The following is a 57,671-nucleotide window of genomic DNA, read 5'->3' as shown; positions in this document are numbered from 1 at the left end:
GATCACACCGTCGAGTGAGCCGTCGTCAGTCCAAGTGGCCTCAAGGTGCAGACGACACTTCAGCTTGCCAGCCTCATCAGCCGCCATTTGATGGAAAAATTCTGGGATGGCGGGTGCAATATCGTCCTCGTCATCGAGTTCGGGAAATGCCACAATCGCTTCGAGGGAGAAGCTCCGCTGAGGAGGGGAGACAAGTTCTGCCGTAGGAATGTGGAAATCCTGCCGACGCAGTCGGCGTTGCTCACCCGTCACACCGAAGAGCCGTTGCAGCGCTAGCATAACTGCCGTCTTTCCGACACCGTTTGCACCGACAAACGTAGTCAGATCTGAGCTCAGGTCTATATTAACCGGTGTGGGTCCGAAACATCGGAAATTGGTAAGCATCAAACGTTCGATGAACATGGCGGAGATCTCATCTATTAGGGAATCACGAATTAATGTGTCCAAGAAGGTATGCTTGCGCACTCTCAGAGTGGCAGCCGAGACGTACTCGTTATTTTTTGCGCTCAGCGAGCATGATACAGTATGCCGACCATCCGTTTTTGGTCGAACTCAGCCACGTTCATAGCTCTCCGTAAAGTCCGTCTTTTAGGTCGAAGCCCCAAAGGGCAAAGGGGGCAAAAATACGTTGTGATGGTACATACCCAGTACATCCGTCAGTTTTCGCAGTGTTCGCCAAATTACGCTAAGTTACTGTATATAAAGTTCTTTCAGTTTCGCTAGATTACGGTAAATTTCCCGTAATTAACAATAACTTATTGTTTTATAAGGAAACTCTTAATCCATTGGTCGAAGGTTCGAATCCTTCATGGCCCACCACAAATCCATAAAAACCCGAGCTTTCGCGTTCGGGTTTTTTTATTTCTACAAGGGAGATTCGAACCTTCGACTTTAAAAAAGTCAGGTTCGACAGCCGAGCTTCTCTCTGCCCGGATTATCTACGCCCATACCAGGTTCCTTTGCCGGTGCCATGCTGGCTCAGGTGTCCCGCGACGACCAGGGCTTGTAGGTGCTTTTTCACCGTGTTGCGATTGGCCCCTGTGATCTTGACGATCTGACCGATAGTTAGTCGCCCGTGCTCTTTGGCGATATCCAGGATTTGCACGGAGAGTTCCGGCAGTTTCTCGACCAGGATTTTCTCGCGCGCGATCTTGGTTTCCAGGCGCGCTTTTTGTTTTTGCAAAGCGTGCAGAAAGTACATAACCCATGGCTGCCAGTCGGGGGTGGCGGTGCGGATCGTACCTTGTGTTCCGCGCAGCGCCATGTAATAGCCTTCCTTGGTTTGCTCGATGACGCTTTCCAGTGAGCTATAGGGCACATAGGCGTAGCCGCTTCGCAGAAGCAGCAGCGAAGTGAGCACACGGGACAGGCGGCCATTGCCGTCCTGGAAGGGGTGGATTTCTAGGAAAACAACAGTAAAGACCGCAATGACCAGGAGCGGATGAAGCTGTTTTTCTTCCAGTGCCTCGCTTGTCCAGTCAATGAGTTCTCTCATGAGGCGCGGTGTATCGAACGGTGTGGCGGTTTCGAATACGACGCCGATTTCTTTGCCCTCGGCGTCAAATGCCATCACATGGTTTGGGTTGGTCTTGTATTCACCCCTGTGGCGTTCATCCTTGGCGCTGTAGACGAGCAGGTCGCGGTGCAACTGTTTGACATGGTTTTCTGTGATATCAATGTCATTGGCGCGGACGAAGATCGTTTCCATGACTTCGGCATAGCCCACAACTTCCTGTTCGTCGCGGGTGTCGAACTTTTTAATCTCGATGTTCCTGAGTAATCGGTCGACCTCTCGGTCGGATAGCTTGCTGCCCTCGATACGGGTTGACGAGCCAATACTTTCGATTGTCGCAACATGGCGCAGGGCCGACAGCCGCTCCGGGGCGAGCGTTCCCAGGGCGCGCCACGCGCCCTTGAACTCATCCAGCTCGGCAATCAGCGAGAGGATTTCGCGGGTAATGTTGAGGGTGTCGGTGTTCAAGCTCATACCCATATAAATACCCAAAAATACCCATATAAGCAAGAATTAATCGAAATCATTCAAAACAATACCCATAAACACCCAGAAAAAGCTTCTCCAAATGAAAAGCCTCTGCATCGGCGAGGGTAAGGTCGCGAATTTGGGCGAGTGCTATTTCAACTCCGTCAGCATTACCGGCTGACCAAAACTTTCCAACGTCGAACCGCTGGTGGCGAAAAATGTCTCCCAAATCGCCCGCAAGGCATTCAGCTTGCGGTAGGTGCATTCCGGAGACATAGTTAACACATTCTCCGCGTCGAAAGGATCAGGAGCCGCTTTGACCCAGATTTTAAGCTGATCAAAGGATCAAAGGATCCAAGATCAGAAGTTGCACTTTGATTAATCATCCACCAGATTAAAATATCCACGCTGAAGAGCATGCTTCAATTGGTCAAAACTCTCAATTGCTTCTAGGTACGCCTCTCTCGCTTCTTTGGTCTCATAACACAGCTTGTTGGTTAAATGCTCCTCATCCGCATGTGCGATCATGAGCACATCCTTGAGGTACTTTGCTCTTAATATCGAGATGGATTGCGCCAGTTCCAGAAAATCAGATTTCTTGATATCACCGGCGATCTCCTTTATCGCCTGGCTGTTCATTTCTGAAATCTGGTGTTCAAATGACTGCATCAATCGTCTGACTTTGATTTCACGTTCACCCGACATATTTTTCTCCATAAAGGAATGATTGCGGAAAGCACTTGTAACTGTAAGAGATAGTGTAGCAATCAGGTCAATAAGATATCACCAGCATCCTCTTCCAGGTCGCTGTAGTCGGTATTGGTAAGTCCCAGGGACTCAAGCACCCCATCCTTGATCCCGCTCCACTCGGGTTTGGGGTGAAATCTCCTGGTACGTTCGACGATATTTTCTGCCAGCTTAAGGATTGAGTGGGAGGTGAGAAAGTATTCTGTCTCCTGTCTGACCAGTGTCTCTTCCTCGTGATGCCTCAAAATAACATCACAGATCTTCTTGGGAAGGTCCCAAGAACTCGAGATATAGTAACCGACAACAGCATGATTGGTATTGTAGTGCTGTTCCTCAAGTTCAATGATAGAGACATCATGGTTCTCATTGGACTCGATCAGAAGCTCTTTGTAATTCATGAATTTGATAGCAAGCGCAGGGATGCCACAGTCATGAAACAGCCCGACTGCGTAAAGATCCTCGATGGGAACACTGTGTTTAATTTTCCGTCCGACGAAGGCCATTGTTTTGGCGACATCGGTTGCTTCGTCCCAGAAACGCTCCAGTGAAATACAGGCCTTCTGTGACATGAGCCGCTTAATTTCATATGTGGCAATCAGTGTGGTTACTGTGTCTACGCCTAGCAGTACAACCGCTTGCTGGATGTCGGCGATCTGTCTCGCCATACTGTAGAATGGCGAGTTGATAGTCTTCAGGATTGCCGCAGAGAGTCCTACGTCAGACGATACGGTATCGGCTACATTCTCCGGGCTTGCTTTGCCTGTGCTTATGAGTTTGTGAAGGTTATCCAGAACTTCAGGCTTGGCAGGAATGTGGAAGCCACGCAGTATCTGCTCGGCCATTTCAACACTGACTGCTATATTCATCTATTGCTGTTCCTGGTAAATGTTTGTTTTTATTAATTAAACCTATCAAGGTCTGCTTCTTTAATAGAATCGGCGAGTAAAGCCGCGTCTTTAGTCATTTTTCAGAGTCTGATTGAAACTAAATTGATTATGATTCGGGGGCTCTTTCACGTTCGAACTTCCCAGTGTCAATGAATCAATAAATAAGATACGGGTTCCTAAATTGCCTTCCTTCTGAGGTGAATCAAGATCAATGATTAGCTTTTCCAAGTTCGTGTGAGCTATGTGTGGATAAGCTGCATAAAAAACCGGTCAGAAGCGTTCGGGTTTTTAATATACGGAGGATTTCGAAGCTTCGATTTCGAATCGGCCAGGTTCGACAGGCGAGCGAAGCTGATCGTAGGCGTCTTTTGCCAACGACCTGACAGGCGAGGCACCACCAGGTAGTCGTTCATGGCTTAGCAGATTCTATGCCGAATAGCTTGTTTCGCAGAGACACCAAATTGCCATAGGATGTATGAGGAAAATTGTTATTTCAGTAGTGCTGTATGATCAATATATTGCTGCCTTCGTCCTTGGGCAGCAATTAGCTTTGGTTTAAACTCAGATGGCTGTCAACGTGGAGAAATCAACATGACGCAGCTATTGATGGGGTGATCCTATGGATGAGTGTCCACCTGTCCCCGTCCTTATTACCGCAGCTACGAGATGGCCTGGTCAAGCGGATCGGTGAAGGCCCATACCTGGACCTGTTCGCATTGTTGATTATCACTGGTGTGATGCTGATCGTATTTGGCTGGCGTAGCACACAGCCAACCCAGGTGTATGCGCCAATGGCCGGCTTGCGTCATCCAGCCATGCTTTTAGTCGTAATCGGATTTGTATTGATGGTTGCGGCCAGTTTTCCACAAATTAGAGATCCGGATCGATACGAGTGTTAGTTAAACGCACACCCATCGGTCCGCGTGGTATCCACAGCATCATCTCCTGGCCGTCACGTCTGACGGTGACACTGACATATTCATCGCGGTTGCCCTGGGTGGTCGCCTGCTGCAACTCGGTATAGTCGAACAGTCGTTGCTCGTCGTACGCCAGGATCATGTCGCCCTGTTTGAAGCCGGCCTGCTCGGCTGCGGAGCTCATCATCACCGAGTCGATGCGAATCCGGTTCGACTCGCCGTTGTTATAGAGGTAGCGGTCGTAGATGTCATCACCAAATTCATCGCGTATTGAGATATCCTCTGCCAGCAGCTCGTTGAGCTCATCGCTGTAGCGTTCCGTGTCGAGATAGCCACCGCGGATGGCGGTATCGCGCAGTTCCAGCCTTTTCAGATCGAGCGCGCTGCTGCGGCGAACGAACTCCTCCGCCGCTACTGGGTCAACGCCAGCATTCAGCAGATTGTTGGTAAAGGTGGACGCATTGTCGCTGGACGGCATCTCTGAGCTGTCTGATATCGTTTCATCACTCTCAAGCGTGGCTGAGGGCTTCGATGCACCCATTTCTTGTAGTGCCTGCTCGAGTTGCTCGACGCGCGAGATTAAATGATCGACACGGTTTTGCAGCAATTCAAGGTCGTTGGTCTGTGATTCGCCGGGTGCTGCGGTAACAGCTGAGGTTTTCACGGGTTCGGATGGTTGTGCAGGTGTGGCCGCCATCGCCGGCGCGATGGGCTCATCATGCTGTTGCGACGGGGTCATGAAGATGCCAGTCAGGGCGCCAAGAGCAAACAGGCCGGGGATAAAAATGATCTGCTTATTCATTCGTTCATGGCATCTATTGCCGCGTGAGATTAATCCACGCGTAGATGGTAATTGATGGTAGATGCTGCTTATTGACACCGTAACGGCCGTGTAATTCCCCTTCAGGCTGGATTCAATGGACATGATCGATGGTATGGAAGTATCGAAGCTGGCACCATCTGACGTTGGGGTAGCGAAACTGTTAACTGCGTGGGCACAGACCGATAACGTCAGAAGGATTACCCAGACTGCTGATTTGTAAATCAGGTCTTTTGGTGTTGCACCCTGGGTGGACTGTGTAGGATTGGCTGGATTACCCAGGAATGGAGCGGTATTTGTCGTTGTGTTCGGACCGTAAAGGCGAATGCTGTTGACTTCGCAACTCCCAAGCCTGAAATGCCGAACACCCGATGACTGTTTACTTTACCTTTAGATGTAAAAAGCGACCTACAGCCTTGATTATTTACCCTGGGAAGGGATTTTGCTTGCATACAAACTCATCACCTTTGCCATTGGATTTTTATTGACAGGTAGAGTGTTAGGATGTTTGTACTGCTTCAGCACGCCCTATTGTTTTCAGAAGGGTGTGTATTTTACTGTTCAGGCATTATGATTCGTTCAACCACGTCTCGATCCGGTCCATCGCATTGATCAGGTTTGGACAGTATTCGCGCAGGAACGCCTGGTCGATCTCTGTTTCAGGATCCGCTGCAGCGAGTGCACGTTCACCGTCGAAGTCGACATAGGCCATGCGTACGGTGAATTCTGTGGCTGGCCTGCCGAAATCGGTGCCGGGCAGACAGGCCACACCTGCATCGTCGAGCAGTTGCTTGCATAGGTCGCGGGAGGTCTTGATGGCGGATGCGGCAAAGCGTTCGTGATGAAAGCTGAAGTCTGGGAACAGGTAGAAACCGCCTTCAGGGTCTGCCAACTCGCAGCCCATCTGGCGCAGTCGGCCGGTCAGAGACTGCCCCAAGCCTTTGAGTATGCGGCGTGAGCGACTTAGATAATCGGTGATATCCGAACCGCCTTCGAAAGCACGAATCGCTGCATACTGGATGGGTGCACTCACCGTGGTGAAGGTTTCGCTTGCGACCACGGCCATCGCGTCGAGCAGCCAGCGAAGACCTTCCGGAAACAGGAAGGTACCGAGGCGCCAGCCACCGGCGCCAGCCCATTTGCTCAAGCCACTGCTGATGATGGTGCCTTGCGGGTAGTGACGTGCGATGGAATGATGTTCGCCTTCGTAGTGCAGTTCGCTGTATATCTCATCCGATAGCACGAGCATGCCGTAGCGCTCTGCGACCATTGCGATCGCCTTCAACTCCGCATCACTGTAGGTGATCCCGACGGGATTGTTCGGGTAGTTCAGGATCAACAGGCGCGGCCGGCCCGGGTCCTCGAGACAAATCGCTTCGAGTTCTTCAGCTTGGATGCGCCAACCGTTCTCGGCCAGTGTATTGACGCGCCGGATCTGGCGCCCGATGATCGAAGCCTGCGGCGAATAGGAGACCCAACTCGGAGCCGGGATCACCAGGTCACCATAGAATACCAACTGTAAAATGAACATCAGCTCCTTCGAGCCGGGTCCGATCAGTACATCTTCGGCCGTGCGCTCGATGCCGTTGACCCGGGAATGGAAGTCCGCCACGGCCGAGCGCAATGCCTGCAGGCCACGTACCGGCAGGTAATCTTTCTGATGTGCGTTACTCTGCAACGCGGCAACGACACTGCTGGGTACCGGGAACGGTGATTGACCGAGTCCCAGTCGATAGATCGTTTTCCCGGCCTGCTGCAAGGCAGAGCTCTCTTCATTGATCGCCAGCGTGGCCGATGTGTCCAGTCCGCGGACGTTCAGGTTAAGGTGTACGCAGGGTGATGCCAAACCACGTCTTGCACTATTCAGATTGACGACATTCATGACAAGTTCCCGGATATCAATTTCAGTTGATAGTAATATTGCAACAGCTGTACCAGTCGGGTTAATTCTGAGTAAGTCATTGATATTTAGTTTTTAATCCTGGTGTTTACCGCATTCTGTTAGACTGGCCGCACCAAGTCGGTGCGTGAAATGACGCGTGTTTCGCCGAGCTGGTGCAGTTGCCGGAAAGCTCGGCAGTGGAATTCTTCACCGAATCGATCCGTCGTGGCTGGGTATCAAAGGCTTCTACACCCGGGTGAAAAGAGTGTTTGTCGACACCTTCGTTGTCGCCGATTTACTGAGGTTGCCTTGATTTGTAAGAGTGCTGTGATGAGTAGGTGAAGAGAGGTGTGATCAAGGTCTGCCATCCACGGCTCTAAGACCGGCTGATCAGCAACAGCTGTGAACAGACCCTGGACCATGGATGTTTCTGTGGTGACAATGGGGCCTTCTTGAGATTGATCTAAAAAGCGAGGATTCGATGAGTGAAATCGTGATGATAACAGTTGTTGCCGTTGCTATCGGGATGATCTGGGGCTTTAGGAAACCTGCTGGTTACTGCAGGATGAGCTCTGTTGAGCAACAGGGATTGAGCAACCGGGTATGGAGTGGCTTGATCAATGGTGCTGTGCTTGGGGGTATTGCTTTGGTGATTACGACCATCTTGCTCGGCTAGGTGCGGCTTATCGCATTAGTGTTAACAGACCCTAGCTAACTATTCCAATTGCTTGGTTTCTGAGTGGTACATAGACACAACAGCTAAAATAACAAAGTTATAACATCATTGGCTAGCAATCAGTTGGATTTGTTTTTTCAAGACCTGAGAATGAGTTACGGGGGATTGCTTCAGAATTCTAGTGTATAGCCATGCCTATGGTGTATCGGGTGCATCTGTTCCTGAAGAGACACATGATCCATTGGTAATGATGAGCTCGGCTTATTTACAGGAGAGATTCGAAGCTTCTATTTCTAACAGGTCTGGTTCAACATTCGAACAATCCTACAGATTCCACCATAATGGACGAAAAGGCTGATTGAATATAATCTGGAGGAAGCGGGATAAATTTCTTGTTTTATGTCAAGGCGCTTTGGTATTGGAAATGTTAATAAAAGATTCATGTGTTCTTCATTACAATAATTAGATATTTAGGTTTTTCATGCACTTCTCTATCCTCTTGATCGAACCCCCGGGAATTGATTCGCAACTTCTTCAGTTAATGTTGACCCCAGAAAAATTTCGCGTAAGAACTTCCGAGTGTGGTTTAAAGGCTTGGAATACCATTCTGACCGACGATGTTCCGGACTTGGTCGTCATGGATGCGGATCTTCCACAACAGGGTGAAATTCAGATTACAGCCGTACAGCTTCTGGAAATGATGAACAATCAGGCACAGTGGTGCAGCATCCCAAAAGTCATTCTAGCCTCAAACAGCAATACCTCGATCCTAAAAATCTCAAGTGTCACCAGTGTGAATGCAATCATACTTAAACCCTATGATCCACGACGCTTCATCCAGGAGGTCTATAAGAGTCTGACTCAACACATTGAGAGCCATATCGCTGAAGTGAATCGACAGCATATTCAGTTAGGTACGGCCTTCCAGGAACTGATCAAGCTTAGCGAGATTGGAAATACCAATGATCTAAAACGTAACTTTACTCAATTGTCACACACAATTGAAAAGCACTTTGATTTTGAAGAGCATTTCATGGCACGACATAATTATCCAGACTTCATCGACCACCATGAAAATCACAAACAGTTGCTTACAATAGTTGAAAATATGAAAGTCGAAATGGCGCAATCTGGAAAATCGATTACGACGAAAAGGATTGTTAAATTGAGGAGTGACCTATTTGAAGATGTAAACGATGATAAACAATACATCAAATTTCTTACGAATTTACGAACATCCCTGGTTGCTTAGACAAATTTAACAAGCCTTTGTCATGAAAGAGAGTAATTTCGGCTGTGTTGAAATATTTCAGTATAGATTCAAGCCGGGATTAGGCGTCTACCAATTTAGCTAAATATTTTGTTTCAAATTCTTCAGCAGAGACTGGATGTCCATAGAGGAAGCCTTGTAGTAGATCACACTCATGTTGTAACAGAAAATCTACCTGATCCTGATTTTCAACTCCTTCCGCTACCACGGTCAACGCCAGGGATTTTCCCAGCGCAATAGCCGCTTTGGCAATCTCTGCGTCGTGGCGATGTTGATTCACATCGTGGATAAACTCTTTATCAATCTTTAATTTATCGACCTTGAATCTATGCAGATAGCTCAAGGAGGAAAAACCTGTACCAAAATCATCAATCGCAAAATGTATACCAAGATTGGAAAGATGACGAATGCTCTGCTTAGTGTCGTCTGTTGCTTCCATGAAAACTGTTTCAGTGAACTCCAGCTCGAGTAGATTTGCAGGTAAGCCAGTGATGCAGAGCATATTCTCTATACTTTGTTGAAACAGTGTGTCATTGACTTGTTTTGCGCAGAGGTTTACTGCGATACGACCAAAATGATACTGCCTGTCGGACCACGTTTTCGCCTGCTTACAAGCTTTATGCAAAACCCAATCGGATATCTGTTTTATCACCCCCCTTTTTTCTGCGATATGTATAAAATCTTTTGGCATCAGAACGCCGCGTTTTGGATGATTCCATCTTACAAGTGCCTCGACTCCTGAAATCCGTTGATTGACTGCATCAAACTGAGGCTGATACTGAACGAAGAACTCTTCTTGCTTGAGCGCTAGGATAAGATCATGGGAAAGGCTCAACTCATTATGCATTTGTAATGACATCTCATCACCAAAGAAGGTGAACATTCCTCTGCCGGCCTCTTTTGCTTTATATAGCGCCAGATCTGCCTTGCTCAAAACATCTTCCTGTTTGATTGATTTTGTCTCCGGGATAAATATGCCGATACTGGTGTCGATATAGATTGTATTGTCATCAATGATAAACTCCTCATTGACTACATCCAGTATCTTTGACGCCAGATAGGACGCATCAGAGATTGAATCGAGGTTTCGTTGGATTAGCGCAAATTCATCACCACCCAATCGGGAAAGCATATCAGTCTCCCGGATGGCTTGCAGTAATCGAAGAGAAACTTGTTTGAGTAACTTGTCACCCATTGGATGACCAAGTCGGTCATTCACCTCCTTGAAATGGTCCAGATCCAATAGATGTACTGCAAACAACTCGTCACGACGGCGAAATTGCGCTAACACCTGTTTAAGTTCCATATTGAACATGACCCGGTTTGGTAGGCCCGTCATCAGATCATGATAGGCAAGATGTTGCATGTTCTTTTCGGAACGTTTCCTCTCTGAAATGTCGTGAAAGGAGACAACAGATCCTATTACATTTCCATCTCCCCAGATCGGTGCGGACCAGTATTCAACTGGAAAGGGTATGCCTCCTTTTCTCCATAACACCTCATCCTCCACATGATATTCATTACCATCCCTGATCGGCCGCATCATGCAGCACTCCTCTTCTGGTATTGGTGTTCCATCCATCATTGAGTGGTGAATCAAATTGTGGTTGTTTGAGCCAACAACCTCTTCAGCATGATAGCCGAGCATCTCTGAGGCGGCCTGATTGATAAAGGTGGTTATACCATGCTCATCGAAGCCAAAAATCCCTTCTGTGGTATGTTCAAGCAGTAATCTGTACCTGGTCTCACTTTCACCCAAAGCATCCATCAATTGTTTTTGTTGAGTGACATCCAAGATTATTCCATTCAGCTTTTTGTCGGAATTGTTGTGATAATCGATTGCGCGGCCCTGTTCGAAAACCCAGCGTACTTCACCGTCTTTCTTTATGATTCTGTATTCAAGTGTAAAGGGTGTTCTCTGTTCAACTGCTTTACTAACCTCGTTTTCGACCTCATTCCTGTCCTGCGGATGTATAATTTCCGAGTAGCTGATTTCCCTGTTACCAAGCACTTCGCTGATATCATAGCCTGTTAAACTCCTAAACCCATCACTAAGATACTCCATTGTCCAATCTGTATCCTGTTGACAGCTATATACAATCCCTGGAACGTTATTTACAAGGGCTTGGTAACTGGCGCGGCTGATTTCAAGTTCCGAATAGGACTTGCCGAGCTTTTTACTCATTTGGTTTAACGCGCTCTCTATGGTTTTCCATTCGTCATCCCGGCCGAGAACGATTGCCTTGTCTAAATGATCCGCACCAATTTCCGATACTACACCTGTAAGGGTTTTTAGAGGCCTCTCGATATGTCTTCGTAACATATAATACATGGTGCCGATAATCATAAACACCATGATCAACATGAATATGACCATGCGAGTTAAAACATCAATAAACAGAATATCAATTTCATCTTTGATTAGTCTAGCTGCCAATGAAGCCTCTTCTTCAGTCTGAGCAATTAGTTGATGTATGGATGATTCACTAAGCGCTAATGCTCTTAATTCATTCTTAAGATCAATCAATTCAGATTTCAAGGTCTTCACATGGTTCTTGTATTGGTTTACATATGACTCCAGCTTTCGACCATGAACAGAGACTTCAGGCATCGATGCTGTGATTGTCTGTAAACGCAGGTGAAGCGAATAGAGTTCCTCATATAAATTGTAGCTCTCAAGATTCTTCAGTCCAGTAGGGGCTATGAGTTCTGTTGTCTTCTTGTCTATTATCAAGATACTTTCGCGATAACCTGTAACCAGACTTAACAGTTGATCGTAGTAGTCGTTGTCTGTGCCGTTCAATGTTGAATCGATCATCCCTTTACTGATTAAATTCTCCAGTAATGTGATTTCATTTTGAGACGCGGTGAACAACAACTCTAACTCTTGTTGTAGATGGTTTACGTTTTTTGAGTGGTTTAGAAAGCGTTTAAATGCAATAGAATAGCGTTTCAACTGTTCAATAAGAGTGGGATTCTCTATGCCCTCGGTAATATTCGAGAGATACTCGGATATCTGTTTGCCTTCTTCGGAGAGTGTGTTGTTTCTAATTGAATATGTACGAGTAAGCCGGTTGATGTTAGATGAGATTGCCGCCAGTTGCCTGGTTTTTGTTGCATTGTCTTTTAATTCACTGAGATGGGTATCTGCGACCGCTTTTACCAGCTCATAAGTTGTATGTAGTGTTTTGTGAAGAACAACTAGGGAAATTGACGTGATGATGATAAACAAGGCAATAAAAATCCATATTTTGGATATGATTTTTAATTTGCCGATACGTTTATGCATGTTGATCAATCGTTGTCAGTTAAAATGACATCTATTTATTTCGGAGTAGTAACCAGTGTTGCCCCCCTGAGTACAATGGGTCTTGGTTGTATACCAAGCTCTTTAATGCTGTTCACGTTGATATACCGACGACCTTTATAGTTACGTGTTACCGGTAGTTTTTCCATGGGTGTACCATTCAGCGCTTTGAGAAGCATACCGGCAGCAATTTCACCTTGTTCCTGACCAGTTTTTGCTACCGCACTGACTGCGCCATCTTCTACATGATAACTGTTACCGCCTATTACTGGTCCTTTGTAGTTGTTTTTTAGAAAATCGATTACCTCTCGGTTATCCATCGGTTTGCCATTGATGTCAGTGGTTCCTTCGAGGCTATCAACATAAATTGCATTACATTGAGCACCACGGGTCCTGGTGAATTCTTCAATCTGGCTTGAGTCTGTTAGCAGTAGGAAGTGTTCGATCGGAACAATATAGGTTGACTGCTCACTCTCCACCTGGCTCTTAATGGCATGTCCAGAAGGACTGGATCGAACAATGAAACATATATTTTCGACATCCGGAATAAGTTGTTTTAAAAAGGCGATTGATTCACGAATATGACCACGCTCTAATGTGCCGGAAATATGTTGATTAGGATAACCGTAAGCTGAGGCTTTATTGTTTACACCACAAAAAAAGACTGGGGTGGAAACCCTGTCTTTCAAATAAGGCACAACGAACATGGATTGCGCATTATCATCCACTGCGATAATCCCATCCGGTTTTAACTCTTCATAGAGCTCGTATGCTTGTTTGGCCTTTTCTCTACCACCCTGCAAATCAACTTTGGTATTCATATAGAAATAGGTCAGATCTGCAGAATCAGCCATCACGCGATCTATGCCCTCTTTAATTTCCTGGCACCAAGGGTTGTCCTGCTCATAACTCATAACAACCAGAACTTGATGGTCAGCTGACCAGAGGTTTGAGGCTAATAGCAAAAGCAGAAGGGAACAGCAGCATGCGTAGAGAGAATTCGAAGAGCGCATAGTGAGTGCCTGCTCGCAATGTCGAATCCCGTCCATAGGAGAGGTTAAGGAATTTTACTGTTCGATAATGTCCTTATATTCATATCATGACAATGATCTGTCACAATAAAACTGCAATTACTGCAGATATCAATAAATCTCGGCATTTTATCTTTCTGAAATAACACATAATATTGAGCATTATTAATATGGTATATATCAATATTTATAACATTGATAATGGGTGAGCATAGGTCAATTCAATCAATCTGGAAGGCAGATTAGTTTATTGGTATATGGGCTAATGCTGGATCGGGAGCCGATATCGACCAATCACACTGGAAAGATGGCCCGCAGGAGCTTAGAGATGTCGTGAAATCGATCCGTTCCTTATCCTGTCGTTAAACTAATTTACTACCAAACACTCATTTTTTATATTTATAATCCGATCCACATATTTACCATCAAACATTTCTACTACTCTTAAATATTTTGTCTAACCAGCTGGCACGGGAGTCATTGTATGTAGATCTTTTATGAGCGACCCACTTACAGGTTGTCAAAGCTAGAATCATTGTTCCTGACTCCTGAATTAGAATTCAAATCGATATCCACTGACTTAATATACCAAGTGATCTCTATTCAAGATGTAGAACTTGTAGATCTGAGTGAATGACCCCGTTGAGCGTTACCTGAAGTCATGTATTATAATAGCGGTGGATCGTGTTGGAATCTTACATTAGCTATAAGAAAAAGAAGGGCTATTATGATAGACAAAACCTTGCCCAATGGGGTCATGTTCAATGCTTACCCTGACAGTATTGGATTTAAACTGAGTGATACTATTAAGCTGCTAAAGCAACCCGAGTTGCAGAATGCCTTTTCCCTCTTCTATATATTACCCACCTTTTTCCAAAGCGATCTGGATCGGGGTTTTTCAATCAATCGCTATGAACTCAATGGCGAGCTGGTATCGGAACAGGACCTTCAGACACTCAAAGAGATGAACATTGTTCTCAAATTTGATCTGGTGCTGAATCATCTTTCAGTACGCTCTCCTCAGTTCCTGGATATACTGGAAAAAGGTTATCACTCATCTTATCGGGACTTTTTTATTGACTGGAACAGGTTCTGGGAAGGTGAAGGAGAGATGGGTGAAGATGGTTACATCATTCCGAATGAAGCTCATCTCAATAAGCTTTTTATGAGAAAACCTGAGCTTCCGATTTTAATGGTTCGTTTTCCAGATGGTTCCGAGCGGCCTTACTGGAATACCTTCTATCAGCAGATACACTACCGTACACTGGAGGCAGATGATATCAATCACTTTAGGATGTTGCCACCAGAAGGGATCAAAACTATTCTTGCTAAGTTCAATGCAAGAATAACTGCCGGAAAAGATTTTCACAATATCGATTTAGGTCCCTACCAGGACTACCTGGAACAGGTGGTCAGTATCGTTGAGTCAAAGCGTCGCTACCTCGGTCAAATGGATCTGAATGCTGAATCGGAAGTAGTATGGGAATTTTATGAAGAAACACTAAAACGCCTGGCGGATTATGGCGGTAAGTTGATACGTCTTGATGCTTTTGCTTATTTGCATAAAAAGCCGGGATTGACCAATTTTTTTAACGTACCAGGCACTTGGGAATACCTGGATCGTCTCAATACTATTGCCGAAGCGAACCAGCTTACTCTGTTGCCTGAAATTCATGCCCAGTATGGCAAGCATCTGCACTCCGCTGTTGCTGAAGCCGGTTACCCAATCTATGATTTTTTCCTTCCTGGGCTGTTGCTCGATGCTCTAGATCAGGGGCGGAACGTCTATCTTCTACGCTGGATCAGTGAGATTCAAACTCAGGGTATAAACACTATCAATATGCTCGGCTGTCACGACGGAATTCCTGTTCTTGATCTGGATGGATTTGAACTCGATTCAGGGTATCAGGTTGGGCTGCTTGACAAAGCCGATATAGAAGCCATGATTGAACGGGTGTTGGAACGTGGTGGCCGGGTTAAGAATCTGTTTGGTCCTGACGGCAAAAAGATTGCCTACTACCAGGTCAATGCCACTTACTTCAGTGCTTTGGGCGAAGATGAACAAAAACTTAGGTTGGCACGCGCCATCCAGCTCTTCATGCCTGGCATTCCCCAAGTCTGGTACCTGGACCTTTTTGCCGGTAAGAACGACTATGCTGCAGCTGATCGGGGTGGACCGGCTGGTCACAAAGAGATCAATCGGACCACATTAACCAACGAAATGGTAACAACGGGACTACAAAGTGTTGTGGTGTTGGATCAATTGGAGATGATGCGCCTTCGAAATACAGCAGCGGCCTTTAATGGTCGCATGCAAATTATCGATACTCCAGCGGACGAATTACAGATCTCCTGGTCACACGAAGGTGATACGGCGATATTAAAGGCCAACCTTGAAAACCATGATTTCACCATTACTCACAGCTCCGAAGAGGCTGGGACTCAGCTCTATGATTACACCAAACCCTGATGCAAGATGACCTATGAAAATACTCGCCACTGACCTTGATCGTACCCTGCTACCCAACGGTTCCTGGCCGGTGGATGAAAATGCTATTGAGCTGTTTAATGAATGGACCGCAAAACAGGGTGTGCTGGTTGTCTATGTAACCGGGCGTAACCTTGATCTGACCGAAAACGCCATACGCGAATATGGCGTGCGCTTCCCTGATATACTTTGTGGCGACGTAGGTACCACTATTCGACATTATAAAAAAAATGCCTGGTCGATGGACCTTGGTTGGATCGAACATGTACATCGCATGAGTCCCCGCTGGGACAATACGGCAATCCGCGGCGCATTAGAAAAGGTCAGCGGTCTACGCGAACAGGAAGTTGAGCACCAGAACGAGTTCAAGCAGAGTTACTATGTTGATCATCAAAATCATGAATCCATAATGACAGAAGTGGAGAAGATGATTGGCGGTAGATTTGACGAGGTACTGATCTACAGTTTCGACTCCAACAATGGTAATGGCCTGTTGGATGTGCTTCCGGCAAGTGCTACAAAACAGACCTCTCTGGAGTATGTCGCCAAAGTTTACGAAGCGGGTAAGGATGTTGTCTTTTGCGGTGATAGCGGTAATGATGTATTTCCGCTTACAGCTGGTTTCCTAGGGGTCATGGTGCGTAATGCGGACGAACAGTTGGTGAAGCAGGTAGCTCAGGCCAAGCAGGACAATGACGCCATAGAGATATATCACTCCAAGGGCAATTTTAAAGGACTTAATGGGTACTATGTGAGCGGTGTTCTTGAAGGTGCCTATCATTACGGCGTGTTGGACGACTCGGCGGAAATCGACACATTTCCACTGAAATGAGAGGAATATACAATTGAAGCTGATGCAATCAGCACGCCCGCCTATCAGCAGACCCCGGAAACGATACTCTTGGTCAGAGTGAGCTGAGGATTTGGCAGAAAAGGATTTAAAATCTTACTATAATTGTGTTTCAACCATTACCCTTCCGCGTGAGATACCTGACAGAATGTATCGATATTTGACACTACTGCTAACTGCAATCCTACTATCGGCCTGTAGCATTTTTGGCCCAGTCCCTGACCGTATGGGGCAGGAGTTGATTGAAGGCAGTCAGCAAAAGAGTGAAATACTGATCATTGTTCTGCCTGGCATATTCAGTGATGCCGAAGACATGCGGAAACGCGGAGTACCCGATGCGATCCATCGTGGGTGGCCTGAGCCCGATATACTGATGGCTGACCTGACCATTAAATACTATCGCAAAGGTCTGGCTCCCAAGCACCTGCATGACGAGATCGTGGCCCCGGCTCGCCTGCAGGGTTACTCAGAGATATGGCTCGCAGGTGGTTCCATGGGGGGTATGGGCACTCTGATGTATGAATGGAAACATCCCGGAGAGTTGGATGGATTGGTATTGATCTCACCCTATATGGGAAGTGGAGATGTGACTGATACAATACGACAGGCAGGCGGCCTCAGGTCATGGGATTCTGGTGAACGTGATAAGGTTATGCATAGTGACAACTACGATCGTCTGATTTGGCAAATGGCGCAAGACTGGATTGGAGATGAGTCAAAGCTACAACGAGTATGGCTCATGTGTGGAGATGAGGACAGACTCTACCCGGACGTAGAGATACTTGGAGCCATTCTGCCTGAGGATCGCTTCTTCCCCGCTCCAGGAGACCATAGTTGGGATTACTGGATTCCTAACATAGAAAAGATATTTCGTGCTGTATCTGAATCACGTCAAATGAGATTTTCCAAACTGAATGGCTTAACCAGGTAACTATTACAGGCTTGGCATAATCCGATTTGATTAGGACAATGGTGGTGATGACAGTTCACCTGGGTAATACTTCAGATCGGAAACAAGGGATGTAGACCAGTGATGTCTTATCTGACTCCTACCAGTAAATTCAGTTTTGGTCGTCAAAAGATTCACTTTGCAGTGGGGCATGGTAATTAGATCTTTGGTAATTTGCACAGGTTCTAAAGCAAACAGCGGCAACTTGATTCAGTCATATTCTTAATTGATAAGAAAAAAGCAGAGCCTATGGGGCTAGCCATGCAGGAAGTATTCAGCGGTGAGCGCCATAAAATTGGATTCGATACGCCAACTATGCACAGCTGGTTGAAAGGGTATGCCTGGGTAGCTCCCCGGCGCAGACGTTATTTCCCCGTCACAATATTTGGTCGCGACCTTGAGCATCTGCCCTCTATCTGCAGAAATGCCTCCACCATGTCAGGATCAAGATGATTACCTGCACTGGCTGAGACTATCTCAACGGCACGTTGGTGGCTGAACGCCTCTTTGTAGATGCGTTTGCTGATCAGCGCATCATAGACATCCGCAATTGCCATCAGTCTGCCGGAAATGGGAATTTAATCGCCTTTAAGGCCCTGAGAGTAATCATTTCCATCCCACTACTCGTGATGGGTGTATGCAATTTTCCTGGACTGAATCTTGGGTCTATGTGAGCCAACAGAATCCATCCTGCTGATTGATTGTTTCCTGTAGCATGTCGTTCAACATGTCTATATTTAGAGTTTGAACCCAGGACGCGGATTAATGTAAATTTTTTCGTTACTCTCGTCAGCTGGTGTGAGTTGCTATCCCTATTAGAGTTTTGGGATAGTCTTACAGGCGCTATCATCCAATCGGTGGGTGACTAAATAACCCGACAATTCGGAAACGATTTCAGCGTTGAAAATCACCCACCGGATCCGACAGAATCTTCTGTCATGACCTGCCATCAACCAACCCGTTATTTTGACGGAGGTCGCATCAGATGGTGAATAGTGATAACCAGAAAAAGAGTAAGTGCCATGGGACAAGAGATCGAGTTGATGACTGAACAGGGTGAGCGATTCCAGGCTTATCTATCCGGCAACGATGAGCGTATAGGCGGAATCCTGATCCTGCATGAATGGTGGGGAGTGAAGCTCCATAATCGTCAATGGGCAGACCAGTTTGCGAATGCCGGGTATCAAGCGCTGGTAGTCGATCTCTATGATGGACGAGTGACAGAGGATGCTGAACAGGCCGCTCAGTGGATGCGGGAGATCGATCAACAGGCAGCAGATCGAAAGCTTATTGCAGGCATTGAATACCTCTCCCGGAGAGGCCGTAAAATTGCAGTCTACGGCTGCTCTTTTGGCGGTAAACAGGCCATGCAGGCCAGTTTGCTGAAACCGGAGCTGGTGGATGCTACGGTAATGGCCTACTGCAGAATGGAGACAGATCCCGCGAAGCTGGCACAGTTGCAGGGGCCGGTGTTGGCAATCTACGCAGAGCAGGAGCGTAATTGGCCGGAAAAACAGCATAACTTTGAGCAGGCGATGAGTGAGGCCGGTAAGCTTACCGAATCTGTCAGCTATGATGCAGCTCACGGATTCACCAATCCAACCAGTCCCCGTTACGATGAGGTCGCAGATAAAGCTGCCTGGCAGGTAGTGATCGATTTTCTCCAGCAGGAGATAGCTGGGTAATCATTCTCTAGGGCGTATTGGATTCGTGTTAACAGGCCCTAGTTGAATCGAAGATATCTACTGCACTGTGCCAGTGAGATGTATAGGGAACCTGGGACAACAATTGATATGCGAAAATTTTTCCTAAAAAAGGCCGGTATAGGAATTAACCGATTGTTCAATAAAGTGTTAAAAGCGCCAGGAAGATCACAGCTTAATCTTAAAGATAGTGGTAAATTATTCCCAATTACCCAAAAAAGGTGAGCTTAATGAAGCGTATCTCCAATCTGCTATCCCCTATCGTGCTAACGATACTACTGACACTTGCACTGATCTCCTGCGGCGGCGGTGGAAGCAGTGACAGCAGCTCAACATCTGACGACACAAGTTCTGCCACATCTGAACGCACCGGTACAGTAGGCATTCTGCTGACAGACAAGCCGGCAGACCCGGATCTATTCCTATCCATGAATGCAACTATTGAGCAGGTTGAGTTGCTTGGGCCTGAGGGAGAGGGCTCGGTGGTGCTCTACGACGATACGCCACAGACGGTTGATCTGTTGAGATTGAGAAATGAATCCATTCCTTTCACCTTTCGGGATGATGTGCCTGTTGGCACATACTGCAAGATTCGTTTGATACTCAGCGATCTTGAGCTGGTGCTGGTTGACGATACTCCGGATGATTTGACGGACAATGAAACTCACCGTCCCAATCTGCCCGGTAACGGAAAACTCGATCTGGTGGTGCGTGGTTGTTTTACGGTTGATGAAGGTAATGTGATCACTGTGCAGGTCGACCTGGATGGCGGGAATTCAATCCATATTGTGGAGAACAACCAGGGATATAGCTTCAGGCCGGTAGTCTTCGTCGATGTACTTGAAGAGGGTTTCGAGAGCAAACTGGTACGCTTGAGTGGTGAGATCAGTGAGGTCATGCCGGAAGAGAACGCTCTGTTACTCTGCGATGCTCTGCCAGTACAGGGGGCGAGTAACATGGAATGTGTTGAGGTGCGTCTGGGAGATGACAGCGCCTTTTTCGATAACCTGAACTATACCGGTACACCCAGGCCGCTTTCGGAACTCCTGGTTGAAACCATGGTGGGTCAACAGATCACTGTCATCGGGAAGCCGGACCACCATGTGGCTTCCTCAACCTCTGTGGATATTCCTCCGGGGCATCTGCCACCTCCAGGTGAATGTCGTCTGTGGGAAGAGGGTGTGCCCCCGGGTCTACAGTCAGCTCCTGGTGATTGTGAAGAGCTGGAAGATGATGTGTCAGATGATACCGTGTTGGTTGATCATGATGGTGTTGTGGGCGAGCGATATCATCCGCTCATGGAAGTGGATGCGCTGGTTGTTGAACTGGGTGAGTTCTTTCAGTTGGAGGGGAGTGTAAACCGGGATTCCGATACCTCAGGATTTGCCATGACCGTTTCTGCAGGTGATGGATTTATCGCCGGCACCTTGCTGGAAGTTGTGCATCAAATTGGTCAATCCGGGATTAACGGTACCCGGGTGGTCTCTAAATCGGGTGATCTGCTAACCCCGCTTGATATCCTGGTACCGCGCCAGGTTCAGATCGATGGTGTTGTGGATTCCTCCGCAACAGAAGATACGCTTAATGCCGCCTTGGTCATCGTTGATACGGAATCCGATGATGAGGATTCTGAGCGGAGTGGCCAGATCACTGGTACTGTCGTCTCGGCAGGTGCTGATGGTTTTGTGCTTGCACCCACGACAGACACGGTATGTGGCGTGGCGACCACGGACCTGCAAGTCACCCTTGCAGAGGATGTGGCAATTATCACGGTTGTGATTACCGACACCGTCAGTGAAATTACCCAGGGTGGCACCATTCAAGCCGGGCAGAGTGTCGGTGTCGATGGCAGTTGCAGTACGGATGGTTATTTGGCAGAGAGTGTAGCGATCGTTGATGATCAACGCGATTTATAAGTCGTGATGATTACTGCTTGTTGCCGTTGACAACATCATAAACATCGGCAACATGCAGTAAGCGGGATCCGCTCGCAACGGCCTGTTCGAGCATCCACTCCATCTGTTGCGGTGTGCAGTTATAGTCTCCTGGGTTGTCGTCCACGCCATGGGTATAGCAGACCAGCCACCCGCCGGACGTCACCGTTGTGTGGATCGCTTGATGATTTGCTGCCCAATCGAAGTTGTGGTTATAGATGCTGGTCCCTCTCAACAGATACAGGTCGGTACCCTTTTGATTGATGCCGGGTCTTGAACTACGAGGGGTTTTGTCGTGTTGGGATAACCGCCTCTTGCTCTTGAAGTCCACCAGTTCGCATGGGTTGGAGAAGCGCTCGATCGGTTTCCTTCCAAGCCGGATGAGAACTAGGGCCTGTTAACACGAATCCAATAGGCCCTGCTGGGAACATCGTCAAAACCGAGGCTGATGGTCGCCTGGTAGATTTCGATATCACGACGGTTATTGAAGAAGGAACCGTAGAGTCAGGTTTTCGATTCTTTTAAGGCATTTCTGATGACTGACATGATTTACTGTTCCGAACCGTCTCTATAAAAGTCTGTGTCGACCGCCTTGTTGTCCGTGTGGCCAGGTGCCTATCGGGTTTGCGAGGCCAAGGGCAGGATGAAACCAATACCACTGCCAAAAAGCGGATTTAGTCCCTATCAAGCCAATGCCTGATTCAATATGCTATCGTGCCGGTATTGAAACACTACATGAGTGTACAGATCAGGCTCACTGGGTATACTGCTTGCCGGCGTTGCCGGTTGCGTAATTTCTGGTCCCTTACTGCCTGGATTCCCAATCGCTTATTGTACTCATTGACCGGGTTGTCTATCGCTCCGCTGTGTATGGGAGTTCGATAATGATTGGAGGTGGTTGCCAGCCATCTGAGCTTGTACCGGTTCCGGTTGTGTGCTCAGGCTAAGAGCGTGTGAGACCCTAGAGTTGGAGGTGGAGATGAAGTTGCTAATGTTGATTGGCTTGATGTTGCTCAGTACTAATCTGAGCCTGGCCTCGGAAGTGGCGGAAAATGACCCGGTACGTGTATTTACCTCGGAAGAGTCATTCGAAGACCTGGTAGAAAACATAAAAATGGCGATTGTCGATCAGGGCTTGCTGGTCAGTGGAACCCTGCATGTCAGTGATATGCTTAACCGCACGGCGGCTGATCTTGGCTATTCAGAGATTTTTAGCAAAGCCGAATCGGTTGAGTTTTGCAGTGCTTTGATTTCACACAAGATGGCCCAGGCAGCTGCGGAGAATATCGCCATCTGCCCATTCACCATCGCTGTTTATGTAAAAAAGAGCGAACCTGAAAAAGTCTATGCCTCTTACCTTGCTCCCAGGCTGATGGGGGATCGTGGTGAGGTGTCTGAGGATATTGTTGAGTTGCTCGAGACTATTCTGGAAGAGTCCTTATAAAACAATAAGTTATACAAAGCAGACTGCACAAAGCTGATCCTGGACGGGAAACAAAATCCTAAAAATTTGTGCGATCGTGCATATGTTGAAATAAATTCAAGGACATCAATTACTTGCCGTAATAGAATAATAACCCGAAGTTATGTCGGGTTTTTTAGGGTGTGGACAACGGGGTTTCACTTGAGACCAGTTCTACTAACAATTAGGGACACCCATCCGGGCAGATTGGAGAATCTTAGGAATGTCAGAAGTTTATCAAGTCATCTATAGCGGTAAATTACAGCCCGGTGCAGATGAGGCCCGCCTGGTCATGCTCTTCAGTGAAAAATTCAAACTGGGTCAGGAGAAGGCGCAGCGACTGATCAAAAGTGGCCGGCCAATTACCCTTAAGAAGGACCTTGATCTGGAGAAGGCACTCAAGTACCGGGAATCACTTGAAAAACTGGGCATGGTTATCACCATCGATCCGGATCCGGAACTGCTCACTGCCGAACCATCGGAGCTCACCCTCGATAGCTACAGCGGTGGTGATGATGAGACTACCGAGGTTCTGGATCAATCCGAGATTCATCGGGAACGCTGTCCCAAATGTGGTTCAGGCAACATGCAGTTGGGGATCTGCCAGGATTGCGGCATTGTGGTGGCGAAGTTTCTCGCTGCCCAGGCTAGAGGTGAGGTATCAGAACCTGAGACTCAGGTGGTTCGTCAGGATGATCCCTACACGCCACCGGAAGCGGATCTGGAAGAGCCCGGTGAAGGTGGTATGGTCGGTCCAAGATCGGTTTCCGCCAGGCGTGGATTCAGTTGGGTGGCAGAGGGCTGGGCGTTTTTCAAAGAGGCTCCCTTCGCCTGGATGATTGCGCTGGTTCTGTGGGGTGTGGTCAATGTGCTGGTTGCCATGGTGCCGTTCGTCGGTGCCATTGCCGTTACCCTGCTGGCGCCCACATTGGTGGCCGGTTTCATGATCGGATGTCGAGAACAGGAGGAGGGTGAGTCGTTTTCGCCCAGCCATCTGTTTGCCGGTTTCAGCCATAATGCGGGGCAGTCGATCATGGTCGGACTGTTTTATATGATCATTTCCGGTGCGATCGTCATCACCATGATGGTTACCGTGTTCGGCTCCCTGGGGACTGTGTTTCCCCAGATGGGTGAGATGGATGCCGCATCGGCGATGGCTGTCACGACGCCGATGATCGCCAGTTTTGCAGTCGGGATGATTGCCTTCGTGCTGCTGCTGATGGCCTACCTGTTTGCACCGGCATTGGTGGCGCTGGATGATCTGAGTGCCTGGCAGGCCATGAAAATGAGCTTCATGGGGTGTCTGAAGAATCTGTTACCACTCACTTTCTACAGTATTCTTGCGCTACTGTTGTTTCTTTTGAACGGTCTGTTTATGCTCTTGTCTCCAGTATCAGTAGTGCTTGCAGGCATACTCTTCGGGTTGGGGCTGCTGATCCTTTTCCCAGTACAGATAGGCGCAATCTATTCGGCTTACACGGATATCTACTACGACTGAAATGTGGCACAGGTATGAAGGAAAGGATTCCTGATTCCCCTCTTGATACCCTCAGGCAATATGAGATACCTGAAGGGGTAACACTTCATCTACGAGTTGCCGGACCGGTGGTGCGCGCTTGTGCTTGGGCGATCGATGCGCTCATCAGAACCTTAATCTACCTCTCTCTTGCGATGCTGCTGGGTTACCTGGGTGGGCTGGGTTTAGGGGTGATGCTGATCGGTTTCTTTCTGATTGAGTGGTTCTACCCGGTGGTATTTGAGCTGCATAACGGTGCCACCCCCGGTAAACGGACGATGGGTGTTCTGGTGATTCAGGAGAATGGCACGCCAGTCACCCCGGCTGCCTCGGTGATTCGCAATCTGCTGCGCAGTGTGGATTTTCTGCCGTTTCTCTATGGCGTCGGGCTGGTAACCATGCTCAGCAATCGCAGCTTCCAGCGGTTGGGGGATCTGGCCGCCGGAACGCTGGTGGTCTATCGTGATCAGAGTATTGAGCGTATGGATCCGGCAACTTACACAGCCCTCAAACCGCCGATGGATCTCTCTGAGGAGGAGCAACTTGTGATACTGAATTTTGCCGAGCGACGAGAGACTCTCTCTGAAGAGCGCCGGCAAGAGTTGGCAGAGTTGCTTACCGCGCAGACCGGTCTGCAGGGTGTGGCGGCTGAGCAGGCCCTGTATGGTTATGCCAACTGGATTCTCAAGGGACGCTGATGAAGCAACAGCAGTTCGAACTCGAAAATCAGCCCTTGTGGAATGAGATCGAATCCCTGATCGAAGATCTGCAACGCAAGCGCCAACATCGACAGCTGAGCAAACAGCAGCATCTTCAGTTTCCACTCCTCTATCGCAAGCTTTGCAGCCACTATGCACTGACCCGCAGTCGAGGTTTCAGTCCGGCTCTGGTGGATCAGCTGCACACGCTGGTGTTGCGTGGGCATCCGCTGCTCTACCGCTTCAAGGGGGAGTGGGGGTGGCGAATCCTGCAATTTATCTTGAGCGGATTCCCCCGGGAATTAAGACGACAGAAAACCTATTTTCTAATCTCCCTACTGGCCTTCCTGTTGCCTGGTTTGATTATGGGAACGGCCTGTTTTCTCAATGACGACCTGATCTATAGCGTGATGAACGAGGCCACCGTCGCAGAGATGGAGCAAAACTATGACCCGGCGAATGATCGACCCGGTCGGTCAACCGAGCGCAGCTCGGATACGGATTTCATGATGTTCGGTTTCTATATCATGAACAATATCGGTATCGGCTTCCGTACTTTTGCTTCCGGGATTGTGTTCGGTATCGGCTCTCTGTTTTTTCTTCTGTTTAACGGTCTGGTCATTGGTGGGGTGGCTGGCCATTTAAGCCGCCTGGGCTATCACGATACCTTCTGGCCCTTTGTTTCCGGTCACGGCTCTTTTGAGTTGACTGCGATTGTGATCTGCGGTGCAGCCGGGCTAATGCTGGGGCACGCCCTGTTGGCGCCGCGCCAACAGACACGTCTTCAGGCGCTGAAAATGCGGGCGCTGGAGGCGCTGCCACTGGTGATGGGGGCGGCTTTGATGCTGCTTTTTGCCGCCTTTATCGAGGCTTTCTGGTCATCCAGTTCTGTGGCTGTTGCGACAAAATACAGTGTCGCAGCGATACTCTGGGCGGTGGTTGTTCTCTATCTGGTGTTTATGGGGCGTAACGATGGATCTGGATAGAATCGCTATCAAGCTGCGCCCGCGGGAGAGCTGGGAAGGTATCGACCTGGGTTTCACCATGGCCAGACAGTGGTTCATCAAACTGTGGCTGATCTGGCTGTGCAGTGCATTGCCGGTGATGTTGCTGCTGGTTGTCCTGCCGCTGCCCTTGTGGCTGGCGGGTTTGATTCTATGGTGGCTGAAGCCGGTCTATGAGCCACCTCTGCTTTACTGGATGAGCCGCCGTGTGTTTTCGGAGACGATCAGCTTGCGGGGGGTGTTCAGTGATTGGAGAAGAATCGTACTGCCCCAGTTGATTGCCATGCTCAGCTGGCGCCGATTCACGCCGGCCCGTTCCTTTTTCATGCCGGTGGTTGTGCTGGAAGGGTTGCGGGGTGAACGACGAAAGAAGCGGATCAACGTACTCGCCAAAAACAGTGGCGCCGCCTCCTGGCTGACCGTGGTCGGGATCCATTTCGAAGTGATTCTGCAGTTTGGGTTGTTGGGATTGATCCTGGCCCTGATACCGGAAGATCTGTTGTGGACCGATTGGCAAAGCTATCTGTTTGATCCCGATCCTGTCAGTGAGTGGTTGCACCATCTCACCGCCTTGGCGGCCATGTCGCTGATCGCACCATTCTATGTGGCGGCCGGATTTGCACTCTACCTGACGCGACGCAGCCAACTGGAGGCCTGGGATCTGGAGCTGGGATTGCGCAGGATGGCGCAGCGACACGAAACTCGACCTGTAACAATGCGCAATATACTGCTGGCCTGTATTGCACTTATGTTCATCGGTGTCTCTCTGCCTGAAACGGCACAGGCCGTGGAGATGAGTCATCAGGAAGCCAAGAGTCTGATTCAGGAGGTGTTGTCTGAGGATGCCTTCGGCGAAGAGAAAACGGTGAGCTATTGGGAATACGTGGGCGAGGAAGAGAGCCAGTCAGAGGAGCCCGATAGCGCATTTTTTCGCTGGTTGGCATCGATAGCCGAGTCGATCGCCTTTTTGGGCGAGTTACTACTCTGGATTGTGGTGATGGCTCTGCTCTTCTATCTGCTCCACTGGTATTTTAATAACAGATCGACACTTGGCGGCTCGGTTGTTGAGCTGCGTGACAGACGGGCGACGCCGACCATTGTGGCCGGTCTGGATCTGCGGCCTGAAACCATGCCTGACAATCCTTCAGTCAAAGCACTTGAGATGATTGACCAGGGACGCTGCAGAGAGGGTGTGGCACTGCTCTACAGAGCCACCCTTTCCCGTTTGGTGCATTACTATGCGTTGCCGATCAAAGCGGGTGATACGGAGGGGCAGTGTCTCGACAGGAGTCGTACTCTGCAGATCCCCGGTCTGTTTGACTATTTGAGTGAGTTGACCGCTATTTGGCAGAAGCTAGCCTATGCACAGCATCAGCCACAGAAGAATCAATTGGTTGATCTTTGCCATGCATGGATTGAACATTTTGGTGGTCGCGATGCGGGATAATATGAAGACTGCCCTGCTACTGCTTGCACTGTTGGTTATGCTCGGTACTCTCGGCTGGCTCTGGTTTGAGAAAAATTTTGAGCGTCGCGAAAAGGTGGTAAGGAGTACCATGAGCCTCGAAGCCAGGCGCAATCCCATGTTGGCTGCCGAAATGTTTCTGAGCCGCCTTGGTCTGTCGGTTGAGAGTAGAACGGGAAGAGAGTATCTGATCCAGCCACCTGAAGATCGGGGATTGTTGCTGGTGCGTGATCTGGGGCCTCCATTGACCGAGAGTGCCGTGACCGACCTCCTCGCATGGATAGAGCAGGGTGGCCATCTGCTGGCTGCACCTAGTGCCCAGTTGGCGGTGGCTGGCAAGCATAGCTTGCTGGCTAAACTGGGTGTCTCCCTGGTCGATGCGGATGAGAGAGAGGAGGGGGATGAGGTGCTTGCGCTCGATCTCTCGGCCCAGGTTGAAGGGCTGCTGGTCGATGTTGACATGCCAGATCGGTTTGTACTGGACGAAAGCTCCGAAGCCGTCAGACCGCTGGTTGAGGATCCTCGTTATCTGGTGTTTCCCTGGGGGGCTGGGTTTATCACTCTGATCAGTGACAGCGGTATCTTCACCAACAGCCGGATTGGTAAATTTGAGCATGCCCGTCTGCTGGCCCATCTGGCACCGGTTGGTGATCCTGTCTGGCTACTGCACAGTGCGCAGATGCCGTCACTGCTCAGTTTGGTCTGGCGCTGGGCGCCTCACCTGGTGGTGACCCTGGTGCTTCTGGGATTGTTTTCGGTGTGGTGGATGAGCCGGCGCAGTGGAGCGATCTTGGCGAGTAAAACATCAGACCGGCGGGATCTGTTGGAACATCTGCAGGCCAGTGCTGAATTTGCCTGGCGTAACGATCTCAAGGCCGGATTGCTGGAAGGGGCCCGGCATCAGGTTGAAAAGCGCTGGCTGAGCGCACATCCACTCCTGCTACAGCTCGATCAGGAGGCGCGTTGTGATTGGCTGGCCAAACGGACCGGTTTGAGTGCAACGGTAATTTTCAAGGCCCTCTATCCTGAAAAACCGGACACCGTGCAAATGATCAAAAACAGTATCAATCTGCAGCGATTACTCGCTGCGTTACACCCAGACAGGAAAGTGAAATAGACATGCATGACAAAACCTCCTCCCCTCAGGACAGGCTTGACCGGGCCAGGCAGCTGGAGAGTGAGATAGCCCGTGCGGTGATTGGACAGCAACAGGTGGTCCATGAAGTGGTGTTGGCCCTGTTCGCTGCCGGTCATGTATTGGTGGAGGGGGTTCCGGGATTGGGTAAGACCCTGTTGGTGAGAAGCCTCTCGGCGGCAATACAGGGTGAGTTCAGCCGTATTCAATTTACCCCAGATCTGATGCCCAGCGATATCTCAGGGCATATCATGTTCGATATGAAGAGTGAGAATTTCCGGGTTCGCAAGGGGCCGGTGTTCTGTAACCTGCTGTTGGCGGACGAGATCAATCGCTCACCGGCAAAAACCCAGTCAGCCCTGCTTGAAGCGATGCAGGAGCAGCAGGTGACCATCGAAGGCAGGACCTTTCCTTTAACCGCTCCATTTCTTGTGCTGGCCACCCAGAATCCGATTGAGCAGGAGGGGACCTACCCCCTGCCTCAGGCTCAGTTGGATCGTTTCCTGCTGAAGGTGTTTATCGACTACCCGGCAGAGGACGATGAGCAACAGATGGTCAAACAGATCACCGATGGTCGGGTCGGAGACCAGCTCGATACCTCGACGATACGGCCTTTGATGAGTGCCGAAGAGATACCGCAGATACAGAACCATGTGGCCAGCCTGAAAGTGGATGATGAGATCATCAACTATGCGGTGAGGCTGATCAGGGCAGCGAGGGATTGGAACGGTATTGAAGCGGGGCCAGGGCCGCGGGGTACGATCTCCCTGCTGCGGGCCGCCAGGGCGGAGGCCTTTCTCGGCGAGCGGGATTTTGTCACGCCCGACGACATCAAGCGTGCGGCGCTGCCGGTATTGCGCCATCGGGTTCGCCTGACGACCGATCTGGAAATAGAGGGCTACCGACCGGAAGATGTCTTGAAGGATCTTCTGGACAACCTGCCGGCACCGAGAAAGTGACACCCACACGTCGTTTGATCTTTGCCTTGGGGCTGCTGGTTCTGCCGGCGCTGCTGGCAGTCTGGTATCCCGATTGGGCTTATGTCTGGGGTGCAGGTGCGGTTTTACTGCTGTTTCTGGCTGCGATTGATCTGTGGTGGGTGCGACAAATTCCACGCCCGGGGGTGGAGCGTCTGTTGCATACGACGATACCGGTCGGTGTCTGGACCCGGGTTCAACTGAAACTGGAGAGTCGTTTCTCACGCAACCTGAAGGTTACCGTACATGATCACCACCCAGCGGATTGTGATGTCAGGGATCAGCCGCTCACCCTTGAATTGCCGGCGCAACGCCAATTGACCATCAATTATCAGATCCTGCCAAGAAGTCGCGGCGATAAACAGTTTGCCGGTGTTGATCTGGTGATCCATTCAAGTTTGAAGTTGTGGCGGTTGAAACGGTTTATCGATCACCAGACCAAGGTAAGGGTCTATCCCAATTTTCGAGAGATTGCCCATTTTGCGCTGTTGGCGACGGACAATCATCTCAGCCAGATGGGGGTCAGACGGCGTCAGCGCCGGGGAGAGGGCAGTGATTTCCATCAGCTCAGAGAGTATCGGCTGGGTGATGCGTTACGCCAGATCGATTGGAAAGCCAGTTCCCGTTATCGCCGGTTGATCTCCAAAGAGTATCAGGATGAACGGGATCAACAGCTGGTGTTTCTGCTCGATTGCGGACGCCATATGCGTCACCGGGATGAACAGGGAGCCCACCTCGATCATGTACTGAATGCAATGTTGTTGTTGAGTTATGTGGCTGAGCGTCAGGGTGATGGGGTCGGTTTCCTCAGTTTCGGCGGCATCGACCGTTGGCAGCCGCCGATTAAAGGTGGCGATCTGGTGCGACGGATACTCGATCGCAGTTACGATATAGAGCCTACCCTGGAGGCTGCCGACTATCTCTCGGCGGCCCGCCAATTGATGTCACTGCAAAACCGCAGGGCGCTTCTGGTGATACTCACCAACAGTCGTACCGAAGACCAGAGCGAATTGCAGAAGGCGGTTTCGATTCTGGCGAAACGGCACTTGGTGGTGATTGCTGATCTGCATGAGGCAAGCCTGGATCAGGTGCTGGACAGACCGGTCACGGATCGATCGGGAGCGCTACGCTTTCAGGCGGTGGTCGACTATCTTGGCGAGCGCAGAGAGAGCCATGAGCGACTGCAGTACCGGGGTGGCCTGGTGATCGACAGTCGCCCTCAGCAGCTGCCGATCAATCTGGTGAATGCCTATCTGGATGTCAAAGCCTCAGGAGCTTTGTAGTTGTCGGCTCGCTACTGTTTTCAGGGAGGAATCCTATTGGGCAACTTAAAGAACCGTAGGCACTGTACCGGTTTGCTGGAATTGGTTATTTGATTCGTCCGGGTTGCTGCTGATCAAGCCATGTTGCCTCATCCAGGCGGGTGTCGGGATCCATGCATGATGGCTGGCCGGATAACCCGCTTCGCTTATCTGTCTCACCGGCTTCAGATTCCTAACATATTGATTATACAAAGGTAGGCATACTCCCGCTGAAAGTAATATACTAAGTCGCTCGACTGTTAACCTGTTCGCCAGTTTAATAGTTACGGTACCCTGAAATGCGGCTTTGGTGCGCGGTAACTGCACGATATTGCAGGTGTTGAGAGAGCCCTGGTTCTGCCAAATATAACGTAAAGGCGATCGATGTAATGGAGACTGAAGAGGCTAAGCCTAAGAAACGCAGCAGAGGTATCTATCTGCTGCCCAATCTGTTTACTACGGCCGCACTGTTTGCCGGTTTCTATGCGATTCTGGCCGCCGTCAACGGCAAGTTCGAAGTGGCTTCGGTGGCGATCTTTGTCGCCATGCTGATGGATGGTCTGGATGGTCGGGTGGCCCGACTGACCAAAACCCAATCCGCTTTTGGTGCCGAGTATGACAGTCTTTCGGATATGGTCTCATTCGGTTTGGCGCCCGCTCTGGTGGTCTATATCTGGGCGCTCAGTGATCTGGGTAAACTGGGTTGGCTGGCGGCCTTTATCTATACCGCCAGCAGTGCCCTGCGTCTGGCCAGATTCAATACCCAGATCGGCATCGCCGATAAAAAGTATTTTCAGGGACTGCCCAGCCCGTCTGCTGCCGCAATTATGGCCGCTGGGGTATGGCTCGGTGTGGACTATGAGGTCTCCGGCCAGAGCCTGGATTGGGTGGCTGCTGTGCTCACCACTCTGGTGGGATTGCTGATGGTCAGTAATTTCCGCTATCACAGCTTCAAGGAGATCGACTTCAGCGGCAAGGTGCCTTTCATTGTGCTGGTCGTGGTGATGGTGGTATTGGCGATTATCCAGACCCATCCCCCCACTGTACTGTTTGCCCTGTTTCTGGTTTATGCCATCTCCGGACCGGTACTGACCCTCACCCAGCTGCGTAAACACCGGGAGGATCGAGTTGCCACCGACCAGGATAGTGAAGCTGAGCAGAACAGAGATTGATTCTGCTGTGCAATCCCCTGGTGCTGGGTTATATTCGCCGGGTCAATAACGAGCCGCGTTCAGCCGCCCGATTGCATTCTCTGTTCCTGGCATGACCAGGATCGGATAACATACTATTCTTAAAACAGATTTTTCTAGGATTTGCTGGGGCCAGCCGGACTGGTGTTAACAAGCCCTGAGTTAACTATTTTGTGAGCAAGCTACCGGGTTTGAGACCTGCCTGGCAGTAGGTCCCCCTGGCTTGCCGGAGAGAAGCATGAGTCAAGCCGATCAATTGATCATTTTCGATACCACGTTACGGGATGGTGAACAGAGTCCCGGTGCATCCATGACCAAGGATGAGAAGGTCCGTATCGGCAAGGCTTTGGAAAAGCTGCAGGTGGATGTCATCGAAGCGGGCTTCCCGATTGCCAGTCCGGGTGATTTCGAGGCGGTTTCAGCGGTAGCCAATGTGGTCAAAGATTCCACCATCTGCGGCTTGGCCCGCGCCTTGGATAAGGATATTGACCGCGCAGGCGAAGCTCTCAAACATGCCAACTCCTCACGTATCCATACTTTCATCGCCACCTCGCCGATTCACATGCAGCATAAACTGCGGATGAATCCGGATCAGGTGGTAGAGCAGGCGGTATTTGCGGTCAAACGGGCCCGTAAATATACCGATAACGTGGAGTTCTCAGCCGAAGATGCGGGACGTTCCGAGATCGATTTCCTCTGTCGCATCTTCGAGGCGGTCATCGATGCGGGGGCGCGTACACTGAATGTGCCGGATACGGTGGGCTACGCCATGCCCCATCAATTTGGTGAAATGATCCGGCAAATGCGGCAGCGCATACCCAATTCCGATAAGGCCGTCTTCTCCGTGCACTGCCACAATGACCTAGGACTGGCGGTAGCCAACTCCCTCTCGGCTGTCAGCAATGGCGCACGCCAGGTTGAATGTACCATCAATGGTCTCGGCGAACGGGCCGGCAATGCCTCACTGGAAGAGATCGTGATGGCGGTGAAGACCCGTCAGGATGTCTTCTCCTGTGAAACCCGGCTGGATACCACTCAGATCCTCAGCTGCTCCAAACTGGTCTCGAATATCACCGGCTTTCCGGTTCAGCCGAACAAGGCCATCGTTGGCGCCAATGCCTTTGCCCATGAATCCGGCATTCATCAGGACGGGGTGCTGAAATCCCGTGAAACCTACGAAATCATGCTTGCCGAAGATGTGGGCTGGAGCCAGAATCGCATGGTGCTGGGCAAGCATTCAGGACGAAATGCATTTCGCACCCGTCTGGAGAGTCTGGGGATCAGCTTCGAATCTGAGGAAGAGGTCAATGCGGCCTTCTCCCGCTTCAAGGATCTGGCCGATAAGAAACATGAGATCTTCGATGAGGATCTGCAGGCACTGATGACCGACACCAAGACCGAGTCCTTCAACGAGCGGATCAAACTGGTCTCTCTGAAGGTCTGTTCCGAAACCGGAGAAATCCCCAAGGCGGATGTCACTCTGAGTCTGGATGGGGCGGAAGAGCCAGGTACTGCGGTCGGTGGTGGGCCGGTGGACGCCACCTTCAAAGCGATTGAAAGTATCGTCAGCAGTGGCACCGAGCTGCAACTCTACTCGGTGAATAATATCACCAGCGGCACGGACGCCCAGGGTGAAGTAACGGTCCGGCTGGAGATGGATGGACGTATCGCCAATGGTCAGGGTGCGGATACCGATATCGTGATCGCTTCGGCCAAGGCCTATATCAATGCGGTGAACAAGATCATGATACCGATCACCAAAGCCCACCCGCAGACTGGTGATGTGTAACGGCAACCAGCCAGATACAGACCTGAGCGATGGATGAGCTGAGACGCCAAGACTACCTACGGATGATGGGTGTAACCCAGTGGCGACTGCGTCAGACCGATTCTCATGAAGCGATACATCAACCCGCTGTGGAAGCTGAAGTAGAAGTTGGCGTGGCGGCGCAGCCTGCTGTGGCTAGTGATCCGACTGGATCGTCTGATCCTGTGCCAGCGGCAGTGGATCAGTCCGACTGGCTGACGCTCCGGGAACAGGTAACAACGTGTCGGCAATGTGGCTTACGCGCCGGTTGCAGCCAGACTGTGTTTGGCGTTGGCAATCAGCAGGCCGAACTGCTGGTAATCGGTGAGGCGCCCGGCGCGGATGAGGATCGTCAAGGGGAGCCCTTTGTCGGCCGTGCGGGACAACTGCTGAATGCCATGCTGCTGGCCATGGGATTCAAACGGGAGGCGGTTTTTATTGCCAATATTGTCAAATGCCGGCCACCTGACAACCGGGACCCCGCGGCAGAAGAGGCGCTGGCCTGTCAGGACTTCCTGCTGCGACAGATCGGGTTGATTCAGCCAAAACTGATTCTCTCGGTTGGTCGAATCTCTGCCCAGAATCTTCTCAAAACGGATATTGCGGTGGGTAAGTTAAGGGGGCGTGTGCATACCTTTGGCGAGACCGGTATCCCTCTGGTGGTCACCTATCATCCAGCCTATCTGCTGCGCTCACCCGAACAGAAGGGCAAGGCCTGGCAGGATCTGCAACTGGCTCTCTCGGTGCTTGGGCCTGTCGGTAAGGCCCAGGGTCAATCCTGACCATGAGCGCTCTGGTCACCGATCCTCTGTTGGCTATACGTCCAATGCGGGAGGAGGATCTGGCACAGGTCTTCGCACTAGAGATTGAGGTCTACCCTTTTCCCTGGACCGAGGGGATCTTCCACGACTGCCTCAGGGTGGGATACTCATGCTGGGTGCTCACCATGGACGATCAGGTAATCGGCTATGGCGTGATGTCAGTTGTGATCGATGAGGCCCATATTCTGAATATCTGCATTTCACCGGAGTGGCAGAGGCGCGGGCTGGGTGAAAAGCTGCTGCGGCGGTTGATCAAAGTAGCGGAGCAGCATGGCGCAGAGACCGTGTTTCTTGAGGTTCGAGTGAGTAATCAGGTGGCACTGCGATTGTATGAAAAGACCGGCTTCGTCGAAGTCGGTATGCGCAAAGCTTACTACCCTAATCACAACGACGACCGGGAGGATGCACTGCTACTCTCCCTCGAAAGATTCAGCGCTAAATGATTTCGTCGATGGTGGAGGGCGTGCTGTGGAGCGTTGCACTGCTTGAGACACCGTTGAATGCAGCAATTGCCCGGCTGTTGAATGGAGCCTCAATCAGCCGCCCCTGATCCCGCTCTTCTGCCGTACCATTGGATTGATTCTGTTGTGCCAACTCCTGCCGTCGGGCAGCACCGATTTCAGCCCGCGCCTGAGATGCCATGGCCGCAGCCTGTGCAGCGACCATTCTGTCCTGAGGGGAGGGGTCTGCCGGCGCCAAAGCGGCACGCCGCAGGGTCTCTGACTGGCGTAGTCGCTCTTCTGGGGTGCCGGAGTAGGAGGCGCTGATCGACACTTCGCCACCGACGGCATAACTTCGGCCATCCGGACCGGTCTGATAGGTGAAGCTGCCCCCGGATACCATGCCGGCGGCTGCGGCGCGATGTGCCGCTTCATGAGCCCTCACCTGCCGGTCACGCTGTTGCAGCTCTCTGACCTGAGCCTGCTCTTCCTGGGTCAGTTCGCTGCTCTGATTGGTCTCCCTGACCGGTCTTTGGCTTTCATTCTGTTTGCTTTCCGCCGGGGCAGTAGTCTCTCCAGATCCCATGATATGGGGCTGTTCCCGACTCTCGACCGACACCCTTCCCGTTAGCTGGGATTGGCTGCCAAGCATCGATATTCTGCCGATTGAGAGGTCCATAGCACCTTATTAAATCTATTTACCCAATTAAATTATATCTACTGTTTGGGGCTCGGTATGAAAACGGTTGTACAATTTTTGAAATTCAGCATCAATTTAGGCGGTTTATTCCTTAGAATCATGGATAAACGGCTCCACTATTCAAACGATGCTTAATTTATAGTTCACTGGCATGCATAAGCAACACGTTATCTCGATCACCCGATACAGAGTGATGCTGAGGTGTTTGCGTTGGCGTAAAGCAACAACCAGAGGCGGGAAGTCAGCTGTATTGTTGTGTTGGCCCTAAAAATGAACTGCTCGTCGGTTATTTAAGTGAACAATGTTTTATTTGATCTGTCAGTTGTTACGAAGCGTGCTTTACCGCGAATCGCAACGGCTGACCGGACCCCGAAAGACGATAAACCGTTAGTCCTTACAATTCAGCACCCTGAATTGTGCAGATACCCGCGCTAGTTGGATTACCGTGGCTCAGGCAGACAGGCTCTCCTTTACGGAGGGTTGTTGACTGGCCATCATCCTGGTCTGAGCTCTGACCAGTCTGGACATGGCATTGATGTCCCGATCGGAGAGAGAGAACGCGGCATCCACCCAGTGATCGGCAATATCGTTAAGCTCCTGCTTATCCAGCGGCATAACCCGATTACGCATATTCAAAACCGCTTTACGGGTGATGTTCGATCTCTTAAGGCGCCGAATAAACTGTCGTAACGCTTCATCAAGCCTATCCTTTTCGGCAATCATATCGACGATGCCCATCTCGTAGAGCTTCTCTGCGGTATAGCCTTCCGCATTGACGATCATCTTTTCAACCTCTGCAGGAGCGATCCGTCGAGAAAGGAATGAATAGGCTCCCATGCCGGGAAACATGTTGAATACCACTTCCGGGAATTTAAACTCGCTCCCTTCCACGGCTATGATGTAATCACTGGAGAGCGCAGCCTCGAAACCGGCACCCAATGCCGTCCCGTTCACCAGTGAGATTGTAGTGACATTGTTCATGCCCAAGTTGCTGTAGTTACTGTAAAGTACATCGATACTCAGACGGGCGTATTGCGCTAGAGTCTCCCGATCGTTGTTTTTAATACAGTCGACAAAAAAAGCAAGATCACCACCCAGATTGAATACGTCGGGTACATCCGATGTAAAGATCAGGTAGTCTACTGGCTGATGAGCTCGATTATTCATACTAAATTGGTTGGTTAATCTTTTTTGAAAGGAGTCGATATCCCTAAGAAGTTGTTGAGAAAAACAAGGTATTTCGCCTGGATCCATAGCAAAAAGTTGAGCTTTAATATCTTCCTGATAGCTAATGTTCAGCGTTTTATAGCCGTGTTCAATTATTTCGATTGTCTGAGTAGGTGCAAGCATGATGATATTCTCCTTACTTGTGAGTCCACTGAAATAACTGCCATACTCTTGTGGGCAACTAACAATAACACAAGGATTTCACGACACTTAACTTAGTAAATAGTGATTTTTGAATGTGATTCATCCCAGGTTGTTACTTAATCGTAAACCAGTGGTGGAGGTTATCAATGCGGGTGTTCAGATATTTTGACGTGCGTTAGCTTATGAGTGGATTTTTTTTTAGGGAAAATTGTGTAATGACTTCAGGAACTCTGGTTCGTCAAACAATCATGTGGATTTTGAGTGATAATATATGGCTGGCATAACAAGAAAGCAGGTATTTTCACTCCCTAAACCTGATTTCATCTGCAAAGGTTTATCCGAGGAAGCGCTTCTTGAGTATGAGCAGGCACTCATTCGAGTGCTCTTCACCTTCTGCGTGGTTGTCTACTTCCTGATCCACAAATTTATCTACGCTGAACCTGGGTTGTTCAATACGGCTTTCTATCTGGCGGCCATCTACCTGTTGTTCTCGGTGGGCGTCGTATTCTCATTTGTTTTCTATAAAGAAGAATCGAAAATGAGGAAATCGATCACCATGCTGGGTGATCATGGTGCAACCTGTTTGGCCATGTTCCGGGCGGGGGAAGCCGGTGCGCCGCTATTCACAGTCATACTCTGGATCACCGTAGGGTATGGTGCCCGATACGGTATGAAGTACCTCTACCTGGGAATGCTGTTCTCCGTTTTGGGGCTGTTCATACTGATCAATACGAGTGAATTCTGGTTGCAACATCCCATTATCGGATACGGGATGATTGTTACGAATATCATTATTTCAGGCTTCGTATCCCGCCTGTTAATGCAGTTGTCGGACGCAAAGGCAAAAGCGGAACAGGCTGATGAGGCTAAAGGACGCTTTCTTGCGAACATGAGTCATGAGATGAGAACCCCGCTGTCAGGCATCATCGGGATCTCAAATTTACTGCAAAAAGAGAAACTCCCGAAAAGTGCCAGTGCGTCAGTCATGACGATCAATCAATCCGCCAACCATCTGTTACAACTGATCGATGATATCCTCAATTTCTCCAGAATAGAGTCGGGAATTCTTCATGTAAACAAAGCACCCTTCGACGTATATGAAGCGATTCACACTGTCAGTGATACCTTGATGCCGGTGGCCAAGGACAAGGGGCTCGGTTTTCATGTATTTATCTCAACCGATGTGCCGGTCAATCTGATTGGTGATGCCAACCGGCTGAAACAGATATTGATCAATCTTTGTGGCAATGCGATCAAGTTTACAAAGCATGGCTATGTGGAGATCAAAGTCAACGCGCTCTCTGTGGATCAAAAGGAAGCTATCCTGAGGTTTGAGATCATCGATACAGGAATTGGCATACCCAGTAAGGCATTGCCTCATGTGTTTGATCGGTTCAATCAGGTCGATGATTCCATCACCCGCCAGTACGGTGGCTCCGGTCTTGGCACGACGATTTCCAAAGAGCTGGTTGAGCTGATGAGTGGGCAGATTCATGTGCAAAGTGATTTTGGTAAAGGTAGCCGTTTCTATTTCGATATTCCGCTGCCTGTCGTGGATACTCCGGTCAATCAGGAGTTCTCCGACATAAAGTGTTTGATCTATACGGAAAACAAATCTCTGACAAAGCGAATCGAATATTTCACATCACGTTGGGGTATGAATGTGTTGTCCACATCGGACTTGCACAACATCTGTCCGCTACTGGTTGAGAATGAGGGTGATAGCAGTGGATTGCCAATTCTGCTTGTGGATGGCTTATCGGTCGAAGGTGAGCTTGGGGAATTTCTGAAATATGTCAGGTTTGGCGTATCGCAGGATGTGGATATCGTGCTGGTCGATCTTCAGGAGCAGAGGTCTAACTATGAGGATGTGGTCACGTCGATCGTAACGGATCTCACTACACCAAGACAGCTCTTCAATGCACTTCATGCGGTCAACAGGAAAGTGGAGTTTCCGTCAGGCATCATAGATATCAGCGAAGCCAAAAAGGAGCACTTCAAAAAACTCAATGTGCTGATAGCCGAAGATTCCCGTGTCAACAGAATGATACTGGAGGAGATGCTGAAAGCTCACCAAATGAATGTGATTTCCGCCGGGGATGGGGATGAAGCGCTCGATTTGTTCGAACACCACGACTTTGATCTGGCTATCGTAGACATGCAGATGCCGAATGTCGGCGGGTTGGATGTGATCAGAGAATACAACACCATTTACGGTTTGTTCAATAAGATCCCATTCATTGTGCTGACTGCCAACGTGACTGCAAATGCCCGTAAAGAGTGTGAGCGTGCCGGTGCTGCAGCGTATATGAAGAAGCCTATTGACGAAAGTGAACTGCTGAAAGTGATTTACCAGTACACCGGAGCCGAGGCCGATAAGGTTGCTGACAAGTTCTTCACTTCGACTGGTAACAGCGATAGTCGCTATTTCGATGAATCAGATGACGGAATATTGAACAGTCAGGTAGTTGAAAAGTTAAAACGCCTTGGATCAAAAGAGGGTGTGTTTGAAGGATTCATCCACAGTTATCTAGGTGACCTGAACACTTCACTGAAACACATACAACAAGCGATTGACGATAACGATTATGATCGCTATCACGATGAGTCTCACGCAATCAAGGGGGCTTCTGCAAACATTGGTGCGAATGAAGTCTTCTCAATCGCCAAAAAAACCAATGACGACTCTAAAAAGGAGTTTGATCAATTCGGAAAAGACCGCTATCAGGAACTGGTAAATGCCACATCGAGAGTGGAGAGGGCACTCAGAGAAGTACTGCAAAAGCACACTTCCTCTGATCCCGAGAGCATTCTAAAGCAGTAATTTATCGCACATCGATTATTCGGTAGAATGGCCCGTTTTTCGCCCCTCCCCTTAGGGGAAATCTCCGGTCGGCTAGAAAATTAGCTGCAAAGTTAGGAATTTATCGCAATGGCTGATAGCAATTTATCCAATGAAATCAACAAGAGACGTACGTTTGCTATCATTTCGCATCCGGATGCTGGTAAGACCACGCTAACTGAAAAACTGCTGCTTTTCGGTGGTGCCATTCAGATGGCCGGTACGGTAAAAGGCCGCAAGGCTGCCCGCCATGCCACCTCCGACTGGATGGAGATGGAGAAAGAGCGTGGTATCTCGGTCACCTCATCGGTGATGCAGTTTCCCTTCGGTGATGAGATTGTCAATCTACTCGATACCCCAGGTCATGAGGATTTCTCAGAGGACACCTATCGCACCCTGACTGCGGTGGATTCCGCTCTGATGGTGATCGACGTGGCGAAAGGCGTGGAAGCACGCACCATCAAGCTGATGGAGGTCTGCCGACTGCGCGACACACCGATTCTGACCTTCGTCAACAAACTCGACCGTGAGGGACGCGATCCACTGGAGATTCTCGATGAAATCGAAGAGGTACTGAAGATCAAATGCGCCCCGGTCTCCTGGCCGATAGGGATGGGAAAGCGTCTGAAGGGGGTCTATGACCTGCGTACGGATACCACTCACCTGTTCAGTGCCACCCATGGGGGCAAGATTCAGGTTGGTGAGGTGATTCAGGGTATCGACAGTCCCAAGCTGGATGAACTGATCGGCAACCAGGCTGAGGAACTGCGTGAAGAGATCGAGCTGGTGCGCGGGGCAAGCCATGAGCTCGATCTGGAAGCCTACGCCAAGGGTGAGCTGACGCCGGTGTTTTTTGGCTCTGCTATCAACAACTTCGGGGTCAGAGAGCTGCTTGAGGCTTTTGTCGAGTACGCGCCGGGCCCGTTGTCCCGCAATACTCAACAACGCCTGGTTGAACCGATGGAGAAAAAATTCAGCGGCTTTGTGTTTAAGATCCAGGCCAATATGGACCCTCAGCACCGTGACAGGGTTGCCTTTCTGCGGGTCTGCTCAGGTTCTTACCGCAAAGGTATGAAGATGCGTCATGTGCGACTCGGCAAGAGTGTTCAGATCAGTAATGCGATCACCTTTCAGGCCGATGAGCGGCGCCATGTGGAGGAGGCCTGGCCGGGCGATATCATCGGCCTGCATAACCATGGGACCATCCAGATCGGCGATACCTTTACCGAGGGCGAAGAGCTGAAATATGAAGGTATTCCCTACTTCGCACCGGAACTCTTTCGTCGGGTGGTGTTGAAGGATCCGCTCAAACAGAAGGCCCTGCTGAAAGGCGTGTTGCAACTCTGTGAGGAGGGGGCGACTCAGGTTTTCCGTCCGCTGAAAAACAACGACCTGATCCTTGGCGCGGTGGGCGTGCTGCAGTTCGATGTGGCGGTAGAGCGGCTCAAGCATGAGTACAAGGTCGAAGCGATTGTCGAGCCGGTTAATGTGGCCACCACCCGATGGATCGAATGTGACGATGAAAAGATGCTCGATCAGTTCAAGCAGAAGAACCACGACAACCTGGCGTTGGATGGGGATGAGCAGCTGGTCTATCTGGCGCCCACCCGGATTAATCTGGATCTGGCCACAGAGCGCTGGCCAGAGGTGAAATTCATGTCCACCCGGGAGCTTTGATTTCTGATTGAAAGGTTCGCAAATGAACGCGAATAAGCGCAAATAGGATTGTTGAAATCAATCTGCTCCCTATAACGGTTTTTGACGGGATGACGAGCTCTATTGCTGGGTTTTGAAGCGGGTAGTTTGCACTGTTTTTGCGGTGCTTGGGGCGCAATTGCGGGTGTTAAATTCCAGGATCGAATCGTGGGTTAGATGCATTGAAAATCGATTCGACTACACCATACTTATAGTAGAGGGCGTATATTTCTCGTCTTTGAGAGAGGAGGTAGTCAATGTTTCTAATGCAGAAAAACAGTGAAAGAATGGTTGAAGTGCTTAGCCTGACTGACCTGTTCAACCCCAACCACAGCGAAATCGTTGGACGTTTCCATGCCGGTGAAGAGATGCAGGACGCCGAGAAGTTTATAAAAGCACAGATGCAGTTTCCATCCGGTGAACCTCTGCCTCAGTGTTGGCTGGATTCGGGTTACCGGCATCATTAGAGGGAATGATCCGGGATTTCAGGTTGGCTGACCGTGCCGTCAACAGGCAACTCTGGGGTTGTCTGAAGGGGGTTTGTTTGCGCAGGCTGCCGTGTGAAGTCCTATAGGCCTTAAAAGATGCTGCGCCATCCTGGTGCGGTAGGCTGAATGAATTGACTCATCTGATTCAAAATAGTGCGCACAACCAACATGCGTCAGTTAGGTTGCGCGCCAGTCTGCTCCATTTGATCGCAATGCCCCATTCTGTTTGACTCTAACAATTAGATTATTCAGCAATATTTTACGTTGCACCCGGTTTGTCCGGTGTCGCAAAATCTTACTTTAGGATCGCCACAGGCGGGCTCTGATGCCACAGCCGGCTGAGCGCAATCACTATGATCGTCCGGTCTACCGGGTCTTGGGGCGGTTTGGTTGTATGGATTATAGAGTAGGACTGTTTTTTGCTTTAGTGTTAAACGATAGCGAAAAACAACACGGAGCGATCTGATGCTTGAGAATACATTGACAGTCATTCTTGCGGGAGGCCATGGTTCCCGACTGAAACCACTGACCCTGGAGAGAACCAAACCGGCGGTGCCATTCGGCGGTCAATATCGGATCATCGATTTTCCCCTGGTGAACTGTCTACATTCAGGTCTTAGACGGGTGTTGGTATTGACCCAGTATAAATCCCACTCTTTACAGAAGCATCTCAGGGATGGGTGGTCCCTGTTCAATCCGGAACTGAGTGAGTACATCACGGCGGTACCCCCGCAGATGAGAACCGGTGAAAGCTGGTATGGCGGAACGGCGGATGCGGTCTATCAGAATCTCTATATGCTGAAACGAAGCGGGGCTAAACGGGTGCTGATTCTCTCCGGCGACCATATCTACCGTATGGACTATGCGCCACTGTTGGCGTTTCATGAAGAGCACAGTTCCGGTGTGACCCTGGCGAGTATGGAAGTGCCGCTCAGCGAGGCGGGACAGTTCGGGGTGATGGGTGTGGATGAGCGGGGCAGGGTCACCTCATTCGAAGAGAAGCCTGAAAACCCTAAACCCTATAAGCCGGGTGATAGCAATGCACTCGTCTCAATGGGGATCTATGTATTCTCCTTGGACCGTTTGATTTCGATCCTTGAGGAGGATCATCTGCAGCAGGACTCTGGGCACGATTTCGGTTTCGATATTCTGCCGAAACTGTTTGCTGAGGGTAGGATCTATGCCTATCGCTTCGGCGGCAAGGAGGGACGTGTCAGCCGGGACCGCTATTGGCGCGATGTGGGTACCCTGGACAGCTACTATGAGGCGAACATGCAACTGCTCGACCCTCAGCCTTCCCTGGATCTCTATCAGCCTGAGTGGCCGATCAGAACCCACCATTCACAATACCCTCCAGCGCGTACGGTACCCGGTATCTCCGGCAGCGAAGGGATTTTCATCAATTCGATCGTTGCCAATGGGGTATTGATTGTTGGTGGGAGCGTGCAGCACTCGATTCTGTTTCCCAATGTACGCATCGGAGATGAAGCGGTGATTCACAACTCGATCCTGTTTGAAGGGGTAGAGGTTGGTGATGGAGCGGAATTGGATAACTGCATTGTCGACAAGGGGGTTGTCATTCCACCGGGTGAGCGCATCGGCTTTGACAAGAGTCAGGATGCCGAGCGCTTCTCCATCTCCGATAAAGGCATTGTGGTGGTGCCGAAAGGCTATCGGTTTTAACTTTTGACACTCACCATCAGCGCGGGAAGAAATCCCGAAAATAGTAGAGTATCGCCGCCCGCTTCCACTCACCCTGGAAGGGGACGATCTCTCCCGCTGGTGATCCATTGATCCAGACCGTGCCATTCTGCTCGATCAGCCCCACCTGGTCACCGGAACGCCAGACCTCTCCATTCGATTCCAGGCTGCCGACCTGGTTGCCGTCGAACCAGACATCACCGTTTGGCTCGATGGATCCACGTTCATTGCTTTCGATCCAGATCTTACCGTTATGGGTGATATCCGCCACATCATAGGCATCGATCCAGATACTGCCATCGCTTTCACTCTCAGCGGTAACCGATCCATTGAGCCAGTACTTTTGTGCGATGGGCCCCAGAAACTCTTTGGTCACTGGGGGGCGTTTCTTGGCTGCGCGGGCAAAATACCTCGCCTGCTCCGCCGCGAGGGGTGCCAGCTCATCGAGCTTGGTACGTGCTGACTCGATACGCTTGAGTTTATCTGCACGTGTCGGGCTGCCTCCACCAAACAGCTCATCAAACACAATCAGGACAGATCCGGCACGCAGTGCATCGTCAAGCCGCATCCTGTTGTTCTGCAACTTCCCATCACCGGCGAATCGATAGGCACCATTCTTATCACCCGGCTTGACGCTGTTGATCATGTCCGCCATGTAGAGCATGGATTCAATCGTGCCCTCATTACGTTGAATCTGTTGTGAAATGGTCTGCTTGATATTGCCCTGGAAGAGTTCGCTCACCCAGCGCCGGACACGATCAGCATCAGATTTCGAAGCCGCTCCTGACTTGAGAGCCGAATCGATGCTTGCCAGGTCACTCTGCAACTGTGTGGTCTGCAGTCCTTTCATCTGCCTGGCCCAAGTTCTTGCCTGTTCAGCTGTGGCGCTATCTGGCAACTTGGGTAGATGGTTGCGTTGATATTTCGTCATCAGGGGATCAAGATCGACAGGCTCAACCGCCGGGGCAGGTTGTGCTCTGACGGTTGGCGGTTTGCTCGCAGGTGGTGATTTATTAGCAGGATGAGATTTACCTGCAGGTGGCGTCTGAGCGGCCTCAGCCTGTTGCCGTTGTGCATTCCAATCATTGGCAATTTCAACCATGCTGGCTTGCAGCGTGCCCCACTGTTTCACGGCATTGGTATACTCGGGCAGGGATTTGGATTGGGTGGTCTCGAGATGCTTGGCGGCTTTATTGAGCTTGGCACTGAGTCGATTGTAGCTTGGCACATCCCCTGGACGCAGGCGATCCAGCCCTTGTTCAACCTGTTTGAGTGTGCGTGTGGCCAGGTTCAGATCGGCATCCATGGCCTGTGCTTGTGCAGACAATACGGTAAGCAGAATCAGACACAGTCCGGCAATGAATCCTCGAATGGCGCTCATTGTATAACGCATATTCCTGCCTCCTTGTTTTATGCTTAGACTACTCATTTTAGGCCAAATATCATCGGTTATAGGCAGAACGTGTCTTGATATTTTCTGATCAGAATAGACCTGCTTGTTGCATGTTATGGTGACATCTACGAATCATTGTTGCCGCGCCATTCATACCATACGGGCTACCTGAGCGGTTCCGGTTGAGCTGGTGACAGCCTGTCCGATGCCCGGGCCCCGACATGCACCGGGATGATGACACTCGGGCAATCAACGCGTTGCGATCCGCAGATAAGTGAATCCACTGATCCAATTTGCGCTTATTCCCAGTCAATGGAGAACTGAAAAAGCTTAAACCTCAACCAGTGTGCGCCCGAAAATTTCGCCGGAGAGCATTCGTTCGAAGGTATCGGGTAACTGCTCCAGGTTGATTTTCTGTTGCACGATATCATCCAGGTGTCTGGGTTTCAGGTCGGTCGCCAGGCGCTGCCATATCTCAGTGCGGAGCGGGTATGGACAGCCTGCGGAATCGATACCCAGCAGACTCACACCCCTGAGGATGAAGGGCATCACCGTGGTATTCAGTTGATGGCCGCCGGCCAGGCCGATCGAGGCAATATTACCCCAGGGTCTGATCTTGCAGGCTATGCTGGAGAGCATGGCGCCTCCGACATTGTCCACGGCACCGCCCCAGTGTGCCCGCTCAAGGGCGTGATGGGCGGGGGGGATCTTGTCCCGGCCCAGCACCTCCTGGGCACCCAGGTGTTCCAGATAACCCTGTTGTTCCTGCTTGCCGGTGACCGCATGAACTTCAAAGCCCTCACCGTCGAAGATATTCACTGCAATACTGCCAACCCCGCCGGTTGCACCAGTGATCAGAATAGGGCCCATGTCAGGCTGTTGGCCATTGACCTCCATCCGGTGCAGTGCCAGAGCGGCCGTGAAGCCTGCAGTACCCAACGCCATCGATTGATCCAGGGTGAGGCCTTCCGGTAGAGGGATCACCCAATCTGCCGGTACTCTGAGATACTCGGCATAACCACCATCTGCAGTGGCGGACATTTCGTAACCGGTGACGACGACCTGATCCCCCTCTTTGAATCGCCGGTCATTACTCTCTGCCACTTCACCGGCGGCATCGATTCCGCCGGTCAGCGGGAAGTGTCTGAGGATCTTGCCTTTGCCGGTGCCTGCCAGGGCATCCTTATAGTTGATGCTGGAGTAGCGTACTCTGATCAACACCTCGCCTTTTTCCGGCGAATCCAGTGATAGTTCTTCGATACCGGCAGAGTGCTCTGAGTTTTTAAAGTTTATCCGGAACGCTCTATATGAGTTCATGATGACTACTCCGTAACAACTGGTATTTTCCCAATCCTGTCCCGCCACTCGGCAGGGCCTGTCTGGTGAACGGAAATCCCTTGGCTGTCGACCGCAACGGTTACCGGGAAATCCACCACTTCAAACTCCCGGATCGCCTCCATGCCCAGGTCTTCGAAGGCAAGCACCTTTGAACTGCGGATTGCTTTGGAAACCAAATAGGCGGCACCGCCGACGGCCATCAAATAGACCGCTTTATGTTTTTTAATCGCTTCCAACGCCGTGGGGCCACGTTCAGCTTTGCCGACCATACCAAGCAGTCCCGCCTGGCCAAGCATGGTTTCACTGAATTTGTCCATGCGGGTTGCTGTGGTTGGGCCGGCCGGTCCGACCACCTCATCACGCACCGGATCCACCGGCCCTACGTAGTAGATAAAACGATTGGTGAAGTCCACATTGTTTGGAAGCGCCTCCCCCTTTTCAAGCAGCTCGGTAATCCTTTTGTGGGCGGCATCGCGTCCGGTCAGCAGCTTGCCGTTCAACAGGATCAATTCACCCGGCTTCCAGCTGGCGATCTCCTCTCTGCTGACCTCATCCAGATTGACCCGTCGTGCTTCGGGTGAGGCCTCCCAGGTAACCGCTGGCCAGTCATTGGCCTGGGGTGGGGTGAGTTGGGCAGGACCGCTGCCGTCGAGGGTAAACTCCACATGCCGGGTTGCGGCGCAGTTGGGAATCATTGCCACCGGCAGCGATGCGGCATGGGTTGGAAAATCACTGATCTTTACATCCAGAACAGTGGTCAGTCCGCCAAGCCCCTGTGCCCCGATACCCAGGGCGTTGACTTTCTCGAACAGCTCCAGGCGCAGTTCATCCTTACGGTTCTGCGGCCCTCGGGCAACCAGCTCATGAATATCGATGGGTTCCATCAGGGCCTCTTTGGCCAGCAGCATGGCTTTTTCGGCACTGCCGCCGACGCCAATACCCAGCATGCCCGGGGGACACCATCCGGCACCCATTTTCGGCAGCTCCTCAATCACCCAGTCCACCAGGGAGCCGGAAGGATTAAGGACTTTGAAGCGGGATTTGTTTTCCGAACCACCCCCTTTGGCGGCGATCTTAATCTCCACTTTATTGCCCCGTACCAATTCAGTGTGGACAATGGCAGGCGTGTTGTCACCGGTATTCTTGCGTGCACCGAGAGGGTCATTGACCATGGAAAATCTGAGTACGTTGTCAGGATGGGCGTAGCCGTGGCGCACCCCTTCATTGACCATCTCAGTAACACTCATGCTGCTGTCCCAGCTGACATCCATGCCGATTTTCAGAAACACCACCACCATGCCGGTATCCTGACAGACCGGCCGACGTCCTTCAGCGCACATCCGGGAGTTGACCAGTATCTGGGCCATGGCGTCCTTGGCCGCCGGGCTCTGCTCCTTTTCCCAGGCTTCACCCATAGCCTTGAGAAAATCGGCAGGGTGGTAGTAAGAGATGAACTGAATGGCGTCTGCAACGCTTTGGATGAAATCATCCTGGCGAATTTGTGTCATGGTCTATCCTGTCTTAACCGACTATCGGTAAGAAATATTGTAGTTTTGTTTCTAGGACCTGTTAACACTCACCCAATTCGCCCTACTGGGGCTGTTATTGTCTCCAGCAAGGTAGAATGAGTGTGGTGTTGTTATTCTACATAAGCGAATGATAGCCCCGCTAGGCGTTGCTTGTCGCTCATTTGAAACAATCAAACCTCTCTCCTTGCGCCTTGATTGGTACTTTTTTCAGGCACAACAGGGCGTATTGGATGAGTGTTAGCAGTCCCTAATTCTTGTGCAGTGTTGGATGAAATCAGCAAAATAGGGGGAGTTCATCAACCCTGCTGTAACTCGTGCTATGGGGTTCTGTGAGTATTTCATGGACCGGTGATCGCTGTAAGGCGTGCCTGGAGTAAACGACCATCTGGTTGATGGTCATTTTATCAACCCGGTGAGTGCCAGAACCTGTTAACAGGTCCTGGCGCCTATTCGAAAACCGCTTCGATTGAGTTTGTTGTCGGTTTAAATCTCCAATAGCAAGCGACTCGGATCTTCAAGCAGTTGCTTTATGGTCACCAGAAACTGTACCGCATCCCGCCCATCTATGATTCGATGATCATAGGAGAGGGCCAGATACATCATCGGTCGGATGACGATCTCTCCTTTCTCAACCACCGCTCGCTGCTGAATTGAATGCATGCCGAGTATGGCGCTCTGGGGCGGATTGAGAATCGGGGTTGAGAGCATCGATCCGAACACACCGCCATTGGTGATGGAGAAGGTGCCTCCGGTGAGGTCATCGTAGCTCAGGGTACCCTGCTTGGCTTTTTCACCATACTCCCTGATGCGTTGTTCGATGGCGGCAAAGCTGAGTTGATCCGCATCACGCAGGATCGGTACCACCAGCCCCCGTGGTGAGGAAACCGCAATGCCGATATCGAAATAGCCATGATAGAGAATGTCGTCTCCATCCATGGTGGCATTGACGATGGGAAACTGCTTCAGAGCTTCAACTGCAGCCTTGACGAAAAATGACATGAAGCCGAGACGCACATCGTGTTTTTTCTCAAAACTCTCCCGGTAGGTAACCCGCAGATTGGAGACCGCCTGCAGATTGACTTCATTGAATGTGGTGAGTATGGCTGCGGTATGCTGAGCTTCCACCAGACGTTCAGCCACACGCTTGCGCAGACGTGTCATCGGAACCCGCTCTTCGATGCGTCCCTCAGAGGCTGCCTGGGCGGTTGGAGTCGCAGGTTGGGCGGCAGTCTGAGTCGGTTGGGCCGCAATCGCCGCTTCCACATCGGCTTTTACGATACGGCCGTTTTTACCGCTGCCTTTGATGGTAGCGGGATCGATGCCGCTTTCTTTCACCAAACGCCTTACCGCAGGTGATAACACCGGTGCCTCATCAGCGGCAGCCGCTGCACTCTCCACAGGCATGGATGAGGCAGCTGCGGGGCTGGCGGCTGCTTTGCCTGCTTCCATCAAAGCCAATACGTCTTCAGCCTGGACCGTCTCACCCACTTTGAATCGGATCTCTTTCAGTACCCCGTCCTGAGGCGCCGGTACTTCGAGTACCACTTTGTCGGTTTCGAGGTCGACCAGTGTTTCATCCTGGGTCACCGATTCGCCGGGCTGCTTGTGCCAGCTCAGTATGGTGGCGTCGGAGACAGACTCGGGAAGTTGTGGAACACGTAGTTCAATGCTCATTGTTGATATGCCTGATTCCTATAGTTCATTCTGGGGTTAATGCGTCCGGTGAGTGCCTCGTCGATCAAGGTCTCTTGCTGGGCAATGTGAACGGAGCGATAGCCGACTGCCGGTGCTGCAGCTGTGGAGCGCCCCACGTAGTGGAGTTGTCTGTTCTTACTGGTTAACGCGTAGAAACGGTGCTTGATCTGATCCCAGGCACCCTGATTTTGCGGCTCTTCCTGACACCAGATAATCATCTCGGCATTTTTATACTGTTTGATGATTTTATCGAATTCCTTTTGCGGGAATGGATAGAGCTGTTCGATCCGGATGATCGCAACATCCTCAAGACCTCTCGAACGACGGGTCTCGAGCAGCTCGTAATAGACCTTGCCGGTGCAGAGGACAACCCGATTCACCTTCTTCGGGTCGATCTCATCGATCTCATCGATGACATTCTCAAACCTACCTTCGAGGAGCGACTGTTTGGATGAGGTCGCCAGACGATGGCGCAACAGACTTTTGGGTGTCAGTACCACCAGTGGGTGACGGTAAGGGCGAACGAGCTGCCGGCGTAACAGATGAAAGATCTGCGAGGCGTTGGTTGGGCAGCAGACCTGAATGTTATGATTGGCGCAGAGCCGTAGAAAACGTTCTGGCCTGGCTGAGGAGTGTTCCGCACCCTGTCCCTCATAACCATGAGGCAGCAGCATCACGAGGCCGCACAGCAGCCCCCATTTTTCACCGCCCGAAGTGATGAACTGATCGATCACCACCTGAGCTCCATTGGCAAAGTCTCCGAACTGGGCTTCCCAGATGGTTAGTGAGTTAGGATCGGCAGTTGCATAACCATACTCGTAACCGAGGACGGCCTCTTCCGACAGCAGGGAATCGATGACCAGGAAATCTGCCTGATCCTGACTCAGATGCTGCAGTGGTATCAGCGCTTCACCATTGGTTTGATTATGCAGTACCGCATGACGGTGGAAAAAGGTGCCTCGACCTGAATCCTGACCGGACAGGCGTATCGGTACACCTTTCGCCAATAACGATGCGTAGGCCATATTCTCAGCGAAACCCCAATCGATCAGTTGGTCTCCGCTCGCCATACGACGTCGTTCGGTCCAGATTTTTTCCACTCTGGGATGGAGCTCGAATCCGCCCGGTACATGTAATAATGACTCTGCCAACTGGGTGAATTCGTCAATTGAGATGGCCGTGTCGCAAGGGTGTTCCCACTCGATGCCACGAAAGTTGTTCCAACGTACCGCGTAGGGGTGGCGCAATGCGCAGGTAACCGGACGGGCTTCAACGATGCCGGCTTCAAGTGATTCACGGTAATTGTTGACCAGGTCCCGGGCTTCCTGAGGGCTGATTGCCGACTCTTGCACAAGCTTGTCCGCATACAGGGTTCGGATGGTTGGATGGTTGCGGATCTTGCTGTACATCTCTGGTTGGGTAACCGCAGGTTCATCCGCCTCATTGTGTCCCAGCCGGCGGTAGCAAATCATATCGATCACCACATCCTTACGGAAGCGCATGCGAAAATCGAGTGCCAGCCGAGTGATGTACATGACCGCCTCAGGATCATCCCCGTTGACATGGAAGATCGGCGCCTGGACCATTTTTGCCACGTCTGTGCAGTAGAGGGTTGATCGGGTGTCGAGGGGGTTGCTGGTGGTAAAACCGATCTGGTTGTTGGTGATGATATGCACCGTGCCACCGGTTGAATAACCGCGGGTCTGGGAGAGATTGAGCGTCTCCATCACCACCCCTTGACCGGCAAAGGCTGAGTCCCCGTGAATCAGTATCGGCAAAACCCTTGATCCGTCGTGATCGCCCCGACGCCGTTGTCGGGCACGCACCGATCCTTCAATCACCGGATTGATGATCTCCAGGTGGGAGGGGTTGAATCCCAGTACAGTATGGACAATGCCCCCTGGTGTATCGATGTCGGTGGAGAATCCCATATGGTATTTCACATCGCCGGCCAGGCGCTGGGGATCCACGGTGACCCGGCCTTCAAACTCATCAAATATCTCTTGTGGCGGTTTACCGAGAATGTTGGTCAGAACATTGATTCTTCCCCGGTGGGCCATACCGATGACCGCTTCATTGATGTCATTCTTACCGGCATGTTGTATTAACTCGTCAAGCAGCGGTATCAGGGTCTCCCCACCTTCCAGCGAAAAACGCTTCTGACCGACATAGCGGGTATGCAGATACTTTTCGATGCCTTCCGCCGCCGTCAGCAGGGTCAGCAGCCAACGCTTCTCTTTGACACTGAACTGCTGAAACAGGTGGCGCTGTTCGATACGTTCCTGGATCCAGCGTTTCTGTTTGGTATCAGTGATATGGCCATACTCTGTGCCGATACTGCCGCAGTAGCTTTTCTTCACCAGCTCGATGATATCCTTTAATGCCATGCGTTCTGGAGCGAACAGCGAGCCGGTGTTATAGATCGTGTTTTGATCGATGATGTCCAGCTTGTGATAGGCCAGGTCGAGATCATCAACAGAAACCATATCTCGAAGTTTCAGAGGATCAAGGTCTGCATTCTGGTGGCCACGCATACGATAACCATTGATATAACGTAGTACTGAAGCCTGCTGTTCGGCAGCGGCTGGGGAGAGGTTCTCCTGTGGTGAGGCGGTGGCTGAACGCTTCTCTTTGACCAAATGCAGAAAGCGCTGCCTGATCGGTTCATGGGCTGTGTCGAGCTTCTCCTGTTGAGGCAACTCGTCAAATTTATGCCGCCAATCGGGCGGAATGCTCTCCGGGTCTTTCAGGTAGGATTCGTAGAGTTCTTCGACAAAAGAGGCATTGCCTCCGGAAAAGGCAGAGGTGGATCTAAGGACATCCAGAGTTTTGCTCATTGTGTGATTGAAACCATTTGGTTGCAGATAACTTATTTTTGGGCAGCTATCAGTAAATGTTAGCACAGGCGGGGCGTGTTACCACCTGCCCAAACTGCTCCAAGATGGCTGGATTTAGATTTTTTAGAGTCGAAGTAACAGGGGCTTGGTCATTCACTATCACCACATCAGGTTTTGAAAAACTGCCATCGGTGATCTCCATTGGATTCGATCGCCAGCACTGAATAAACTTCATCTATGATTGTCTATATTGACCTCTGTTAACTGAATCTATTTGTTTGATAACAGATTTTGTGAAAAATTCAGCAAGCTTGTGTCAAAATAGGGAGCACCATTTCCTGGCTTGGCAGGATAACAAAAAGTCTGTGTTAAGCTGGATCCAATTAATAGGGTTTCGGATTTTACAGACGCTTAATGTTATAAATAAACCTGATGATAATAGCGTGATCCAATGATCTATATTAATAAAGATAATGGTGTATGGTGCTCAGGGTGCCGAATAACGTACAGAGTATCAGCCTTTCAAGTGGATAACTGAGCAGAGACTGAGAGATTGCCAGACCAAGATAGCAACAAACTGAGGGTCAATCTTAATCCGATCTCCCTGGAGGCGGATCTGGCCTATTTTGGCGCCCGTCTTGAATTGGTCGGAGAGCCGGACACCCGTTATCAGGCCGCTCAATTGAAAGTCTACAAGGCGCTGGAGACGGCACTTTGTGAGAATTTGAAAAGGCTACGAAAAAAAGAGTCCAAGTCTTCTTCGAAGAAGAAGGGTAAGTCCAAGTCCAAGAAGAGTGCTGACAAGTCTTAACCAATCGGCAAATTCAGCGGTTCTGTTCCTCTTCGTTCAGCTTGGCATCGATCTCCTGCTCTGCCTGAGCCCAGTCCTCAATCGATTTACGCGGGTCGAAGCCGTGCTTTTCAGCGATATAATAGGCTGCTGTTTCGATCATCTGGTACCTTAAGCTTGGATCGATCGGGTTGGGCCTGCTCTCCAGCAGTGGTTCGCTACGTTTGGTTTTTTTTGCCTTCTTGGTCTTCTTCTCTTTTACCTTGTCATCAAGACCGTCTTTTGTTTTTTTTGATTTTTTCCCCATGGACTGGCCTCCTCTCTGAAGCTGATTTCCCCAATACATACCGAGTCGCCGGGTTAATGACAGACGGCATTATTGCCAGAGTCCCATTCCTCTGTTTCTGGCCCGGGTTTCATAGGCCTGGTAAACCCCGAGCGTTTGCGGGTTGAGTGGGTCCCCAATGGATACACGTGCCAGACCGGCTTTCAGCATCTGCAATGCGACATCCGCACCACCATGCCTTACTAATCCGAGTATAACACCCTTTGCTGTAAGCTTTTGGTATTCCACTGTGACGATGCGCCCCGCCAGGAGCATGGCCAAATGCCGTTTGGCATTGACAGTCCAGATTCTGGAGTGCGTGGGAATATGAATAGCGGTCAGTTTTACCTGTCGATAGCGACCATCTGAAGTTTTAATCTGAATCAGTTCGCCACTGTCGACGCCAGTGACCTGTCCTTGGATGGAGGCGGCATGGCTGGTTTGGCCGATCATCAGGCAGACGGAGATAAGCGCAATCTGAATTAGCTGGGTATGTCTCATTCGATTGACTCGTATTGATGCCAGTGTTGCAACAGTGTGTCCCTCGTGCCCTTCCTGACACATAGGTTACAGAATATTCCGGGGACATAGGTTACACAATTTAGCATTTGAGGGGGACCTCAGATGCCCTGGAAAGAGTGTAATCTTATGAACGAACGCCTCCGATTTGTTGCCCGTCTGCTCGATGGTGAAAAGATGTCTGTCGTTTGCCGGGAGTTTGGTATCTCCCGTAAGACAGGCTACAAAATCTACAATCGCTACAAGGACTTCGGTCTCAGGGGATTAGAGGACAGGGCCAGGAGCCCTTATCGGCACCCCAACAAGTTACCCTTCCAGGTGGAGACGGCCATTCTGAGGGTCAAGCGGGAACACACCAGTTGGGGTGCGCCCAAGATTCGAGAAAAGCTGATCAAACAATACCCCATGATCAAGCCACCGGCGATCAGCACCATTCACGCCACGCTGGACCGCCATGGCTTGGTGAAGCGACGTAAGCACCGTCGCCACAAGGTCCAAGGGACAGTGTTGAGTGATGCCCGCTCTCCCAACGAGTTGTGGTGTTCCGATTACAAGGGTCAGTTCCGCCTGGGTAATCGCAAGTACTGCTATCCATTAACAATCACAGACTACCGCTCACGCTATCTGCTGGCTTGCGAAGCTCTGGAATCCACTCAGGAAACCGGAGCTTTTCCCGTTTTTGAGCGGGTGTTTCGGGAGTTCGGCCTGCCCACGGCGATCCGAACCGACAACGGTGTGCCATTTGCCTCGCCCCATGCTCTGTTTGGCTTGAGCCGACTCGCCGTCTGGTGGCTGCGTCTCGGCATTGCGATTGAACGCATCAAGCCGGGCCACCCTCAGCAGAACGGTCGCCACGAGCGGATGCACTTGACCCTCAAGAATGAAGCAACCAAACCGCCCAGCTTTAATTTTCTTCAACAGCAGGGCCGTTTCGATACGTTTATTGAGGTATACAACCATGAACGCCCCCATCAAGCTCTGGGTGGACGCTATCCAGGCGAAGTGTATACACCTTCTGCCCGAGAATACCAGCTCCCGGAAGTACCCGACTACCCGTTTCACGACCGCACAATTCTGGTGACTCAGTGCGGCCGAATCTGTATTGGCCGACGCAAGATCAACCTAAGTACCGTGTTCGCCGGGCAATATATTGGGATTAGAGAGATCGCTGACGAGGTCTGGCTTGTCAGCTTCATGGACTATGATCTAGGCTTTTTTGATACAGAGGTAAACCGAGTGGAGCCTGTGGGGTACAACCCATTTGCTCCAAAACTGTTACCTATGTCCTCGGAATAAAGTGTTACCTATGTGACCGGTAAGCACCTCGGTGTTATGGCGCCCTCGACAGGAGTCGAACCTGTGACCTATCGCTTAGGAGGCGATTGCTCTATCCTGCTGAGCTACGAGGGCATATGCTGATTGCTAACCAGGCATTAAGTATCCAGATATTTAGGCTACTAGAGCTGCTCAGGTGTTTCGGCGGCTCAAAGGCAATAGCCCATCCCATGTCAGGAGTTGTCTTACACAGGTTAGCCGTCATTTTAGCAAAATCTGCTGACAGGTTGCTTTGTCAGAATCGATAAGGCCTGGGTTAGTATTTCCCTGTATGGGAGGCAAAATGGTACGCTGTTTTGCTCGGTTTTTAAACTGCCAAACCATCGCTCCACATAACCTTGCCTAATCTACTTGCTGATCGATAGCAGGTTCTGGTAAACCCTTCTGTAGAGACAATCCATGGCAACATTGAGGGTGGAATTTCAAGAATTTCCGTTAAAATTGCATCCAAACCGGAAAATGATACGTATAAAACTGATAGCACTGATGGTCGTTCCAGCGGTCTATTGGAGAAAGAAATATAAAAGCGGTGATTAAACATGTTAGATACAGTCCATCTACTCCATCCTTCGACCTTCCCGAATATTCAGCGGGAGAGGCTGGAGACCCTGCAGGTCAATCTGGGCTTTCTCTGCAATCTCTCCTGTGTGCATTGTCATGTCAATGCGGGGCCCAAGCGTACCGAGTTGATGAGTCGGGAGACAGTGGATGATGTACTCAGGTTTCTCCGCAGCCACGGACTGAAGCGTCTCGACCTGACCGGTGGTGCTCCGGAGATGAATCCCCACTTTCGTTACCTGGTAGAGCAGGCGCGAGCGATGGATGTGCATGTGATCGACCGAAGTAATCTGGTGATCATGCAGCAGGAGGGGTATCAGGATCTACCTGAATTTCTTGCAGCACATCAGGTTGAGGTGGTCGCCTCTCTGCCCTGTTACCTGGAAGAGAATGTGGATCAACAACGGGGCAAAGGGAGTTATGGCCAAAGCATCAAGTCGCTGAAGAAACTCAACAGCCTGGGCTATGGTCTGAGTGACAGCAAGCTTACCCTGAACCTGGTCTACAATCCCCAGGGGCCTTCTCTGCCTCCTCCGCAAGAACCACTGCAGGCGGATTACCAACGGGAGCTGGAACAACGCTTTGGCGTCCACTTCAATCAACTGTTCACTATCACCAATATGCCGATCCAGCGATTCGGCAGCCTGCTGCAGTCGAAAGGGCAGTTCGGTGAATATATGACACTGTTGCGCGGTGCCTACCAGGCCGACAATCTACAGAGTGTGATGTGCCGAACCCTGTTGAGTGTCGACTGGCAGGGTTATCTCTACGACTGCGACTTCAATCAGATGCTGAAGATCCATCTGAAGACTGACAACTCTTTCAAACCACACTTGCGTGATCTGTTTGAATTGGATCTCCATGGCTTTGATATCCAGGTGGCAGAGCACTGTTATGGCTGTACGGCCGGGCAGGGTAGCAGTTGCGGAGGGGCATTGGGGGATTGACAGATCCACCCATGGTTGAAGATTCAAGGAGAATAGAGCAGCCGTGTCGGCACAACTCAGCATAGTGATTCCCTGCCTCAATGAGGGAGAGGTGCTGATCGATCTGCTGCAGACGCTGCAGTACCTGCGTCAACAGGGACACGAATTGATTCTGGTGGACGGGGGAAGTGAGCCGGCGCCGGATCAATCCCTACAGGGCTGGGTCGACCACCTGCTGGTGACACAGCCTGGTCGGGCACAACAGATGAATTGCGGTGCAGCGGTCGCAACGGGGGAGCTGCTCTGGTTTCTTCATGCAGATACGCAGCTCACGCCGGGTTCAGAGAAACCGATGCTCGTACCGCCGGTCG

Annotated in this window: 49 protein-coding genes and 1 tRNA gene (2 of these 50 cut by a window edge); 29 read left to right on the top strand and 21 right to left on the bottom strand. The window is 50.6% G+C overall.

Translation table 11 applies throughout. The features are described 5' to 3' along the window. The 5 genes from AC4IE8_RS18605 to AC4IE8_RS18585 all read right to left on the bottom strand — a co-directional run. A protein-coding gene (locus tag AC4IE8_RS18605) for an ATP-dependent nuclease (protein WP_490791693.1) crosses the window boundary here: on the bottom strand, positions 1-447 show its start. 1,563 nt of this gene lie to the left of the window's left edge; only the first 447 of its 2,010 coding nucleotides appear in the window; it begins with the start codon at positions 445-447; its stop codon lies off the left edge, out of view. Positions 448-934: 487 nt separating this feature from the next. Further along, positions 935-1,987 carry a Fic family protein gene (locus tag AC4IE8_RS18600; RefSeq protein ID WP_083225962.1) on the bottom strand — a complete coding sequence of 351 codons (1,053 nt, stop codon included), beginning with the start codon at positions 1,985-1,987 and terminating at the stop codon, positions 935-937. 144 nt (positions 1,988-2,131) lie between these two features. Further along, positions 2,132-2,257 carry a hypothetical protein gene (locus tag AC4IE8_RS18595; protein WP_490791692.1) on the bottom strand — a complete coding sequence of 42 codons (126 nt, stop codon included), beginning with the start codon at positions 2,255-2,257 and terminating at the stop codon, positions 2,132-2,134. Positions 2,258-2,359: 102 nt separating this feature from the next. Beyond that, on the bottom strand, positions 2,360-2,698 hold the full coding sequence (locus tag AC4IE8_RS18590) for a hypothetical protein (RefSeq protein ID WP_068987947.1): 339 nt from the start codon (positions 2,696-2,698) through the stop codon (positions 2,360-2,362). A gap of 50 nt (positions 2,699-2,748) precedes the next feature. Further along, positions 2,749-3,594, bottom strand: coding sequence for an HDOD domain-containing protein (locus tag AC4IE8_RS18585; protein WP_068987948.1), 846 nt, complete (start codon positions 3,592-3,594; stop codon positions 2,749-2,751). 632 nt (positions 3,595-4,226) lie between these two features. Here AC4IE8_RS18585 and AC4IE8_RS18580 point away from each other — a divergent pair. After that, positions 4,227-4,514 (top strand): NnrU family protein, encoded by a 288-nt coding sequence (locus AC4IE8_RS18580; RefSeq protein WP_490791691.1) that lies wholly within the window; start codon positions 4,227-4,229, stop codon positions 4,512-4,514. On the opposite strand, the gene AC4IE8_RS18575 is transcribed toward AC4IE8_RS18580, so the two are convergent. Both AC4IE8_RS18575 and AC4IE8_RS18570 read right to left on the bottom strand, forming a co-directional pair. Then, positions 4,486-5,334 (bottom strand): PDZ domain-containing protein, encoded by an 849-nt coding sequence (locus tag AC4IE8_RS18575; RefSeq protein ID WP_490791690.1) that lies wholly within the window; start codon positions 5,332-5,334, stop codon positions 4,486-4,488. The two genes, AC4IE8_RS18580 and AC4IE8_RS18575, sit on opposite strands and share 29 nt — an antisense overlap. Before the next feature lie 586 nt (positions 5,335-5,920). After that, the gene (locus tag AC4IE8_RS18570) at positions 5,921-7,234 is read right to left on the bottom strand and encodes a pyridoxal phosphate-dependent aminotransferase (RefSeq protein WP_068987950.1); all 1,314 of its coding nucleotides are present in this window, start codon (positions 7,232-7,234) and stop codon (positions 5,921-5,923) included. Between the two features lie 157 nt (positions 7,235-7,391). On the opposite strand from AC4IE8_RS18570, the gene AC4IE8_RS18565 reads away from it, so the two are divergent. From AC4IE8_RS18565 to AC4IE8_RS18555, 3 genes are all read left to right on the top strand, one after another. Then, positions 7,392-7,547 carry a hypothetical protein gene (locus tag AC4IE8_RS18565; RefSeq protein ID WP_490791689.1) on the top strand — a complete coding sequence of 52 codons (156 nt, stop codon included), beginning with the start codon at positions 7,392-7,394 and terminating at the stop codon, positions 7,545-7,547. Positions 7,548-7,715: 168 nt separating this feature from the next. Beyond that, positions 7,716-7,910, top strand: coding sequence for a hypothetical protein (locus AC4IE8_RS18560; RefSeq protein ID WP_068987951.1), 195 nt, complete (start codon positions 7,716-7,718; stop codon positions 7,908-7,910). Positions 7,911-8,391: 481 nt separating this feature from the next. After that, a complete protein-coding gene (locus AC4IE8_RS18555) occupies positions 8,392-9,162 on the top strand; it encodes a hemerythrin domain-containing protein (RefSeq protein ID WP_490791688.1) in 771 nt (256 codons plus the stop codon). A 79-nt stretch (positions 9,163-9,241) separates the two neighbouring features. On the opposite strand, the gene AC4IE8_RS18550 is transcribed toward AC4IE8_RS18555, so the two are convergent. Together AC4IE8_RS18550 and AC4IE8_RS18545 are read right to left on the bottom strand one after the other, a co-directional pair. Next, positions 9,242-12,469 carry an EAL domain-containing protein gene (locus AC4IE8_RS18550; protein ID WP_490791687.1) on the bottom strand — a complete coding sequence of 1,076 codons (3,228 nt, stop codon included), beginning with the start codon at positions 12,467-12,469 and terminating at the stop codon, positions 9,242-9,244. A 35-nt stretch (positions 12,470-12,504) separates the two neighbouring features. Continuing rightward, positions 12,505-13,401, bottom strand: coding sequence for an ABC transporter substrate-binding protein (locus tag AC4IE8_RS18545; protein WP_490791686.1), 897 nt, complete (start codon positions 13,399-13,401; stop codon positions 12,505-12,507). Positions 13,402-14,179: 778 nt separating this feature from the next. Between AC4IE8_RS18545 and AC4IE8_RS18540 the strand changes: the two genes are divergently transcribed. The 3 genes from AC4IE8_RS18540 to AC4IE8_RS18530 all read left to right on the top strand — a co-directional run bounded on the left by AC4IE8_RS18540 (position 14,180) and on the right by AC4IE8_RS18530 (position 17,787). Next, a complete protein-coding gene (locus AC4IE8_RS18540; RefSeq protein WP_490791685.1) occupies positions 14,180-15,988 on the top strand; it encodes an alpha-amylase family protein in 1,809 nt (602 codons plus the stop codon). A gap of 13 nt (positions 15,989-16,001) precedes the next feature. After that, positions 16,002-16,838, top strand: coding sequence for an HAD-IIB family hydrolase (locus AC4IE8_RS18535; protein WP_490791684.1), 837 nt, complete (start codon positions 16,002-16,004; stop codon positions 16,836-16,838). Between the two features lie 256 nt (positions 16,839-17,094). Then, positions 17,095-17,787, top strand: a complete 693-nt coding sequence (locus AC4IE8_RS18530) for a hypothetical protein (protein ID WP_490791683.1) — start codon at positions 17,095-17,097, stop codon at positions 17,785-17,787. Positions 17,788-18,170: 383 nt separating this feature from the next. Here the strand turns inward: AC4IE8_RS18530 and AC4IE8_RS18525 are convergent, their stop codons facing one another. Then, positions 18,171-18,377, bottom strand: coding sequence for an HD-GYP domain-containing protein (locus AC4IE8_RS18525; protein WP_490791782.1), 207 nt, complete (start codon positions 18,375-18,377; stop codon positions 18,171-18,173). A 450-nt stretch (positions 18,378-18,827) separates the two neighbouring features. Between AC4IE8_RS18525 and AC4IE8_RS18520 the strand changes: the two genes are divergently transcribed. Both AC4IE8_RS18520 and AC4IE8_RS18515 read left to right on the top strand, forming a co-directional pair. Then, positions 18,828-19,490, top strand: coding sequence for a dienelactone hydrolase family protein (locus AC4IE8_RS18520; protein ID WP_490791682.1), 663 nt, complete (start codon positions 18,828-18,830; stop codon positions 19,488-19,490). A gap of 248 nt (positions 19,491-19,738) precedes the next feature. Next, complete coding sequence (locus AC4IE8_RS18515; protein ID WP_490791681.1) at positions 19,739-21,424, top strand: DUF4382 domain-containing protein; 1,686 nt, start codon at positions 19,739-19,741, stop codon at positions 21,422-21,424. A gap of 10 nt (positions 21,425-21,434) precedes the next feature. Here AC4IE8_RS18515 and AC4IE8_RS18510 read toward each other — a convergent pair whose 3' ends face one another. Beyond that, complete coding sequence (locus AC4IE8_RS18510; RefSeq protein WP_490791680.1) at positions 21,435-21,773, bottom strand: hypothetical protein; 339 nt, start codon at positions 21,771-21,773, stop codon at positions 21,435-21,437. A gap of 648 nt (positions 21,774-22,421) precedes the next feature. Between AC4IE8_RS18510 and AC4IE8_RS18505 the strand changes: the two genes are divergently transcribed. The 12 genes from AC4IE8_RS18505 to rimI all read left to right on the top strand — a co-directional run bounded on the left by AC4IE8_RS18505 (position 22,422) and on the right by rimI (position 35,261). After that, complete coding sequence (locus tag AC4IE8_RS18505) at positions 22,422-22,886, top strand: DUF302 domain-containing protein (protein WP_490791679.1); 465 nt, start codon at positions 22,422-22,424, stop codon at positions 22,884-22,886. A gap of 241 nt (positions 22,887-23,127) precedes the next feature. Further along, positions 23,128-24,402, top strand: a complete 1,275-nt coding sequence (locus tag AC4IE8_RS18500) for a BPSS1780 family membrane protein (protein ID WP_490791678.1) — start codon at positions 23,128-23,130, stop codon at positions 24,400-24,402. Between the two features lie 14 nt (positions 24,403-24,416). Further along, positions 24,417-25,118 carry an RDD family protein gene (locus AC4IE8_RS18495; RefSeq protein WP_490791677.1) on the top strand — a complete coding sequence of 234 codons (702 nt, stop codon included), beginning with the start codon at positions 24,417-24,419 and terminating at the stop codon, positions 25,116-25,118. Further along, entirely contained in the window at positions 25,118-26,104 is a 987-nt protein-coding gene (locus tag AC4IE8_RS18490; protein ID WP_490791676.1) for a stage II sporulation protein M, read from the top strand. Before AC4IE8_RS18495 ends, AC4IE8_RS18490 begins: the two co-directional genes overlap by 1 nt. After that, entirely contained in the window at positions 26,091-27,569 is a 1,479-nt protein-coding gene (locus tag AC4IE8_RS18485) for a DUF4129 domain-containing protein (RefSeq protein ID WP_068987966.1), read from the top strand. The genes AC4IE8_RS18490 and AC4IE8_RS18485 overlap by 14 nt, the downstream gene beginning before the upstream one ends. Further along, positions 27,529-28,704: a DUF4350 domain-containing protein gene (locus AC4IE8_RS18480; protein ID WP_068987967.1), complete on the top strand. Its 1,176-nt coding sequence runs from the start codon at positions 27,529-27,531 to the stop codon at positions 28,702-28,704. Before AC4IE8_RS18485 ends, AC4IE8_RS18480 begins: the two co-directional genes overlap by 41 nt. Positions 28,705-28,706: 2 nt before the next feature. Next, on the top strand, positions 28,707-29,681 hold the full coding sequence (locus AC4IE8_RS18475) for an AAA family ATPase (RefSeq protein WP_490791675.1): 975 nt from the start codon (positions 28,707-28,709) through the stop codon (positions 29,679-29,681). After that, on the top strand, positions 29,678-30,982 hold the full coding sequence (locus AC4IE8_RS18470; RefSeq protein ID WP_068987969.1) for a DUF58 domain-containing protein: 1,305 nt from the start codon (positions 29,678-29,680) through the stop codon (positions 30,980-30,982). The genes AC4IE8_RS18475 and AC4IE8_RS18470 overlap by 4 nt, the downstream gene beginning before the upstream one ends. A 407-nt stretch (positions 30,983-31,389) precedes the next feature. Beyond that, positions 31,390-32,172, top strand: a complete 783-nt coding sequence (gene pssA, locus AC4IE8_RS18465) for a CDP-diacylglycerol--serine O-phosphatidyltransferase (RefSeq protein WP_068987970.1) — start codon at positions 31,390-31,392, stop codon at positions 32,170-32,172. A gap of 256 nt (positions 32,173-32,428) precedes the next feature. Continuing rightward, complete coding sequence (locus AC4IE8_RS18460) at positions 32,429-33,979, top strand: 2-isopropylmalate synthase (RefSeq protein ID WP_068987971.1); 1,551 nt, start codon at positions 32,429-32,431, stop codon at positions 33,977-33,979. 29 nt (positions 33,980-34,008) lie between these two features. Continuing rightward, positions 34,009-34,779, top strand: a complete 771-nt coding sequence (locus AC4IE8_RS18455) for a uracil-DNA glycosylase (protein ID WP_068987972.1) — start codon at positions 34,009-34,011, stop codon at positions 34,777-34,779. A 2-nt stretch (positions 34,780-34,781) separates the two neighbouring features. Next, positions 34,782-35,261 (top strand): ribosomal protein S18-alanine N-acetyltransferase, encoded by a 480-nt coding sequence (rimI, locus tag AC4IE8_RS18450; RefSeq protein ID WP_068987973.1) that lies wholly within the window; start codon positions 34,782-34,784, stop codon positions 35,259-35,261. Here the strand turns inward: rimI and AC4IE8_RS18445 are convergent. Then, positions 35,254-35,910, bottom strand: a complete 657-nt coding sequence (locus tag AC4IE8_RS18445) for a putative metalloprotease CJM1_0395 family protein (protein WP_071891730.1) — start codon at positions 35,908-35,910, stop codon at positions 35,254-35,256. The genes rimI and AC4IE8_RS18445 overlap by 8 nt on opposite strands. Positions 35,911-36,408: 498 nt before the next feature. After that, complete coding sequence (locus AC4IE8_RS18440) at positions 36,409-37,308, bottom strand: crotonase/enoyl-CoA hydratase family protein (protein WP_068987975.1); 900 nt, start codon at positions 37,306-37,308, stop codon at positions 36,409-36,411. A gap of 292 nt (positions 37,309-37,600) precedes the next feature. On the opposite strand from AC4IE8_RS18440, the gene AC4IE8_RS18435 reads away from it, so the two are divergent. The 4 genes from AC4IE8_RS18435 to glgC all read left to right on the top strand — a co-directional run bounded on the left by AC4IE8_RS18435 (position 37,601) and on the right by glgC (position 44,037). Continuing rightward, the gene (locus AC4IE8_RS18435) at positions 37,601-40,153 is read left to right on the top strand and encodes an ATP-binding protein (RefSeq protein ID WP_068987976.1); all 2,553 of its coding nucleotides are present in this window, start codon (positions 37,601-37,603) and stop codon (positions 40,151-40,153) included. 108 nt (positions 40,154-40,261) lie between these two features. Then, the gene (locus tag AC4IE8_RS18430; RefSeq protein ID WP_068987977.1) at positions 40,262-41,848 is read left to right on the top strand and encodes a peptide chain release factor 3; all 1,587 of its coding nucleotides are present in this window, start codon (positions 40,262-40,264) and stop codon (positions 41,846-41,848) included. A gap of 275 nt (positions 41,849-42,123) precedes the next feature. Next, positions 42,124-42,333, top strand: a complete 210-nt coding sequence (locus tag AC4IE8_RS18425; protein WP_068987978.1) for an acetyltransferase — start codon at positions 42,124-42,126, stop codon at positions 42,331-42,333. Between the two features lie 486 nt (positions 42,334-42,819). Next, positions 42,820-44,037: a glucose-1-phosphate adenylyltransferase gene (gene glgC, locus AC4IE8_RS18420; RefSeq protein ID WP_068987979.1), complete on the top strand. Its 1,218-nt coding sequence runs from the start codon at positions 42,820-42,822 to the stop codon at positions 44,035-44,037. 16 nt (positions 44,038-44,053) lie between these two features. Here glgC and AC4IE8_RS18415 read toward each other — a convergent pair whose 3' ends face one another. The 5 genes from AC4IE8_RS18415 to AC4IE8_RS18395 all read right to left on the bottom strand — a co-directional run bounded on the left by AC4IE8_RS18415 (position 44,054) and on the right by AC4IE8_RS18395 (position 52,847). After that, positions 44,054-45,448, bottom strand: coding sequence for a hypothetical protein (locus AC4IE8_RS18415; RefSeq protein WP_490791674.1), 1,395 nt, complete (start codon positions 45,446-45,448; stop codon positions 44,054-44,056). Between the two features lie 330 nt (positions 45,449-45,778). Next, a complete protein-coding gene (locus tag AC4IE8_RS18410) occupies positions 45,779-46,765 on the bottom strand; it encodes an oxidoreductase (RefSeq protein ID WP_068987981.1) in 987 nt (328 codons plus the stop codon). 5 nt (positions 46,766-46,770) lie between these two features. Further along, entirely contained in the window at positions 46,771-48,294 is a 1,524-nt protein-coding gene (locus AC4IE8_RS18405) for a fumarate hydratase (protein WP_490791673.1), read from the bottom strand. Positions 48,295-48,798: 504 nt separating this feature from the next. Continuing rightward, positions 48,799-49,989 (bottom strand): 2-oxoglutarate dehydrogenase complex dihydrolipoyllysine-residue succinyltransferase, encoded by a 1,191-nt coding sequence (gene odhB / locus AC4IE8_RS18400; RefSeq protein ID WP_068987983.1) that lies wholly within the window; start codon positions 49,987-49,989, stop codon positions 48,799-48,801. After that, the gene (locus tag AC4IE8_RS18395; protein ID WP_490791672.1) at positions 49,986-52,847 is read right to left on the bottom strand and encodes a 2-oxoglutarate dehydrogenase E1 component; all 2,862 of its coding nucleotides are present in this window, start codon (positions 52,845-52,847) and stop codon (positions 49,986-49,988) included. The genes odhB and AC4IE8_RS18395 overlap by 4 nt, the downstream gene beginning before the upstream one ends. A gap of 553 nt (positions 52,848-53,400) precedes the next feature. On the opposite strand from AC4IE8_RS18395, the gene AC4IE8_RS18390 reads away from it, so the two are divergent. Next, on the top strand, positions 53,401-53,658 hold the full coding sequence (locus tag AC4IE8_RS18390) for a hypothetical protein (protein ID WP_490791671.1): 258 nt from the start codon (positions 53,401-53,403) through the stop codon (positions 53,656-53,658). A gap of 13 nt (positions 53,659-53,671) precedes the next feature. On the opposite strand, the gene AC4IE8_RS18385 is transcribed toward AC4IE8_RS18390, so the two are convergent. Together AC4IE8_RS18385 and AC4IE8_RS18380 are read right to left on the bottom strand one after the other, a co-directional pair. Then, the gene (locus AC4IE8_RS18385) at positions 53,672-53,944 is read right to left on the bottom strand and encodes a DUF2934 domain-containing protein (protein WP_068987987.1); all 273 of its coding nucleotides are present in this window, start codon (positions 53,942-53,944) and stop codon (positions 53,672-53,674) included. Positions 53,945-54,013: 69 nt separating this feature from the next. Further along, positions 54,014-54,463, bottom strand: coding sequence for a thermonuclease family protein (locus AC4IE8_RS18380; protein WP_490791670.1), 450 nt, complete (start codon positions 54,461-54,463; stop codon positions 54,014-54,016). A gap of 147 nt (positions 54,464-54,610) precedes the next feature. Between AC4IE8_RS18380 and AC4IE8_RS18375 the strand changes: the two genes are divergently transcribed. Further along, positions 54,611-55,777 (top strand): IS481 family transposase, encoded by a 1,167-nt coding sequence (locus AC4IE8_RS18375; RefSeq protein ID WP_490791669.1) that lies wholly within the window; start codon positions 54,611-54,613, stop codon positions 55,775-55,777. Between the two features lie 37 nt (positions 55,778-55,814). Here the strand turns inward: AC4IE8_RS18375 and AC4IE8_RS18370 are convergent. Beyond that, positions 55,815-55,891 (bottom strand) — tRNA-Arg (locus AC4IE8_RS18370). Between the two features lie 464 nt (positions 55,892-56,355). Between AC4IE8_RS18370 and arsS the strand changes: the two genes are divergently transcribed. Both arsS and AC4IE8_RS18360 read left to right on the top strand, forming a co-directional pair. Beyond that, entirely contained in the window at positions 56,356-57,321 is a 966-nt protein-coding gene (gene arsS, locus AC4IE8_RS18365) for an arsenosugar biosynthesis radical SAM (seleno)protein ArsS (RefSeq protein ID WP_490791668.1), read from the top strand. Between the two features lie 43 nt (positions 57,322-57,364). After that, positions 57,365-57,671, top strand: partial view of a TIGR04283 family arsenosugar biosynthesis glycosyltransferase gene (locus tag AC4IE8_RS18360; RefSeq protein ID WP_490791667.1) — the 5' portion only. The gene runs 383 nt beyond the window's last position; only the first 307 of its 690 coding nucleotides appear in the window; it begins with the start codon at positions 57,365-57,367; its stop codon lies beyond the right edge, outside the window.

The sequence above is a fragment of the Candidatus Thiodiazotropha sp. AKAK2 genome (genome assembly GCF_058244685.1).
This window is presented reverse-complemented; position numbering and strand designations above follow the sequence as displayed.

Coding starts and splice junctions, on each gene's coding strand:
- AC4IE8_RS18600 (WP_083225962.1), bottom strand. CDS start 1,987: ATGAGCTTGAACACCGACACCCTCAACATTACCCGCGAAATCCTCTCG.
- AC4IE8_RS18595 (WP_490791692.1), bottom strand. CDS start 2,257: ATGTCTCCGGAATGCACCTACCGCAAGCTGAATGCCTTGCGGGCGATT.
- AC4IE8_RS18590 (WP_068987947.1), bottom strand. CDS start 2,698: ATGGAGAAAAATATGTCGGGTGAACGTGAAATCAAAGTCAGACGATTG.
- AC4IE8_RS18585 (WP_068987948.1), bottom strand. CDS start 3,594: ATGAATATAGCAGTCAGTGTTGAAATGGCCGAGCAGATACTGCGTGGC.
- AC4IE8_RS18575 (WP_490791690.1), bottom strand. CDS start 5,334: ATGAATAAGCAGATCATTTTTATCCCCGGCCTGTTTGCTCTTGGCGCC.
- AC4IE8_RS18570 (WP_068987950.1), bottom strand. CDS start 7,234: ATGAATGTCGTCAATCTGAATAGTGCAAGACGTGGTTTGGCATCACCC.
- AC4IE8_RS18560 (WP_068987951.1), top strand. CDS start 7,716: ATGAGTGAAATCGTGATGATAACAGTTGTTGCCGTTGCTATCGGGATG.
- AC4IE8_RS18555 (WP_490791688.1), top strand. CDS start 8,392: ATGCACTTCTCTATCCTCTTGATCGAACCCCCGGGAATTGATTCGCAA.
- AC4IE8_RS18550 (WP_490791687.1), bottom strand. CDS start 12,469: ATGCATAAACGTATCGGCAAATTAAAAATCATATCCAAAATATGGATT.
- AC4IE8_RS18545 (WP_490791686.1), bottom strand. CDS start 13,401: ATGAGTTATGAGCAGGACAACCCTTGGTGCCAGGAAATTAAAGAGGGC.
- AC4IE8_RS18540 (WP_490791685.1), top strand. CDS start 14,180: ATGTATTATAATAGCGGTGGATCGTGTTGGAATCTTACATTAGCTATA.
- AC4IE8_RS18535 (WP_490791684.1), top strand. CDS start 16,002: ATGAAAATACTCGCCACTGACCTTGATCGTACCCTGCTACCCAACGGT.
- AC4IE8_RS18520 (WP_490791682.1), top strand. CDS start 18,828: ATGGGACAAGAGATCGAGTTGATGACTGAACAGGGTGAGCGATTCCAG.
- AC4IE8_RS18515 (WP_490791681.1), top strand. CDS start 19,739: ATGAAGCGTATCTCCAATCTGCTATCCCCTATCGTGCTAACGATACTA.
- AC4IE8_RS18505 (WP_490791679.1), top strand. CDS start 22,422: ATGAAGTTGCTAATGTTGATTGGCTTGATGTTGCTCAGTACTAATCTG.
- AC4IE8_RS18500 (WP_490791678.1), top strand. CDS start 23,128: ATGTCAGAAGTTTATCAAGTCATCTATAGCGGTAAATTACAGCCCGGT.
- AC4IE8_RS18495 (WP_490791677.1), top strand. CDS start 24,417: ATGAAGGAAAGGATTCCTGATTCCCCTCTTGATACCCTCAGGCAATAT.
- AC4IE8_RS18490 (WP_490791676.1), top strand. CDS start 25,118: ATGAAGCAACAGCAGTTCGAACTCGAAAATCAGCCCTTGTGGAATGAG.
- AC4IE8_RS18485 (WP_068987966.1), top strand. CDS start 26,091: ATGGATCTGGATAGAATCGCTATCAAGCTGCGCCCGCGGGAGAGCTGG.
- AC4IE8_RS18480 (WP_068987967.1), top strand. CDS start 27,529: ATGCATGGATTGAACATTTTGGTGGTCGCGATGCGGGATAATATGAAG.
- AC4IE8_RS18475 (WP_490791675.1), top strand. CDS start 28,707: ATGCATGACAAAACCTCCTCCCCTCAGGACAGGCTTGACCGGGCCAGG.
- pssA (WP_068987970.1), top strand. CDS start 31,390: ATGGAGACTGAAGAGGCTAAGCCTAAGAAACGCAGCAGAGGTATCTAT.
- AC4IE8_RS18460 (WP_068987971.1), top strand. CDS start 32,429: ATGAGTCAAGCCGATCAATTGATCATTTTCGATACCACGTTACGGGAT.
- AC4IE8_RS18455 (WP_068987972.1), top strand. CDS start 34,009: ATGGATGAGCTGAGACGCCAAGACTACCTACGGATGATGGGTGTAACC.
- rimI (WP_068987973.1), top strand. CDS start 34,782: ATGAGCGCTCTGGTCACCGATCCTCTGTTGGCTATACGTCCAATGCGG.
- AC4IE8_RS18445 (WP_071891730.1), bottom strand. CDS start 35,910: ATGCTTGGCAGCCAATCCCAGCTAACGGGAAGGGTGTCGGTCGAGAGT.
- AC4IE8_RS18440 (WP_068987975.1), bottom strand. CDS start 37,308: ATGCTTGCACCTACTCAGACAATCGAAATAATTGAACACGGCTATAAA.
- AC4IE8_RS18435 (WP_068987976.1), top strand. CDS start 37,601: ATGGCTGGCATAACAAGAAAGCAGGTATTTTCACTCCCTAAACCTGAT.
- AC4IE8_RS18430 (WP_068987977.1), top strand. CDS start 40,262: ATGGCTGATAGCAATTTATCCAATGAAATCAACAAGAGACGTACGTTT.
- AC4IE8_RS18425 (WP_068987978.1), top strand. CDS start 42,124: ATGTTTCTAATGCAGAAAAACAGTGAAAGAATGGTTGAAGTGCTTAGC.
- glgC (WP_068987979.1), top strand. CDS start 42,820: ATGCTTGAGAATACATTGACAGTCATTCTTGCGGGAGGCCATGGTTCC.
- AC4IE8_RS18415 (WP_490791674.1), bottom strand. CDS start 45,448: ATGCGTTATACAATGAGCGCCATTCGAGGATTCATTGCCGGACTGTGT.
- AC4IE8_RS18410 (WP_068987981.1), bottom strand. CDS start 46,765: ATGAACTCATATAGAGCGTTCCGGATAAACTTTAAAAACTCAGAGCAC.
- AC4IE8_RS18405 (WP_490791673.1), bottom strand. CDS start 48,294: ATGACACAAATTCGCCAGGATGATTTCATCCAAAGCGTTGCAGACGCC.
- odhB (WP_068987983.1), bottom strand. CDS start 49,989: ATGAGCATTGAACTACGTGTTCCACAACTTCCCGAGTCTGTCTCCGAC.
- AC4IE8_RS18395 (WP_490791672.1), bottom strand. CDS start 52,847: ATGAGCAAAACTCTGGATGTCCTTAGATCCACCTCTGCCTTTTCCGGA.
- AC4IE8_RS18385 (WP_068987987.1), bottom strand. CDS start 53,944: ATGGGGAAAAAATCAAAAAAAACAAAAGACGGTCTTGATGACAAGGTA.
- AC4IE8_RS18380 (WP_490791670.1), bottom strand. CDS start 54,463: ATGAGACATACCCAGCTAATTCAGATTGCGCTTATCTCCGTCTGCCTG.
- AC4IE8_RS18375 (WP_490791669.1), top strand. CDS start 54,611: ATGAACGAACGCCTCCGATTTGTTGCCCGTCTGCTCGATGGTGAAAAG.
- arsS (WP_490791668.1), top strand. CDS start 56,356: ATGTTAGATACAGTCCATCTACTCCATCCTTCGACCTTCCCGAATATT.